At 72.7% G+C, this 57263-nt stretch carries 46 protein-coding genes, 2 tRNA genes, 1 pseudogene and 1 riboswitch (2 of these 50 cut by a window edge); of the genes and pseudogenes, 17 read left to right on the top strand and 32 right to left on the bottom strand.

Translation table 11 applies throughout. From position 1 onward, the window contains the following. Positions 1–8, bottom strand: the 5' end (the start) of a protein-coding gene (locus ACQYWQ_RS21400) for an extracellular solute-binding protein (RefSeq protein ID WP_431036690.1). It extends 1276 nt beyond the left edge of the window; 8 of the gene's 1284 nt are visible here — the first part of the coding sequence; it begins with the start codon at positions 6–8; its stop codon lies beyond the left edge, outside the window. 450 nt (positions 9–458) lie between these two features. On the opposite strand from ACQYWQ_RS21400, the gene ACQYWQ_RS21395 reads away from it, so the two are divergent. From ACQYWQ_RS21395 to ACQYWQ_RS21375, 5 genes are all read left to right on the top strand, one after another. Beyond that, positions 459–1256, top strand: a complete 798-nt coding sequence (locus ACQYWQ_RS21395) for a GntR family transcriptional regulator (protein ID WP_431036689.1) — start codon at positions 459–461, stop codon at positions 1254–1256. Between the two features lie 208 nt (positions 1257–1464). Continuing rightward, positions 1465–1755: a DUF3311 domain-containing protein gene (locus tag ACQYWQ_RS21390; protein ID WP_431036688.1), complete on the top strand. Its 291-nt coding sequence runs from the start codon at positions 1465–1467 to the stop codon at positions 1753–1755. Next, on the top strand, positions 1752–3380 hold the full coding sequence (gene mctP, locus ACQYWQ_RS21385; protein ID WP_431036687.1) for a monocarboxylate uptake permease MctP: 1629 nt from the start codon (positions 1752–1754) through the stop codon (positions 3378–3380). Before ACQYWQ_RS21390 ends, mctP begins: the two co-directional genes overlap by 4 nt. 316 nt (positions 3381–3696) lie before the next feature. Further along, positions 3697–3817, top strand: a riboswitch (cobalamin riboswitch). Positions 3818–3954: 137 nt separating this feature from the next. Continuing rightward, positions 3955–6342: a ribonucleoside-diphosphate reductase subunit alpha gene (locus ACQYWQ_RS21380; protein WP_431036685.1), complete on the top strand. Its 2388-nt coding sequence runs from the start codon at positions 3955–3957 to the stop codon at positions 6340–6342. Next, positions 6342–7376: a ribonucleotide-diphosphate reductase subunit beta gene (locus ACQYWQ_RS21375; protein ID WP_431036684.1), complete on the top strand. Its 1035-nt coding sequence runs from the start codon at positions 6342–6344 to the stop codon at positions 7374–7376. Before ACQYWQ_RS21380 ends, ACQYWQ_RS21375 begins: the two co-directional genes overlap by 1 nt. A 67-nt stretch (positions 7377–7443) precedes the next feature. Here the strand turns inward: ACQYWQ_RS21375 and ACQYWQ_RS21370 are convergent, their stop codons facing one another. From ACQYWQ_RS21370 to ACQYWQ_RS21335, 8 genes are all read right to left on the bottom strand, one after another. Next, complete coding sequence (locus tag ACQYWQ_RS21370) at positions 7444–8826, bottom strand: cytochrome P450 (protein ID WP_431036683.1); 1383 nt, start codon at positions 8824–8826, stop codon at positions 7444–7446. Then, a complete protein-coding gene (locus ACQYWQ_RS21365; RefSeq protein ID WP_431036681.1) occupies positions 8823–9824 on the bottom strand; it encodes a terpene synthase family protein in 1002 nt (333 codons plus the stop codon). The genes ACQYWQ_RS21370 and ACQYWQ_RS21365 overlap by 4 nt, the downstream gene beginning before the upstream one ends. 532 nt (positions 9825–10356) lie before the next feature. Beyond that, positions 10357–10989 (bottom strand): peptide deformylase, encoded by a 633-nt coding sequence (gene def / locus ACQYWQ_RS21360; RefSeq protein WP_431036680.1) that lies wholly within the window; start codon positions 10987–10989, stop codon positions 10357–10359. A 213-nt stretch (positions 10990–11202) separates the two neighbouring features. Beyond that, complete coding sequence (locus ACQYWQ_RS21355) at positions 11203–12183, bottom strand: tetratricopeptide repeat protein (RefSeq protein WP_431036679.1); 981 nt, start codon at positions 12181–12183, stop codon at positions 11203–11205. A gap of 381 nt (positions 12184–12564) precedes the next feature. Further along, on the bottom strand, positions 12565–12888 hold the full coding sequence (gene rsrA, locus ACQYWQ_RS21350) for a mycothiol system anti-sigma-R factor (RefSeq protein WP_431036677.1): 324 nt from the start codon (positions 12886–12888) through the stop codon (positions 12565–12567). Then, on the bottom strand, positions 12885–13547 hold the full coding sequence (locus tag ACQYWQ_RS21345) for a sigma-70 family RNA polymerase sigma factor (protein WP_030995075.1): 663 nt from the start codon (positions 13545–13547) through the stop codon (positions 12885–12887). The genes rsrA and ACQYWQ_RS21345 overlap by 4 nt, the downstream gene beginning before the upstream one ends. Before the next feature lie 270 nt (positions 13548–13817). Next, entirely contained in the window at positions 13818–14462 is a 645-nt protein-coding gene (locus tag ACQYWQ_RS21340) for an alpha/beta hydrolase family protein (RefSeq protein WP_431036675.1), read from the bottom strand. Between the two features lie 80 nt (positions 14463–14542). Continuing rightward, a complete protein-coding gene (locus ACQYWQ_RS21335; RefSeq protein ID WP_431036674.1) occupies positions 14543–15355 on the bottom strand; it encodes an SOS response-associated peptidase in 813 nt (270 codons plus the stop codon). A gap of 48 nt (positions 15356–15403) precedes the next feature. On the opposite strand from ACQYWQ_RS21335, the gene ACQYWQ_RS21330 reads away from it, so the two are divergent. The 5 genes from ACQYWQ_RS21330 to hisN all read left to right on the top strand — a co-directional run bounded on the left by ACQYWQ_RS21330 (position 15404) and on the right by hisN (position 20059). Then, positions 15404–16117 carry a M50 family metallopeptidase gene (locus ACQYWQ_RS21330; protein WP_431036672.1) on the top strand — a complete coding sequence of 238 codons (714 nt, stop codon included), beginning with the start codon at positions 15404–15406 and terminating at the stop codon, positions 16115–16117. A 222-nt stretch (positions 16118–16339) separates the two neighbouring features. Next, positions 16340–17671 (top strand): 3-phosphoshikimate 1-carboxyvinyltransferase, encoded by a 1332-nt coding sequence (gene aroA / locus ACQYWQ_RS21325; protein WP_431036670.1) that lies wholly within the window; start codon positions 16340–16342, stop codon positions 17669–17671. A gap of 16 nt (positions 17672–17687) precedes the next feature. Further along, positions 17688–18698: a ribosome small subunit-dependent GTPase A gene (gene rsgA / locus ACQYWQ_RS21320; protein WP_431036669.1), complete on the top strand. Its 1011-nt coding sequence runs from the start codon at positions 17688–17690 to the stop codon at positions 18696–18698. Positions 18699–18850: 152 nt separating this feature from the next. Further along, positions 18851–19174, top strand: coding sequence for a DMT family transporter (locus ACQYWQ_RS21315; RefSeq protein WP_431036668.1), 324 nt, complete (start codon positions 18851–18853; stop codon positions 19172–19174). A gap of 66 nt (positions 19175–19240) precedes the next feature. After that, complete coding sequence (gene hisN / locus ACQYWQ_RS21310) at positions 19241–20059, top strand: histidinol-phosphatase (RefSeq protein WP_431036666.1); 819 nt, start codon at positions 19241–19243, stop codon at positions 20057–20059. 765 nt (positions 20060–20824) lie between these two features. Here the strand turns inward: hisN and ACQYWQ_RS21305 are convergent. Next, positions 20825–22303 carry a catalase gene (locus ACQYWQ_RS21305; RefSeq protein WP_431036665.1) on the bottom strand — a complete coding sequence of 493 codons (1479 nt, stop codon included), beginning with the start codon at positions 22301–22303 and terminating at the stop codon, positions 20825–20827. Positions 22304–22410: 107 nt separating this feature from the next. On the opposite strand from ACQYWQ_RS21305, the gene ACQYWQ_RS21300 reads away from it, so the two are divergent. Then, complete coding sequence (locus tag ACQYWQ_RS21300) at positions 22411–22827, top strand: Fur family transcriptional regulator (RefSeq protein WP_431036664.1); 417 nt, start codon at positions 22411–22413, stop codon at positions 22825–22827. Between the two features lie 97 nt (positions 22828–22924). Here ACQYWQ_RS21300 and ACQYWQ_RS21295 read toward each other — a convergent pair. The 4 genes from ACQYWQ_RS21295 to ACQYWQ_RS21280 all read right to left on the bottom strand — a co-directional run bounded on the left by ACQYWQ_RS21295 (position 22925) and on the right by ACQYWQ_RS21280 (position 28723). Further along, positions 22925–23001 (bottom strand) — tRNA-Met (locus tag ACQYWQ_RS21295). Between the two features lie 90 nt (positions 23002–23091). Next, a complete protein-coding gene (locus ACQYWQ_RS21290) occupies positions 23092–24888 on the bottom strand; it encodes a sel1 repeat family protein (RefSeq protein WP_431039284.1) in 1797 nt (598 codons plus the stop codon). Between the two features lie 762 nt (positions 24889–25650). Beyond that, positions 25651–25724: transfer RNA gene (locus ACQYWQ_RS21285), tRNA-Met, on the bottom strand. Between the two features lie 71 nt (positions 25725–25795). Then, the gene (locus tag ACQYWQ_RS21280) at positions 25796–28723 is read right to left on the bottom strand and encodes a UPF0182 family protein (protein ID WP_431039283.1); all 2928 of its coding nucleotides are present in this window, start codon (positions 28721–28723) and stop codon (positions 25796–25798) included. 226 nt (positions 28724–28949) lie between these two features. Between ACQYWQ_RS21280 and ACQYWQ_RS21275 the strand changes: the two genes are divergently transcribed. Beyond that, positions 28950–29507, top strand: a complete 558-nt coding sequence (locus ACQYWQ_RS21275; protein WP_431036662.1) for a PPA1309 family protein — start codon at positions 28950–28952, stop codon at positions 29505–29507. A 216-nt stretch (positions 29508–29723) separates the two neighbouring features. Here ACQYWQ_RS21275 and ACQYWQ_RS21270 read toward each other — a convergent pair whose 3' ends face one another. From ACQYWQ_RS21270 to ACQYWQ_RS21255, 4 genes are all read right to left on the bottom strand, one after another. Then, the gene (locus tag ACQYWQ_RS21270; RefSeq protein ID WP_431036661.1) at positions 29724–30821 is read right to left on the bottom strand and encodes a YlbL family protein; all 1098 of its coding nucleotides are present in this window, start codon (positions 30819–30821) and stop codon (positions 29724–29726) included. Positions 30822–30910: 89 nt separating this feature from the next. After that, the gene (locus ACQYWQ_RS21265; protein ID WP_431036659.1) at positions 30911–31102 is read right to left on the bottom strand and encodes a hypothetical protein; all 192 of its coding nucleotides are present in this window, start codon (positions 31100–31102) and stop codon (positions 30911–30913) included. A 181-nt stretch (positions 31103–31283) separates the two neighbouring features. Next, entirely contained in the window at positions 31284–31715 is a 432-nt protein-coding gene (locus ACQYWQ_RS21260; protein WP_431036657.1) for a molybdenum cofactor biosynthesis protein MoaE, read from the bottom strand. A gap of 45 nt (positions 31716–31760) precedes the next feature. Then, positions 31761–32870, bottom strand: a complete 1110-nt coding sequence (locus ACQYWQ_RS21255) for an SDR family oxidoreductase (protein ID WP_431036656.1) — start codon at positions 32868–32870, stop codon at positions 31761–31763. 213 nt (positions 32871–33083) lie between these two features. Here ACQYWQ_RS21255 and ACQYWQ_RS21250 point away from each other — a divergent pair, with 213 nt between their 5' ends. Then, a complete protein-coding gene (locus ACQYWQ_RS21250) occupies positions 33084–34556 on the top strand; it encodes a zinc-dependent metalloprotease (RefSeq protein WP_431036655.1) in 1473 nt (490 codons plus the stop codon). Beyond that, on the top strand, positions 34553–35083 hold the full coding sequence (locus ACQYWQ_RS21245) for an NUDIX hydrolase (protein WP_431036654.1): 531 nt from the start codon (positions 34553–34555) through the stop codon (positions 35081–35083). Before ACQYWQ_RS21250 ends, ACQYWQ_RS21245 begins: the two co-directional genes overlap by 4 nt. A 252-nt stretch (positions 35084–35335) precedes the next feature. Here ACQYWQ_RS21245 and ACQYWQ_RS21240 read toward each other — a convergent pair whose 3' ends face one another. From ACQYWQ_RS21240 to ACQYWQ_RS21215, 6 genes and pseudogenes are all read right to left on the bottom strand, one after another. Beyond that, positions 35336–36070: an AIM24 family protein gene (locus ACQYWQ_RS21240; protein WP_431036653.1), complete on the bottom strand. Its 735-nt coding sequence runs from the start codon at positions 36068–36070 to the stop codon at positions 35336–35338. Positions 36071–36084: 14 nt separating this feature from the next. Continuing rightward, positions 36085–36765: an AIM24 family protein gene (locus ACQYWQ_RS21235; RefSeq protein ID WP_431039282.1), complete on the bottom strand. Its 681-nt coding sequence runs from the start codon at positions 36763–36765 to the stop codon at positions 36085–36087. A 38-nt stretch (positions 36766–36803) separates the two neighbouring features. Continuing rightward, positions 36804–38487: pseudogene (locus ACQYWQ_RS21230) on the bottom strand (TerD family protein). Positions 38488–39347: 860 nt separating this feature from the next. Further along, positions 39348–39653, bottom strand: coding sequence for a hypothetical protein (locus tag ACQYWQ_RS21225; protein ID WP_431036652.1), 306 nt, complete (start codon positions 39651–39653; stop codon positions 39348–39350). Continuing rightward, positions 39650–40207, bottom strand: a complete 558-nt coding sequence (locus ACQYWQ_RS21220; RefSeq protein WP_431039281.1) for a sugar nucleotide-binding protein — start codon at positions 40205–40207, stop codon at positions 39650–39652. The genes ACQYWQ_RS21225 and ACQYWQ_RS21220 overlap by 4 nt, the downstream gene beginning before the upstream one ends. A 128-nt stretch (positions 40208–40335) precedes the next feature. Next, positions 40336–40944, bottom strand: coding sequence for a M48 metallopeptidase family protein (locus ACQYWQ_RS21215; RefSeq protein WP_431036651.1), 609 nt, complete (start codon positions 40942–40944; stop codon positions 40336–40338). A gap of 284 nt (positions 40945–41228) precedes the next feature. Between ACQYWQ_RS21215 and ACQYWQ_RS21210 the strand changes: the two genes are divergently transcribed. Both ACQYWQ_RS21210 and ACQYWQ_RS21205 read left to right on the top strand, forming a co-directional pair. Then, the gene (locus ACQYWQ_RS21210; RefSeq protein WP_431036650.1) at positions 41229–42902 is read left to right on the top strand and encodes a TOMM precursor leader peptide-binding protein; all 1674 of its coding nucleotides are present in this window, start codon (positions 41229–41231) and stop codon (positions 42900–42902) included. Between the two features lie 619 nt (positions 42903–43521). Then, positions 43522–44946 (top strand): ABC1 kinase family protein, encoded by a 1425-nt coding sequence (locus ACQYWQ_RS21205; RefSeq protein WP_431036649.1) that lies wholly within the window; start codon positions 43522–43524, stop codon positions 44944–44946. A gap of 116 nt (positions 44947–45062) precedes the next feature. Here the strand turns inward: ACQYWQ_RS21205 and ACQYWQ_RS21200 are convergent, their stop codons facing one another. The 4 genes from ACQYWQ_RS21200 to ACQYWQ_RS21185 all read right to left on the bottom strand — a co-directional run bounded on the left by ACQYWQ_RS21200 (position 45063) and on the right by ACQYWQ_RS21185 (position 48662). Then, on the bottom strand, positions 45063–45386 hold the full coding sequence (locus tag ACQYWQ_RS21200; protein WP_431036648.1) for a hypothetical protein: 324 nt from the start codon (positions 45384–45386) through the stop codon (positions 45063–45065). Then, the gene (locus ACQYWQ_RS21195; RefSeq protein ID WP_164281913.1) at positions 45383–45754 is read right to left on the bottom strand and encodes a WhiB family transcriptional regulator; all 372 of its coding nucleotides are present in this window, start codon (positions 45752–45754) and stop codon (positions 45383–45385) included. Before ACQYWQ_RS21195 ends, ACQYWQ_RS21200 begins: the two co-directional genes overlap by 4 nt. A 170-nt stretch (positions 45755–45924) precedes the next feature. Further along, entirely contained in the window at positions 45925–46236 is a 312-nt protein-coding gene (locus tag ACQYWQ_RS21190; protein ID WP_431036647.1) for a hypothetical protein, read from the bottom strand. A gap of 203 nt (positions 46237–46439) precedes the next feature. Then, a complete protein-coding gene (locus ACQYWQ_RS21185; RefSeq protein WP_431036646.1) occupies positions 46440–48662 on the bottom strand; it encodes an ATP-dependent DNA helicase UvrD2 in 2223 nt (740 codons plus the stop codon). Positions 48663–48861: 199 nt separating this feature from the next. On the opposite strand from ACQYWQ_RS21185, the gene ACQYWQ_RS21180 reads away from it, so the two are divergent. Continuing rightward, positions 48862–49116, top strand: a complete 255-nt coding sequence (locus ACQYWQ_RS21180) for a mycoredoxin (protein WP_431036644.1) — start codon at positions 48862–48864, stop codon at positions 49114–49116. A gap of 330 nt (positions 49117–49446) precedes the next feature. Here ACQYWQ_RS21180 and nudC read toward each other — a convergent pair whose 3' ends face one another. The 4 genes from nudC to ACQYWQ_RS21160 all read right to left on the bottom strand — a co-directional run. Continuing rightward, entirely contained in the window at positions 49447–50376 is a 930-nt protein-coding gene (gene nudC / locus ACQYWQ_RS21175) for an NAD(+) diphosphatase (RefSeq protein WP_431039280.1), read from the bottom strand. Positions 50377–50521: 145 nt separating this feature from the next. After that, positions 50522–51943: a dipeptidase gene (locus ACQYWQ_RS21170; RefSeq protein WP_431036643.1), complete on the bottom strand. Its 1422-nt coding sequence runs from the start codon at positions 51941–51943 to the stop codon at positions 50522–50524. A gap of 10 nt (positions 51944–51953) precedes the next feature. Continuing rightward, complete coding sequence (locus tag ACQYWQ_RS21165; protein ID WP_431036641.1) at positions 51954–55613, bottom strand: UvrD-helicase domain-containing protein; 3660 nt, start codon at positions 55611–55613, stop codon at positions 51954–51956. A 152-nt stretch (positions 55614–55765) separates the two neighbouring features. Continuing rightward, on the bottom strand, positions 55766–57263 hold the 3' end of the coding sequence (locus ACQYWQ_RS21160) for a UvrD-helicase domain-containing protein (protein WP_431036640.1). 1922 nt of this gene lie beyond the right edge of the window; only the last 1498 of its 3420 coding nucleotides appear in the window; the start codon falls outside the window, past its right edge; the stop codon is at positions 55766–55768.

Genomic DNA, 57263 nt, shown 5'->3' with positions numbered 1-57263 from the left:
CGCTTCACGCCACCCTCCTCAGGGATTCCAGCAACCCCCCACCCACAGCGACGGCGCACACGAAAGGCAGCACTCGCGGGACTGGGACCTGGTCATTAATGGTGTAGACCAGTACCCCGGAGCTTGGCCTAGACCTTTAGGGGTGTCAAGGGTGTATAAGAGGGGCTGTCCTCTCCGTTACCGGACCGACACCTGTTCCGCGCGCGGAGGCGGCCGCGGGGCCGCACCGTAAGGGCACACGGCGAGCCGTGCCACGATGGGCGGCGCCACACGCACCACCGCACCACACCCGCACAGGCACAGGCACCACACACACGGCACACCCGCACAGGCACCACCGCACCACACACGGCACACCCGCACAGGCAGTACCGCACCACACGCGGTACGGCACGACAAGCACCCAGGAGCGGCCGGCCCCAGCGACGGCCGCCGAGCCGGAGAGGCGAGCGCGAAGAATGGGCACCGACGGGGGCAGGACGCGATCCGGCCCGGACACCAAGGCCGCCGCGACCAAGCCGGGCGCGGGCCCCGTGACGGCCGCGCGCACCGCCCGGGTGCCGAAGTACTACCACCTCAAACGCCACCTCCAGGACATGACGCGCACCCTGCCGCCCGGCAGCCCCGTGCCCCCGGAGCGCGCGCTCGCGGCCGAGTTCGACACCTCCCGTACGACCGTGCGCCAGGCGCTCCAGGAACTCGTCGTCGAGGGCAGGCTCGAACGCATCCAGGGCAAGGGCACCTTCGTCGCCAAGCCGAAGGTCTCGCAGGCGCTGCAACTCACCTCGTACACCGAGGACATGCGCGCCCAGGGCCTGGAACCGACGTCTCAGCTCCTGGACATCGGCTACGTCACCGCCGACGAGCGCCTCGCCGGGCTGCTCGACATCGACACGGGCGGCAGGGTGCTGCGCATCGAGCGGCTGCGGCTCGCGAGCGGCGAGCCGATGGCGATCGAGACGACGCATCTGGCCGCCAAGCGCTTCCCCGCGCTGCGCCGTTCACTCGTCAAGTACACGTCCCTGTACACCGCGCTCGCCGAGGTCTACGACGTGCGGCTCGCCGAGGCCGAGGAGACCATCGAGACCTCGCTCGCGACCCCGCGCGAGGCGTCCCTGCTCGGCACCGACGTCGGCCTGCCGATGCTGCTGCTCTCGCGGCACTCGGTGGACGGGCGCGGGGAGCCGGTGGAGTGGGTGCGCTCCGTCTACCGCGGCGACCGTTATAAGTTCGTGGCCAATCTGCGCCGCCCGTAAGTCCGTTACCTCCCGAAGGACAAAGTCCCCCGCCCGCGCACACGCCAGGACAGCCCGGGCGCGGGCGACTTCCCGAACGCGTCCGCTATGCGGTACAGGGGTGTTGCCTGGCCGGTAACTGCCCTACATTTCCGCCGTCGCGTCGCGTGCGGCGACGCGTGCCCGCGCACACCGAGGTGCGCGGGGAAACGGAGGGGAGCCGAGGGACATGGCACAGGAAGCGGGAAGCACGGCGGAGCCGGGAGGAGGTGGCGAGGCGCTGCCGGTCGTGACCCCTTTGCGGATCGTGGTCGGGCTCTGCCTCGTCGCGCCCTTCGTGGCGATGCTGTGGGTGGGTTCGTACGCGAAGATCGACCCGACCTTCATCGGGATTCCGTTCTTCTACTGGTACCAGATGCTGTGGGTCTTCATCTCCAGCGGGCTGACCTTCCTCGCCTACAAGTTGTGGCAGCACGACCAGCGTGTGCGGCGCGCCCCGCGGGGCGGTGAGGCCAAGTGAAGGACGGTGTCAACGGGATCGCGCTCGCGGTCTTCATCTTCTTCTTCCTCGTCGTCACCGTCATGGGCTTCCTCGCGGCGCGCTGGCGGCGCTCCAGCGAGGAGAGCCTCGACGAATGGGGCCTCGGCGGCCGCTCGTTCGGCACGTGGGTGACCTGGTTCCTGCTCGGCGGCGACCTCTACACCGCGTACACCTTCGTGGCGGTCCCCGCGGCGATCTACGCGGGCGGCGCTGCCGGGTTCTACGCGGTGCCGTACACGATCCTGGTCTACCCGCTCATCTTCACCTTCCTGCCGCGCCTGTGGTCGGTCTCGCACCGGCACGGGTACGTGACGACCTCGGACTTCGTACGGGGCCGCTTCGGCTCGAAGGGGCTCTCGCTCGCCGTCGCGCTCACCGGCATCCTCGCCACGATGCCGTACATCGCGCTGCAACTCGTCGGCATCCAGGCGGTCCTGGACGTCATGGGCGTGGGCGGCAGCGACGGCACCAACTGGTTTGTCAAGGACCTGCCACTCCTGATCGCCTTCGCCGTCCTCGCGGCGTACACGTACTCCTCGGGGCTGCGGGCCCCCGCGCTGATCGCCTTCGTCAAGGACGGACTCATCTACCTCGTCATCGCGGTCGCGATCATCTACATCCCGATCAAGCTCGGTGGCTTCGACGACATCTTCGCGAAGGCCGGTGACGCGCTCTCGCAGAAGAACCCCGCGACAGGACAGCCGAAGGGCGCGCTCGCGCCCGGCGAGGCCGGACAGTGGGGGTACGCGACACTCGCGCTCGGCTCGGCGCTCGCGCTCTTCATGTACCCGCACTCGGTGACGGCGACGCTCTCGTCGAGCAAGCGGAACGTCATCCGGCGCAACACCACGATCCTGCCGCTCTACTCGCTCATGCTGGGGCTCCTCGCGCTCCTCGGCTTCATGGCGATCGCGAGCGGCATCAAGGTGAGCAACGGGCAGCTCGCGATCCCGCAGCTCTTCGAGAACATGTTCCCCGACTGGTTCGCCGGGGTCGCCTTCGCCGCGATCGGCATCGGGGCGCTCGTCCCCGCCGCGATCATGTCGATCGCGGCCGCGAACCTCTTCACGCGCAACATCTACAAGGACTTCCTGAAGCCGGACGCGACGCCCGCGCAGGAGGCGCGGATCTCCAAGCTCGTCTCGCTGCTCGTGAAGGTCGGCGCGCTGATCTTCGTGCTCGGCATGGACAAGACGGTCGCGATCAACTTCCAGCTCCTCGGCGGCATCTGGATTCTCCAGACGCTCCCCGCGCTCGTCGGCGGCCTCTTCACGCGCTGGTTCCACCGCTGGGCGCTGCTCGCGGGCTGGGCGGCCGGGATGGCGTACGGGACCTGGGCGGCCTGGTCGACCTCCTCGCCGACCCAGGACCACTTCGGGGGCTCGTCGAAGGCGATCCCCGGCCTGGGCGAGATCGGGTACATCGGGATGACCGCGATCGTCCTGAACGTCGTCGTGACGGTCGTCCTCACGGTCGTACTGCGGGCCTTCAAGGCGCCGGAGGGCGTGGACGAGACCCAGCCGTCGGACTACGTGGCGGACGCGGGCGACCCCGGCGTGAAGCAGGAGCTTCCCCCGGCGGTCCCGGAGACGGCGGGGCACTGACCTCAGGCGGCGAACGCCGGAGCGGCCGAGAACTTTCGGCCGCTCCGGCGTTCGTGTGCCCGCTGACGGCCCCTCACGTTCCGCGACCGAAAACCGAACACGCGCACCCCTCGATCCGGCCGGTAAAAACTCCGTACGACCCCGCTTGTGGGGTCCCCTCAAGCCATACGATCGACGCCGCCGCCCCCACCGCACCCCGTCACCCCACCGGGCACGAGACGCCTTGTCGGCACCCCACAACCGTTGACCCGCACGTAACACTCCCCGCCCCCGACACAACATCTGGGGCCTCCTTTCCCGCCCGCCCCCCAGATGTATGCTCTTCCTCGCTGTCGGCAGGGGAATCCGGTGCGAGTCCGGGACTGTCCCGCAACGGTGTGCGACGCGCCCCGTGGCGTGTTGCGAGTCCGATGACCTGCCGAAAGCGCGCCGCCGTCCCACCCGGGCGCGGTGCCAGACGTCCGGGCCCCGTGGAATGGGCCGGGGACGTGACGCGGTGTGCCCGAAAGCGCTGCCGTCGTCCCGTCGCCGCCCCGCACCACAGGCCCCCAGCCGAGCGAGGGAGAGCCACCCAGTGACCATCGCGCCAGCAGATCCCGCCTCATCGGTCGCGGCCGAGCAGGACCTTCCCGGGACCGCCTTGTTGCGGACCCTCACGGAACTCACCGCCGATCTCCCCGACACCGACCCCGGCCGGGTCGCCGCCGCCGCCCTGCGCGGCCGCAGCGCCCACGCCGACGAGGCGGAGCTGCGCGAGCTGGCCACCGAGGCCGCCGCCGGGCTCATCTCCGAGGACCCCGCCTACTCCCGGCTCGCCGCGCGCCTGCTGGCCCTCGCGATCGCCGAGGAGGCCGCGGGCCAGGGCGCGAGCGGCTTCGCCGCCTCCGTCGCCGTGGGCCACGACGAGGGCCTGATCGGGGACCGTACGGCCGCGTTCGTCGCCGCGCACGCGGCCCGCCTGGACGCGCTCATCGATCCCGAGGGCGACGACCGCTTCGGCTACTTCGGCCTGCGCACCCTCTACAGCCGCTACCTCCTGCGCCACCCGATCACGCGCAAGGTCATCGAGACCCCGCAGCACTTCCTCCTCCGCGTCGCCGCCGGGCTCGCCGCCGACGACAGCCTCCCGGCCGTCGACGAGGTCGCGAGCCTGTACCGGCTCATGAGCCGCCTGGACTACCTGCCCTCCTCGCCGACGCTCTTCAACTCCGGTACGCGGCACCCGCAGATGTCCTCCTGCTACCTCCTGGACTCGCCGAAGGACGAGCTGGACTCGATCTACGAGCGCTACCTCCAGGTCGCCAGGCTCTCCAAGCACGCGGGCGGCATCGGCATCGCGTACTCCCGCATCCGCTCGCGCGGTTCGCTGATCCGCGGCACCAACGGGCACTCGAACGGCATCGTCCCCTTCCTCAAGACGCTCGACTCCTCCGTCGCCGCCGTCAACCAGGGCGGGCGCCGCAAGGGCGCGGCCGCAGTCTACCTGGAGACGTGGCACTCGGACATCGAGGAGTTCCTGGAGCTGCGCGACAACACGGGCGAGGACCAGCGCCGCACGCACCACCTGAACCTCGCGCACTGGATTCCCGACGAGTTCATGCGCCGCGTCGCCACCGACGCCGCGTGGTCGCTCTTCTCGCCGGCCGACGTGCCCGAGCTGACCGACCTGTGGGGCGAGGAGTTCGAGGCCGCCTACCGTGCCGCCGAGGCGAAGGGCCTGGCCCGCAAGACGATCCCGGCGCGCGAGCTGTACGGCCGCATGATGCGTACCCTCGCGCAGACCGGCCAGGGCTGGATGACCTTCAAGGACCACTCCAACCGCACCGCGAACCAGACCGCCGAGCCCGGCAGCGTCGTGCACTCCTCGAACCTGTGCACCGAGATCATCGAGGTCACCGACGACGGCGAGACCGCCGTGTGCAACCTCGGCTCGATCAACCTCGGCGCCTTCGTCGAGAACGGCGGGATCGACTGGGAGCGCCTCGACGAGACCGTCCGCACGGCCGTCACCTTCCTCGACCGCGTCGTGGACATCAACTTCTACCCGACCGAGCAGGCGGCGAACTCCAACGCCCGCTGGCGTCCCGTCGGCCTCGGTGCGATGGGTCTCCAGGACGTCTTCTTCAAGCTGCGGCTGCCCTTCGACTCGGCCGAGGCGAAGGCCGTGTCGACCCGTATCGCCGAGCGCGTCATGCTCGCCGCGTACGAGGCATCCGCCGACCTCGCCGAGAAGCACGGTCCGGTACCCGCCTGGGAGAAGACCCGCACCGCGCGCGGGGTCCTGCACCCCGACCACTACGACGTGGAGCGGACCTGGCCGGAGCGCTGGGAGGCGCTGCGGGCCCGTATCGCCAAGAGCGGTATGCGCAACTCGCTGCTCCTCGCGATCGCGCCGACCGCGACGATCGCCTCGATCGCGGGCGTCTACGAGTGCGTCGAGCCGCAGGTCTCCAACCTCTTCAAGCGCGAGACGCTCAGCGGTGAGTTCCTCCAGGTCAACGGCTACCTCGTGGAGGACCTGAAGAAGCTCGGCGTGTGGGACGCGCGCACCCGCGAGGCGCTGCGCGAGGCGAACGGCTCGGTCCAGGGCTTCCACTGGATTCCCGAGGACGTCCGCGCGCTGTACCGCACGGCGTGGGAGCTTCCGCAGCGCGGCCTCATCGACATGGCCGCCGAGCGCACCGCGTTCCTCGACCAGAGCCAGTCGCTCAACCTCTTCATGGAGACGCCGACGATCGGCAAACTCTCCTCGATGTACGCGCACGCCTGGAACAAGGGCCTGAAGACGACGTACTACCTGCGCTCGCGGCCCGCGACGCGCATCGCCCGCGCGGCCGGTTCCTCGGCCGCGGAGGCCACCCCCATCCCGGTGCAGTCCAAGCCCGTCGCGCAGAGTGTGCCCGACGCCGAGGCGATCGCCTGCTCCCTGGAGAACCCCGAGTCCTGCGAGGCCTGCCAGTAATGACCGACACCGTTCCCGAGCAGAAGAAGCGCCACCAGAACCTCCTGGACCCCGGTTTCGAGCTGACCCTGCGCCCCATGCGCTACCCGGACTTCTACGAGCGCTACCGGGACGCGATCAAGAACACGTGGACCGTCGAGGAGGTCGACCTCCACTCGGACGTCGCCGACCTCGCGAAGCTCACGCCCGGTGAGCAGCACCTCATCGGCCGTCTCGTGGCGTTCTTCGCGACGGGCGACTCGATCGTGGCGAACAACCTCGTGCTGACGCTGTACAAGCACATCAACTCCCCGGAGGCGCGGCTCTACCTGAGCCGGCAGCTCTTCGAGGAGGCCGTGCACGTGCAGTTCTACCTGACGCTGCTCGACACCTACCTGCCCGACCCGGACGACCGCGCGGCCGCCTTCGCCGCCGTGGAGAACATCCCGTCCATCCGCGAGAAGGCCGAGTTCTGCTTCAAGTGGATCGACGAGGTCGAGAAGATCGACCGCCTGGAGTCGCAGGCCGACCGTCGCCGCTTCCTGCTCAACCTGATCTGCTTCGCGGCGTGCATCGAGGGCCTCTTCTTCTACGGCGCCTTCGCGTACGTGTACTGGTTCCGCTCGCGCGGCCTGCTGCACGGCCTCGCGACCGGCACCAACTGGGTCTTCCGCGACGAGACGATGCACATGAGCTTCGCCTTCGACGTCGTCGACACGGTCCGCAAGGAGGAGCCCGAGCTGTTCGACGACAAGCTGGAGGCCGAGGTCAAGGAGATGCTCGCCGGCGCGGTCGACGCGGAACTCCAGTTCGCGCGCGACCTGTGCGGTGACGGCCTTCCCGGCATGAACACCGAGTCGATGCGCGAGTACCTCCAGTGCGTCGCCGACCAGCGCCTCGTGCGCCTCGGCTTCGCGCCGGTCTACGGCTCCAGCAACCCCTTCTCCTTCATGGAGTTGCAGGGCGTCCAGGAGCTGACGAACTTCTTCGAGCGGCGGCCCTCGGCCTACCAGGTCGCCGTCGAGGGGTCGGTCTCCTTCGACGACGACTTCTAGAAGCGGGTGCCGCGAAGGGGGGCCGGGTTCCGTACGGGACCCGGCCCCCCTTCGCGTGGTCGCCGGCTCAGGCGCGCCGCACGCGGAGCACCGTGGCGCGGGGCTGGAGCGTGATGCCGATGCGCGGGCGCGGGTCGGTGCGCCCGGGGACGGCCTCGACGTGCCAGTGCCTGACCGTGTTGGCGAGGACGAGGGCGAGTTCGGTGAGGCTGTAGATGTCGCCGGGGCACTTGCGGTTGCCGATGCCGAAGGGGATGAAGGCGTGCCGGGGGATGTCGGCGGCGCGTTCGGGGAGCCAGCGGTCCGGGTCGAAGCGGTGCGGCTCGGGGAAGGACCTGGCGTCGTGCTGGAGGGCCCAGGGGCTGTAGAGCACGTCGGTACCGGCAGGGACGCGGTAACCGCCGAGTTCGGTGTCGTTCGCGGCCCTGCGCGTGAATATCCATGCCGCGGGCCGTATCCGCATGGATTCGCTCAGCAGATTCCGGGTGAGGGCGAGTTTCGGAAGATCCTCGAAATCGACGGGGCGGTCCGGCGCGACCGATTCCACTTCCGCGCGCAACCTGCGTTCCCACTCGGGGTGCTGGGCGAGGAGGTGAAAGGTCCAGGCGAGTGTCGCGGCGACATTCTCGGCCGCGGCGACGACAAGGGATACGACGTTGTCGTGAATCTCTTCGTCGGGCAGGGGAGCGCCGTTCTCGTCGGTGGCGTGAAGCAGTACCGAGAGGAGATCGTCGTCGGGCGCGGCGTCGCCGGAATCGTTCGCGCGGGCGTCCCGTACCAACTGCCGCACAAGGGTGTGCAGTTCCGCGAGGGCCGCGTTGAAGCGGCGGTTGGCGGGGGTCGGCAGGCGGTGCAGTGGCCCGAAGGAGAGGACCATCCGCTGGTAGAGGCCGCCGAAGACGGTGTGCAGGGCGTGCGCGATGCGGTCGGCGAGTTCGGTGCCGCGCGCGTCCACCTCCAGGAGGGAGCGCGAGACGATCCGTACGCCGGTGCGGAACATCTCCGCGCCGACGTCGGTGATCTCGCCGTCCCGCCAGGACTCCGCCGTCCGCACCGCCTCCTCGGTCATGACGCGTGCGTAGGAAGCGATGCGGTCGGGGCGGAACGCGGGCTGGATGGTGCGGCGCTGACGGCGGTGGCGGGGGCCGTTGCTCGTCGCGACCCCCTTGCCGAGCAGGATCTCCAGGGTGTCCCACAGCGGCCCGCCGACGGTGAACTCGGGGCGGGTCAGGAGGGTTCCGACGAGGTCGGGGGCGCAGACGGCGAGTACCTGCTTGGGGCCGAGCGCGATCCGTACGATCTCGCCGTGCGCGCGCAGCCCTTCGAGGAAGGGCAGCGGGCCGCGCGCGAGGGCGGGCGCGTGGCCGAGGAGCGGGAGGGCTCCGGCGGCGAGCGGCGCGGTGCGGCCGGTCCCGGCGGGGGGCGCGGTGGGGGGCGTACGCGGGCTCATACGGTGCCCTCCTCCTCGTGCGGGCCGCGCTGGCGGACGACCCTGGGCGACTCGGCGGCGCGCGTGCCCGGGGTGGTGCGCGCCGGTGCGCCGTCCTGGAGATACGGGGGGCGCGCGGGGTCCTCCCACTGTTCGACGCGATAGCGCCCGGATTCGTGGTGGAACCAGTAGACGGACGGAAACCAGTTCCGCATATTGTCCACGCAGGACAGGAGAACGGCCCGCGTCCGCTCGCCCTCGATTCCGCCGCCTTTCGCCAGGGAATCGGCGAGCGCGTGCACTTCTTTTTCCGCCGCGAGAAACTCGGTGACGCGTTCTGCGACTTTCTCGTGCACGACAGAAACGGCTTCGGAGAGTTCCATTCCCTCGTGCCGGATGAGGCTTATCCCGAGGTTGTGGATCTCGTCCCCGGCTATTTCCTTCGGCAGCGAGCAGAGGTCGTTGTACCAGGCGGCGAAATCCTGGCAGGCGAGTCCCGCGGTGCGGTAGGCGGTGTGGCGGCGTACGGCGGCGGGGAGTTCGGCGCCCGCGACGGCTTCGAGGAGGTCGAGCCAGATGTCGTGCGCGAAGGTGAGGCGCCGCAGCTCCAGGTAGGCGGCGACGGTCGGCACGGTACGGTCCAGGCGGTTGCGGAACTCCTGGTCGTAGGCGTCGATGACGGGGCCCATGTGGCGGGCGAAGCGGGCGCGCCAGGTGGGGGGCATGGGCGCGCCCATCCGCAGCAGGCAGTCGGCGAAGGCCGCCACCAGCGGCTCCTCGTGGTGCAGATGGGCGCCGGGCTCGCGCAGGGCCGCGTGCAGGTCCGCGGAGAGGGCGTACCAGGAGGCCGTACGGGCGTGGGCGACGTCCCGGTCGTGCCGGTCGTCCCAGGCGAAGAACCAGCTGCTGAAGTCGGCGATGGCGCCGAGCATCGCGTCGGAGGCGCCGAGGTAGTAGCCCGCGACGAGGTCGGTGTAGCGCAGCTCGTCGGCGAGGGCCTCGGCGGCGGCGGGGGCCATGAGTCGTTTTTCCTGGAGCCACAGCTTCGACTTCACCTGAAGCTTTGGCCAATAATTGTGCAGTCGGCGGGCGAAATCCCTTTCCACTACCGGGAGTTGCAGCGTGGGCGGCACAGGCACCGGCCTGGCGGCGGTGGCCCGGGATGAGATAGCGGGCACGAGCGAACCCCTTTCGGGAGCCGGACGCACGTGCGCCGGGTCCCCGTCTCCCGGCACACGTCACGTCGTAAATCGACAGCGCATTCCATTCAGCCCTACGGAGCGGCGGGAAGGGAATGGATACCGGCGAGGAATCGCTCAGGTGTGCCGACAACCAGCTCGTTTTTGTCCGGAATCCGATCATCTGGAGTTGTCATAGAGCGCCCGCATATGCCCCACCGCCCGTCCTGGGACGGACGGGCGGTGGGGATACGGCTGTGGTCGCCTCGCGCACCTCCCGTAACCGCGGGGCGCACACGCGGGCGCACGAGCGCAGGGGGAGCGCAGCCGTGGGGAGAGGTACGGCGCTCCGTCGTGGGGAGAGGTACGGCGCTCAGTCGTTGGGGACGGTCGCGTAGCGCGGGGTGCCCTCGGCCATCTGCCGGAGCGCGTCCTTGCGGTCGCGCTTGGAGAGGCGGTCCAGGTAGAGGTAGCCGTAGAGGTGGTCGGTCTCGTGCTGGAGGCAGCGCGCGAAGTACCCGGTGCCGCGCACCTTGATCGCGTTGCCGTGCTCGTCCTGCCCGGTGACCTCGGCGTACTCGGTCCTGGGGGTCGCCGCGTAGGCGCCGGGGACGGAGAGGCAGCCCTCGTTGGAGTCGTCGAGGGTACGCAGCTCGGCGGGCAGGTCACGCAGCTTCGGGTTGCAGACGACGCCGACGTGCCGTACGCCCTGGTCGTCCTGGCAGTCGTACACGAAGACCTTGAGGCTCACGCCGACCTGGTTCGCGGCGAGGCCCACGCCCTCGGCGGCGCGCTGGCTCGCGAACATGTCGTCCACGAGCTTCGCCAGCTCGGGCCCGAACTCGGTGACGTCCGCGCACTCCTTGTGCAGCACGGGGTTCCCGACCACGGTGATCGGCAGTACCGCGCCGCGCTCACGGTAGGCGCTCTCCCGCTCCTCGGTCTCGGCCGTGTCGATCACGTAACCCTCGTCGTCGACGGGAAGGCCGGTCGTCTGCTGCGCCATCTTCTCCGGAGTGTCCTTTCAGGGAGCCGGCCAACCGACCAGCAGGATGTGCCGATCCACCCTACAGGGGCCGCGAATCCAGCCCGCGCCGGAGGGAAGGGGCCCCTGCGGCGGGGGCCGGGGCGGAGCCCCGGGTCCCCCGGCGAGGACCGCGCGGAGCCGGCGCGGCCGCGGACCCGTACGGGCGCGGACCACCGCGCCCGCGCGCGGAGGTCAGCAGACCTCCTCCAGGTCCCGCCACCCCCTGGCCTCCGGCCGGTCGGCGACCCACGTCTCCAAGATCCCCCGCACCAGCTCGGCGGGCGCGGCGACCCCGCACTCCCGCTCCGTCACCCACCGGCCCCCCGCGGTCGCGTGCCCGAGGGGTCCGGGCGCCCCCGGCTCGCTGTGGTCGTGCGGGTCCCCGCGCTCCCCGTCCCCCGCGTCGCTCTCCATCCGGCTCTCGGAGCAGCTGCGGCACAGCAGCCGCACCGAGGAGGTCCAGTCCTCCGCCGCGTACCCGGCGTCGGACGCGAGCTGTTCGAGTGCGTCGCGGTCGTCCTCGGTGGCCGCGTCGAGCAGGACGACCCACGTGGGCACGGGCGAGGGCGCCCACAGCTCGATCTCGTCGAAGACGGGGAAGGACTGCCCGTCGGGCGTGATCCGCTCCCCGTGCGGCACCCCGTCGTGGAGCACGACCTCGCCCCAGCGCCGTCCGGAGGACGGCAGCGGCACCGAGAGGACCTCGATCCGCGCGGGGTCGATCCGCCTGCCCCACACGACCTCCGCCTCGCCCTCGGGCGAGAGCCGCACGGCGGCGCTGCCGAGCCCCATCCCGGCGGGCGGCTCGGAGGGGGCCGCGCCGTCGGGCAGCCGCAGCCCGTACGCCTGCCAGGCCTTGCGCGCGAGCGGCCAGTCCTGGAGCGCGGTCGCCGCGATCCCCACGTTCCACCAGTCGGGAGCCCCGGCCGAGCGGTCGAGCAGGGCCACGGCGCGCAGCCCGGTGGTCCGCGCGGCCTCCCAGTCGTGCCGGAACTTGTGGAGGAGGGCGAGGTTGAACCAGGACTCGGAGAGCCACGGCTCCAGGTCGGCCGCCCGCGTGAGCAGCGCCCCCGCGTCCTCGTACCTGCCGTCGCCGATGAGGGTGAACGCGCGATCGGTGGCCTGCCGCCAGGAGGCGGAGGGCCGGTGCCGTCCCTTGCCGAAGATCCTCACGATTCCCGCCTGCATCCCCGCTGCCGTCGATGGAGGGGCCGCGGCCCGCTGTCCCGCCGTACGGGCCTTGAGCCCCGCCGGCGCCGGGCGAGCCGGGTGCGTCCTGGCCACCGGCTCCCGCTCTCGCATCCAACCACGGACGCCTGGGCGCCCGCTCATTACCCGTGGGTTACCCCGTCCGGACGCATCCAGACCTCGCCCTGCGGCCGGGCCCGGGGGCCCGCGTCCCTCGTACGGGTGAAAGCGGGTACGTACGGTGATGAGCCGGGCACACCAGAGGCCGCCCCCCTCACAGACCGGGCACGCCGAAGGCCGCGCCCCCAGCGGGACACGGCCTCCGTACACCTGTGCGCGGGGCCGCTCAGCCCCTGCCGGGAGCGCTCAGCTCGTCTCCCGTACGGCGCTCTCGACCGCGCCCGGCAGCGAGATGTCGTCGTCGGGCACCGCCTGGCCCGAGCGGATCAGCTCGATCCGCCCGAGTACCTTGGCGCGCAGATCGGCCGGGACGTCGTCCTGACCGCAGCAGCGCTTGACGAGCTTCTTGACCGCCTGCTCCAGGCCGTACTTCTCCAGGCAGGGGTCGCACTCCTGGAAATGGTCCTCGTACTTCACGCACTCGGCGTCCGGCAGCTCATGGTCCAGGACCTCGTACAGGTGGTCGAGGACCTCACTGCAATCCGTCTCGTGCGGCTCTCCGCAGCTCATGAGCCCGAGCCTTTCGCCTCGTCCGGCCCACCCGCGCCCGCCGGGACGAGCCCGCGCTCGCGGGCGTAGTCCTCCAGCATGCCGCGCAGCTGGCGGCGGCCGCGGTGCAGCCGGGACATCACCGTACCGATGGGTGTCCCCATGATGTCCGCGATCTCCTTGTACGCAAAGCCCTCGACGTCCGCGAGATAGACCGCGATGCGGAACTCCTCGGGGATCGCCTGGAGCGCGGACTTGACGTCCGAGTCCGGCAGGTGGTCCAGGGCCTGCGACTCCGCGGAGCGCAGCCCGGTGGACATGTGCGACTCGGCGCGCGCGAGCTGCCAGTCCTCGATCTCCTCGGCCGCGCTGCGCTGGGGTTCGCGCTGCTTCTTGCGGTACGAGTTGATGAACGTGTTCGTGAGAATCCGGTACAGCCACGCCTTGAGATTGGTGCCTTCGCGGAACTGGTGGAAGGAGCCGTACGCCTTCGCGTAGGTCTCCTGCACCAGGTCCTCGGCGTCGGCCGGGTTGCGCGTCATGCGCAGCGCGGCCGAGTACATCTGGTCGAGGTACGTGAGGGCGTCCCGCTCGAAGCGGGCGCTGCGTTCGGCCGCGCTCTCCTCGGAACGCGTCCCCGCCTCGTCCTCTCCCGCGTCGGTCCCAGTGACCCGACCCACCTCCTCCGACACCGTGCCGGCGTCCGCGAAGGTGCGGGCGCCCGCCTCGGAGAATAGACGACCGGGGCCCTCCGGGGCCTTTCGGTCGACTCCGGCCACGCCGCCGTTCCGGGTGGTGCGCGCCGCGGGCAGAACGGACCAGTCCAGTTCTGTGCCGCTGCGGCTGGGGCAGATCGTCGCTCCCATGCGGGGCCTCTTCCTTTCGTACGCCGGAGGTTCCGGTACGGCTGACTCAACACCAGGCCCGTCCGGGGCATTCCCGCGCCGCGTTCAGCGCCGCGCGCGCAGCCAGTCCGCCACCGCGGTTGTGAGGAGACTCACCGCCTCGTCCTGTCCGAGCGGCGCCTTCCTCGGCACGTGGAAGGAGTGGTCGCCGTACGGGACCTCGGCGAGGTCGTAGGGGCCGGGGGGAAATTCCGCGGGCCTGCCGAAGGGGTCGCTGCCGCCCTGCACGACGAGTGCGGGCAGCCCGGTGCCGAGCAGTTCGGCCGCGCGGCTCTTCTCCGGCTTCCCCGGCGGGTGCAGCGGGAAGGAAAGGGCGAGCACGGCGGCGGCGCCGAGGCCGGCGGCGGTACGGCACGCGACGCGCGCCCCCGCCGAGCGGCCGCCCGCGACCACGGGGAGCCCGGCCGCCGCCCCGGCGAGCGCGGGCCACAGGGCGCTCCAGGAGGCGTCGAGGGTGCGGGGCGCGGGGGCGAGCTTCCTGCCGGCCACACGCCAGGGCTGTTCGACCAGGGCGACGGTCACTCCGCGGGGCGGGAGCGAGGCCGCCAGGGCGGCGAGGTCACGGGCCTCGATGCCGCCGCCCGCGCCGTGGCCGAGGGCGAGCACGGTGTGCGGCTCCGCCGCGCGGTGCCAGGTGATGCGGGCCGTTCCCTGCGGGGTGGCCACCAGGTCAGTTGTCACGTCCCGCATTGTGTCGCGGGGCCGTGCCCCACGCCCCGCTCCTCGGCCGCGGGGGCCGGACGTTCCGCCCTTCGGGAATCGCCCGGCCCTCAGAACAGCGTCTCCTCCTCCGGGGCCGGGAGTTCCTTCTCCAGTTCGGGACCGTTGTTGCGGACGTTGCTCACGGCCGTGCCGACCGGGTAGGCGCGCATCAGGCCCTCGGGCGGCGGGGCGAGGAGGGCCCGCGGGTCCGGGTGGTCCTGGTCGAGCCAGGCGTCCCAGCGGTCCGGCGTGAGCATCAGCGGCATCCGGGGGTGGATGTCGGCCAGCGAGCGGGGCCCCGCCTCGGGGGCCACCGCGAGCGGGGCGGTCTCGGCCTCCGTGGTGAGGACCGTGCAGGTGGCCCACCACGCCTGCGGATGGTCGTCGGGGAGCGTGCGGTCGCGCCAGAACTCGTAGAGCCCGGCCATCGCGAAGACGGAGCCGTCGGCCGGGGTGACGAAGTAGGGCTGCTTGCGGGGGCGCTTGCGGCGGCCCTCCTCCTCCAGGCGCCGCTCGTCCTTGCCCGTGACCCACTCGTAGTAGCCGTCGGCGGGGAGCAGGCAGCGGCGGGCGGCGAAGGCACGGCGGTAGGAGGGCTTCTCGTGGACCGTCTCGGCGCGCGCGTTGATCATCCGCGCGGCGCCCTCGGGCGACGTGGACCAGGAGGGCACGAGGCCCCACTTGAGGGGACGGAGCTGGCGAACCGGCCGCCCGTCCCCCGCGTCCTGTCCCTTGAGCGGCCGGTCGAGCACCACGGGGACGAGCTTCGTCGGGGCCACGTTCCAGTCGGGGGCCAGGGTCTCGCTCGGCTCCCACTTCTCCACGCCGAAGAGCGAGACGAGATCCTCGGGGGCACGAGAGGCCGCATACCGTCCACACATGACCTTCAGCCTGCCACGTCCACCCCCCACGCGAGGAGCCTTCGCCCCATGCACCCCACCGATCTCCCCGGACTCTGGCACCGCGTCTTCGGCGACCAGCCGTCCCCCGAGCGCTGGGTCGTCCTCGTCGCGCTGCTGCTCGCGCTCGTGTGCGTCGGGCCGCGCCCGCTGTGGCACCTGACCCGGAACGCCGTGACGATCGCGCACGAGGGCGGGCACGGGCTCGTCGCGCTCCTGACCGGGCGGCGCCTGGAGGGTGTCCGGCTGCATTCGGACACCTCGGGGCTCACCGTGAGCCGCGGGAAGCCGACCGGGCCCGGCATGATCCTCACCGCGGCCGCCGGGTACGTCGCGCCCTCGCTCCTCGGTCTCGGCGGCGCCTGGCTCCTCGCCGCGCACCACATCACGCTCCTGCTGTGGGCGGCGACCGCGCTCCTCCTGCTCCTCCTGATCATGGTCCGCAACGCGTACGGGATATTCACCGTGCTCGTCACGAGCGGCGCCTTCGTCCTCGTCTCCTGGCTCACCGGGCCGCAGGCGCAGTCCTTCTTCGCGTACACCGCGGTGTGGTTCCTGCTGCTCGGCGGGGTGCGCCCGGTCTTCGAGCTCCAGGGCAAGCGGCGCCGCGAGGGCGCGTACGACTCCGACCCCGACCAGCTCGCGCGGCTCACCCACGTGCCCGCCGCGCTGTGGCTGCTGCTCTTCTTCGCCGTCTCGCTCGGCTCGCTCGTCGCGGGCGGACGGTGGCTGCTCGGGCTGTGACCGGCCCGCCCCCGGCGTCCGCCGCGGCGGCTCGGGCGCCGCTCGGGCGACGCCCGGGGTCGTACGCGCCGGTGCGTGTCCACCGGCGTGCGCGGGCCGCTCGTGCGGGTGAAACGGTCCCCTCGGGCCTCGTCCTTCCCGCGTACCACACCCCTGTTTCGGACTGGTTTCGGCGCATTTGGACAGGATCGTGGATCACCCTGAGCGACTAGAGTGAGGGTCATGACCGAGACGCCTGCACTGACCGACCTCTGGCCCGCGCCGCTCGCCGAGGGGCCCGTTCGCGCGACCGTGCGGGTGCCCGGCTCCAAATCGATCACGAACCGCGCGCTCGTGCTCGCCGCGCTCGCCGCCGAGCCGGGCTGGCTGCGGCGCCCGCTGCGCTCGCGCGACACGCTCCTGATGGCGAGCGCGCTGCGCACGATGGGCGTCGGCATCGAGGAGACGGTCTCCTCGGAGTCCTGCGGCGTCACGGGCACGGGCGAGGCCTGGCGCGTCATCCCCGCCGGGCTGCGCGGTCCCGCGACCGTCGACGTCGGCAACGCGGGCACGGTCATGCGCTTCCTGCCGCCCGTCGCGACGCTCGCCGAGGGCGCGATCCGCTTCGACGGCGACCCGCGTTCGTACGAACGCCCGCTGCACGGCGTGATCGACGCGCTGCGCGCGCTCGGCGCCCGTATCGACGACGGCGACCGGGGCGCGCTGCCGCTCACGGTCTTCGGCGGCGGCGCGCTCGACGGCGGCAAGGTCGAGGTGGACGCGTCCAGTTCCTCGCAGTTCATCAGCGCGCTGCTGCTCTCGGCGCCGTCCTTCAACCAGGGCGTCGAGCTGCGGCACACGGGAGCGACGCTGCCCTCGCTCCCCCATATCCGGATGACCGTGAACATGCTGCGCACGGTCGGCGCGCAGGTCGACGAGCCGGAGACGGGCGGCGAGCCGAACGTGTGGCGGGTGGCCCCCGGCGCGCTCCTCGGGCGCGACCTCACGATCGAGCCCGACCTCTCCAACGCGCAGCCCTTCCTCGCCGCCGCGCTCGTCACGGGCGGCACCGTGACGATCCCCGACTGGCCGGCCCGCACGACGCAGCCGGGCGACCGGCTCCGCGAGATCTTCACCGCGATGGGCGGCGCCTGCGAGCTGACCGAGGCGGGCCTCACGCTCACCGGTACGGGCCGTGTCCACGGCATCGACGTGGACCTCGGTGAGGTCGGCGAGCTGACTCCGGGCATCGCGGCGGTCGCCGCGCTCGCCGACTCCCCCTCGACGCTGCGCGGTGTCGCGCACCTGCGCCTGCACGAGACGGACCGGCTCGCGGCGCTCACCAAGGAGATCAACGAACTCGGCGGCGACGTCACCGAGACGGCGGACGGCCTCCACATCCGGCCGCGCCCGCTGCACGGCGGCGTCTTCCACACGTACGAGGACCACCGCATGGCCACGGCGGGGGCGATCCTCGGGCTCGCGGTGGCGGGGGTGGAGATCGAGAACGTCGCGACGACGGCGAAGACACTGCCCGACTTCCCGGAGCTGTGGACCGGAATGCTCGGGAACTGACGGCCGGGGACTCGCGATGCGCCGCTACGGAAAGAACCCCGACGAGGACGACGTCCGCGTCCGGCCCGGACGCCGGGGCAGCCGCCCCCGCACCCACACCAGGCCCAAGCACGAGGACGCCTCGTCCGGCATGGTCCTCACCGTCGACAGGGGCCGGCTCACGTGCCTCGTCGACGGGCGCAGGGTCGTCGCGATGAAGGCACGCGAGCTGGGGCGCAAGGCCGCCGTCGTCGGCGACCGCGTCGCGCTCGTCGGCGACCTGTCCGGCGAGAAGGACACCCTCGCCCGTATCGTCCGCATCGAGGAGCGCCGCTCGGTGCTGCGCCGCACGGCCGACGACGACGACCCGTACGAACGCGTCGTCGTCGCCAACGCCGACCAGCTCGCCGTCGTCACCGCGCTCGCCGACCCCGAGCCGCGCCCGCGCATGATCGACCGCTGTCTCGTCGCGGCGTACGACGGCGGCCTGAGCCCGCTGCTCGTCCTCACCAAGTCCGATCTCGCCTCGCCCGACCGGCTGTTGGAGATGTACACGCCGCTCGGCGTCCCCTACGTCGTCACGAGCCGCGAGGAGCTGTACGACGGCGAGGCGGCCGGGCGGGTGCGGGAGCTGCTCGACGGGAAGGTCACGGCGTTCGTGGGGCACTCGGGCGTCGGCAAGACGACGCTGGTCAACGCGCTGGTCCCGGAGGACCAGCGGCGTACCACCGGGCACGTCAACGCGGTCACGGGGCGCGGCAGGCACACGACGACGTCGGCGCTCGCGCTGCCGCTCGACGGGGCGGGGGGCTGGGTCGTCGACACGCCGGGCGTGCGTTCCTTCGGGCTCGCGCACGTCGATCCCTCGCGCGTCGTGCTCGCCTTCCCCGACCTCGTGCCGGGGACGGAGGAGTGCCCGCGCGGCTGCTCGCACGACGAGCCCGAGTGCGCGCTCGACGCCTGGGTCGCCGCGGGCCACGCGGGCCCCGAGCGTCTCGCCTCGCTGCGGCGGCTGCTCTCCACGCGGGAGCGGCACGAAGGGGACTGACCGGGCGCCAGGTGTGGAGCGGCGGCGCCGCGGGAAGGGGTTCGCGTGTCCCAAGGGAAGGCAAAGGCATAAGCTCGGGCGGGTCCGCACGGGGCGGACCTGGACCGGTCCGGGTGCGTCGGCGGTCCGTACGAGCATGAAGGAGACACCACATGGCGTGGCTGCTGGTCGTCGTGGCCGGGCTGCTGGAGACGGGCTTCGCGATCTGCCTGAAGCTCTCCCACGGCTTCACCCGGCTGTGGCCGACCATCGCCTTCGCCAGCTTCGCGCTCGGCAGCTTCGGCCTGTTGACGCTCTCGCTGAAGAAGCTCGACGTGGGCCCGGCGTACGCCGTGTGGACGGGCATCGGCGCCGCGGGCACCGCGATCTACGGCATGGTCTTCATGGACGACCTGGTCTCGGCGCTCAAGATCGTCTCGATCGCCCTCGTCATCGCGGGCGTCATCGGCCTCCAGCTCTCGGGCTCGGCGCACTGAGCGCGGGCCCGCCGCACGCTTGACGGCGACTGGATCACGCGGCGGCCCCGTGGATACTGTTCGGCCATGCCCGACTACCACGATGATCTGCGCCTCGCTCACGTCCTGGCCGACGCGGCCGACGCCACCACGATGGAGCGCTTCAAGGCGCTGGATCTCAAGGTCGAGACGAAACCCGACCTGACGCCCGTGACCGAGGCGGACAAGGCGGCCGAGGAGCTGATCCGCTCCCAGCTCCAGCGGGCCAGGCCGCGCGACGCGATCCTCGGCGAGGAGTACGGGCTGCGCGGCACGGGCCCGCGCCGCTGGGTCGTCGACCCGATCGACGGCACGAAGAACTACGTGCGCGGGGTGCCGGTCTGGGCGACGCTCATCTCGCTCATGGAGCTGGTCCCCGGCCGCGAGGGCGAACAGGGCACGTGGCAGCCGGTGGTCGGCGTCGTCTCCGCACCGGCCCTGAACCGCCGCTGGTGGGCGGCGTACGGCCACGGCGCCTTCACCGGACGCAGCCTCACCTCGGCGAGCCGGCTGCGGGTCTCGGGCGTACGGCGCATGGCGGACGCCTCGTTCGCGTACTCCTCGCTCAGCGGCTGGGAGGAGCAAGGCCGCCTGAACGGGCTGCTGGACCTGAGCCGGGCGGTGTGGCGCACGCGCGGCTACGGGGACTTCTGGCCGTACATGATGGTCGCCGAGGGCTCGGTGGACATCTGCGCGGAACCGGAGCTGTCGCTGTGGGACATGGCGGCGAACGCGATCGTGGTCACCGAGGCGGGCGGCACCTTCACCGGACTCGACGGCCGCCCGGGGCCGCACAGCGGGAACGCGGCGGCGTCGAACGGGGCGCTGCATGATGAGCTGCTGAGTTATCTGAACCAGCGGTATTGAGGTGGGGAGAGGGGTGGGGGCCGCGGAGAGAGGTTTCCTGGGGGTCGGGGGGTGACGGGGGTCGGGGGTGACGGGGTGACGGGGTGACGGGGTGACGGGGTGACGGGGGGTTGGGGGTGACGGTAACGGGGGGGTCGGGGGTGAGCAGGGCCGCGTGAGCCGGGCCGCTGTGGGGCGGGGAGCTGAGCAGCCCGGCGTGAGGAGCACCCTCCTGCCGGGGGGCAGCTTCTCCTCCTGCCGCGTGGGCGGCCACCTCCTGCCGGAGGGTGGGTGGGCAGCCCCCTCCTCCGGCTCGGGGGTGCGTGGCCCCCTCCGGCTCGGGGGTGCGTGGCCCCCTCCGGCTCGGGTGTGCGTGGGCAGCCCCCTCCGGGCGTGCGTGCGTGAGCAGCCCCCTCCGGCTCGGGCGTGCGTGGGCAGCCCCCTCGCCCCAGGGGTGCGTGAGCAGTTCCTCCCCCTCCGGGGCGTGCGTGAGCAGCCCTCTCTTCCCGCCCGGGGCGTGCGTGAGCAGCCCTCTCTTCCCGCCCGGGGCGTGCGTGAGCAGCCCCCTCCCGCCCGGGGGGCGTCCCCTATACAAGTCTCCCAAATCCGCACCCCCGCCCCCCGCCCTCCCGCCGATCTGTGGATAACTCGGCGAAACCCGCACAACGCCTCACTCGAACCGGTGAGTCGTTGTGCGGGTTCGCCCACGTTGTCCACAGGCACGCAGCGCGCACACCACGCGGGCCCTCTCCGGGCCCCCGCGGCCGCGCCCGCACCGGCGAGCAGTTACTCGCCCCGTCGCCTTTCCGCCACCGCCTCCTCCAGCCGCTTGCCGAACTCCCCGTCCGCCTTGCGGAAGTTGTCGATCGCGCGCTCCGCGATGTCGTCCCGCGAGACGCCGGCGATCGAGTCGGCGAGGTTGGTGATCAGGCGCTCCTTGGCGTCCTCCGGCATGAGCCGGTAGAGGTTGCCCGCCTGCACGAAGTCGTTGTCCTCGGCGTGCGCGGGCGCCTCGTACTGACCGGTCGCGCCGGAGACCACGGTCGGCTGCCACAGCGCCTGCCCGGTCTGGGCGGGGCCGCCGAAGCTGTTCGGCTCGTAGTTCTTCGCGCCGCCGTGCCGGCCGTCGTAGAGGGAGCCGTCGCGGCTGTACGTACGCGCCTCGGCCGCGTGCGGGCGGTTGACCGGGAGGTGGTCGGCGTTGATGCCGACGCGGTAGCGGTGCGCGTCCCCGTAGGCGAAGAGGCGGCCCTGGAGCATCTTGTCGGGCGAGGGGCCGATGCCGGGCACGAAGTGCGCCGGGCTGAAGATCGACTGCTCGACCTCGGCGAAGATGTTCTCCGGGTTGCGGTTGAGTTCCAGCTTCCCGATCTCGATCGGCGGGTAGTCCTCGTGCGGCCACACCTTGGTGAGGTCGAAGGGGTTGAAGCGGTAGTTCGCCGCGTCGGCGGCGGGCATGATCTGCACCTGCACGGTCCAGCTCGGGTACTCGCCGCGTTCGATCGCCTCGCGCAGGTCGCGCTGGTGCGAGTCGGGGTCCTCGCCCGCGAGCTTCGCCGCGTCGGCCGCGGTGAGCGTCTTGATGCCCTGGTCCGTCTTGAAGTGGTACTTGACCCAGAAGACCTCTCCGGCCGCGTTGTTCCACTGGTACGTGTGCGAGCCGTAGCCGTTCATGTGGCGGTACGAGGCCGGGATGCCGCGGTCGCCGAAGAGCCACGTCACCTGGTGCGTGGACTCGGGCGACAACCCCCAGAAGTCCCACACGTTGTCCGGCTCCTGGGAGCCGGTGTACGGGTCGCGCTTCTGGGTGTGGATGAAGTCGGGGAACTTGATGGCGTCCTTGATGAAGAAGACCGGGGTGTTGTTCCCGACGAGGTCGTAATTGCCGTCCTCGGTGTAGAACTTCAGCGCGAAGCCGCGCGGGTCGCGCACGGCGTCCGGGGCGCCGAGGTTGCCCGCGACGGTCGAGAAGCGCAGGAAGGTCTCCGTCCGCTTGCCGACCTCGGAGAGGAAACGGGCCCGCGTCCAGCGGGTCACGTCGGCCGTGACGGTGAAGGTCCCGTAGGCGCCCGCGCCCCGGGCGTGCACGACGCGCTCGGGGATGCGCTCGCGGTTGAAGTGGGCGAGCTTCTCCAGCAGCGACTGGTCCTGGACGAGGACGGGGCCGCCGATGCCCGCGCTCTCGCTGTTCTGGTTGTCGGCGACCGGAGCCCCGGCCTCGGTCGTGAGTGGTCCGTGTCCCTGTGTCACTGCTGCCTCCCGCATCGTTCGACCTGCTGAGGCGATCCTACGATGGACTCTGTCTAAGTCAAGCTGGCATCCAAAGCGACACACGTTCGGAATCAGGCCGGTCGCCTGTTACCCTTTGCCCTATGAGTGACCTTCTGGAACGGCTTCGTGGGCGCGGCTGGCGCATGACGGCGCAGCGCCGCGTGGTCGCCGAGGTACTCGACGGCGAGCACGTCCATCTGACCGCCGACGAGGTGCACGCGCGGGCCGCTCAGCGGCTCCCCGAGATCTCGCGCGCCACCGTGTACAACACGCTCGGTGAGATGGTCTCGCTCGGTGAGGTCATCGAGGTCGCGACCGACCACCGCGCCAAGCGCTACGACCCCAACGCGCACCACCCGCACCAGCACCTGGTCTGCGCGAACTGCGGCGCCATCCGCGACGTCCGCCCGGCGGGCGACCCGCTGAAGGACCTCCCCGCCGACGAGCGCTTCGGCTACACGGTCTCCGACGTCGAGATCACCTACCGGGGCCTGTGCCCGGACTGCGCGAGCGCCTGAACTCCCCCGGACCACCGGGAAGGTCCCCGGCACGCCGAAGGCCCGGAGGGACATGCCGAAGGGGCCGGAGATCAATGATCTCCGGCCCCTTCGTACGTGGTAGCGGGGACAGGATTTGAACCTGCGACCTCTGGGTTATGAGCCCAGCGAGCTACCGAGCTGCTCCACCCCGCGTCGGTGAACCCGACTCTACGGCTCGCCCCTGCTGAGAAGCAAATCCGTTGTCCCGCTCACGCGCTCAGCCCACTCACGCGCTCAGCCCACTCACGCGCTCAGCTCCTCACGAAGCGCCTCGCGCAGCCGTCCCGCCCGCTCCGTCACCTCGGCGGGCCCCGCAGCCACGGCGGCGTCGCACCAGTGCTGGCTCTCCTCCAGCTCGCCCCGCCGCGCGAAGAACAGCCCGAGCCGCAGCGCCGCGCGCCCGTGTCCCGCCTCGGCGGCCCTGCGCCACCACAGTGCCGCCTCCGGCTCGCCGCCCTCGCGGGCGAGCAGCAGCCCGAGGTTGAAGGCCCCGTTACGGCTGCCCGCCTCGGCGGCCGCGCGGTACCAGCGCGCCGCCTCCTCGACCTCGCCGCGCTCGGCGGCGAGCATCCCGGCCCGTACCTGGGCGCGCCGGTGGCCCTGCTCGGCGGCGCGCTCGTACCAGGCCGCGGACTCGTCGCGCGCGGCCACGCTGCTCTCGCCGAGCCGGGGCGGGCCCTGCGGCGGGCGGCGGGCGTCGAGGAGGGCGGCGAGGCGGTACGCGCCCTCCGCGCTGCCGCCACCGGCCGCGCAGCGCAGGTGCCGCTCGGCGGAGCGCTCGTCGCCTTCGCGCAGGAGGGCCATGCCGACCTGGAGCGCCGCCTCGGTGTGCCCTGCCGACGCCGCCCGCTCGTACCAGCGCAGCGCGCCGTCCTCGTCGCCGCGTCCCGCGTGCAGGATGCCGAGGTTGAAGGCGGCGTCGACACTGCCGGTCTCGGCGGCCTTGGAGAACCAGGGCTCGGCGCCGGCGGCGTCCCCGGCCTGGAGGAGCATGACGGCGAGCGCGTTGGAGGCCTCGCGGTGGCCGGCGTAGGCGGCGCGGCGGTACCACTGCTCGGCCTGTGCGGTGCGGCCCTGCGCGACGCACAGGAGGGCGAGGTTGTAGGCGCCGTTGTGGTCGCCCGCGTCCATCGCCGCGCGGTACCAGCGTTCGGCGGTCTGGTGTTCGCCGCGCTCGGCGTGCAGGGCGCCGAGCGCGTTGGCCGCGTTGCCGTCGCCGTCCTGGGCGGCCTTGAGCCACCACACGGCGGCGTTCTCCTCGTCGCCCGCGTCGCGCAGCAGGAAGCCGAGGGCGCAGGCGGCGCGCGTCTCCCCCTCGCGTGCGGAGCTGAGGTACCAGCGGCCCGCCTCCTTGAGCTTGCCGCGCCGCTCCAGGAGGGCGCCGAGCTGGAGCGCGGCGCCGCGGTGGCCGCGTGCGGCGGCCTGGCGGTACCACTGCTCGGCCTCGCGGGTCAGCTCCTCTGCGCGCGCCTTGCCCTGCTCCTTGCCCCGGTCCTTGCCCTGGTTCTCGCCGTCCGCCGGGGTCCTGGGCCCGGGGACGGGGGCCGCGCCCTTGGGGCGGGCGGGCTGGGGCCGGCGAGGTCCTGGCAGGACGGGGCCTCTGGCACGGCGCGCGGTGTCGCGGGCGCGACGCTCCAGGGTCCTGGCGAGGCGGTACGAGGCCTCGCGGTGCCCGTGCTCGGCGGCGCGGCGCAGCCAGCGTTCGGCCCCGGCTTCGCCGCGGTGCTCCAGGAGGTCGGCGAGGGCGAAGGCGCCGTGGACGTGGCCTTGTTCGGCGGACTGGCGCAGCCAGTACTCGGCGGCGGGTTCGTCGCCGCGCTCGCGGTGGTGGCGGCCGAGCGAGTGCGCGGCGGCCGCCGAGCCCGCGACGGCGGCGACGCGCCACCAGCCGGCCGCCTCTTCCTTGTAGCCGCGTTGGTGGAGCAGGACGCCGAGGTTGTTGGCCGCGGCGCGGTCGCCCGCCGATGTGGCCGAGCGCAGGTAGGGCTCGGCCTCGTCGAGGGCTCCCGCGCGCAGGAGCTGGGCGCCCAGCTCGCTCATCGCGGCGGTGTCCCCGGCCGCGGCCGCTGCCCTGCGGCGCGCCTCTGCCTCGGCGTCCGTGAGGTCGGGCGCGAGGGTGTCGGGCGCGGGGCCGCCGGGCGGCGGAACGGGGGCGGCGAGGGGCTCGGGCGCGGGGTCGCCCGCGAGGTCGGCGGCGCCGGTGAAGTCGCCGGCGGGCTCAGCGGGGGCGGGCGCGGCGAACAGCGTGTCGGTGCCCCTCGGCACCGGCCGGGCCACGGCCGGGGCGGTGCCCGGTCCCGGCTGGGCGATGCCGGGGGGCGGGATCAGCGCCGTACCGCTCTCGGCCTCTTCGGCCCACGGCGCACCGGCGGGCGTGAACCGTCCCGATTCCCACCACGTCGCCCTGTCCCCCACAACGTCCATCGTCGCACCACCCGCGAGCCCGTACACCTGGTATATCCGGGTCCCCTTGAGGTCTCTACAGCTAATTGAGGTCTCTACAACGTTTTATCGACATGCCCACATGCGGGCACGTCAAACTCGGAACACCCAACTACCCCCGTACTGTTCACTCTTCACATGCGGAGGCTCTCCGATCTCGGTCCGTCCGTACAGCCGACACACGGGGCGGGACCCAGGAGGTCCCAGCCTCGCGCGGCGGGCCGCCGTGCGGATGAGTAGTCGTACTCAAGCAGAGGGGACTGACAGGCTCCGGTACGTGCCCCTGAGGGCGGTCGTCGCGGTGTGCCCGCACAGCAAAGAAGACCCGGGCCCCTTTCGGGACCCGGGCCTCCTCCTTCGTAGCGGGGACAGGATTTGAACCTGCGACCTCTGGGTTATGAGCCCAGCGAGCTACCGAGCTGCTCCACCCCGCGTCGTTGTGATCACCACGCTATCACGCGGAACGGGGCGGGCCCGCCCCCGAAGGCCGGGGGCGGGCACTGCCTCAGGCGCTGGAGCCCGAACCTTCCTTCTTCGGGGGCGACTTGGAGTCGGAGGACGACTTCGAAGCCGCGTCCTGCGCCTTCGCCGCGCGCTCCAGGGCGTCCTGGAGGCGGTCCTGCGCGTCCCCGTACGCCTTCCAGTCGCCGTCCTTGAGGGCCTTCTGCCCGTCGTCGAACGCCTTCTCGGCGTCGTCGAGTGCGCCTTGCAGGGTCTTGTCGCCCTTGGCGGGCGGTTCCTGCTTCTGCTCCTCGTCCTGGTCCTGGTCGCCCGGCGGGGTCTCGGACTCGGCGCCGAAGACGACGTTGAGCGCCTTGTCGAGGGTCTCCTCGAAGGCCGTCTTGCCGGCGTAGGTGACGAGGACGCGCTTGAGCAGCGGGTACTTCAGGCCGCTGCCGCGCACGTAGACCGGTTCGACGTAGAGGAACTCGCCGTCGAGCGGCACGGTGAGCAGGTTGCCGTACTCGACTTCCGAGTCACCACCACGCAGAAGTCTGATCTTCTCGGCGATGGCCTCGTTCGAGTTGAACTTGCTCTGCACCTGTTTGGGCCCGTCGGTCGTATCGGCCGTGGGCATTTTCAGGAGCGTGAGTCTGCCGTAGTCCTTCGTGCCCGCCTCGGCGTTCACGGCCATGAAGGCGCTGAGGTTGTCGCGCCCGTTGGGGGTGAAGGTCGTGGTGAGCGAGAAGGCCTGGTTGCTCTCGCCGGGCATCTTCATGCTCAGGTAGTACGCCGGGATGGAGTTGCCCGTCTTGTTCGTCGGGTCGTCCGGGACCTGCCAGACCTCGGAGCCGCTCAGGAAGGTCTGCGCGCTGTCCACGTGGTAGCGGGTGAGCAGTTCGCGCTGGACCTTGAAGAGGTCCTGCGGGTAGCGCAGGTGCTCCATGAGCTGCGGCGAGATCGCCGAGCGGGGCTCGACGGTGTGCGGGAACGCCTTCATCCAGGTCTTGAGGACGGGGTCCTCGGTGTCCCACTCGTAGAGCTTGACCTCGCCGGTGTACGCGTCGACGGTCGCCTTCACGGAGTTGCGGATGTAGTTGACCTGGTTCTGCTGGGCGACGACGGCGCGCTGGTTGTTCGCCGCGGTGAGCGAGTCGGCCGTGGTGTCGCCGAGCGTGGTGCGCGAGGCGTACGGGTAGCCGTTCGTCGTGGTGTAGGCGTCCACGATCCACTGGATCTTGCCCTTGACGACGGCCGGGTAGGCGTCGCCGTCGATCGTGAGCCAGGGCGCGACGGCCTCGACGCGGTCCTTCGGGGTGCGGTTGTAGAGGATGCGCGAGCCGTCCCCGATGGCGCCCGAGTAGAGGATCTGCGGCTCGCCGAATGCCACCGCGTACGCGGCCCGGTTGAGCGGGTTGGAGAGGCTCACGCCGCTCTTGCCCGTGTACCTGGTGGTCTTCTCGCCGTTGTCGTCGGAGTAGTCGATCTCCTTCTGGGGACCGCCGACGATCGAGTACTGCGTCGTCTTCTCGCCGTAGTAGACGCGCTGCTCGTACGTGCCGAGGTCGCCCTTGGAGGGCAGGTCGGACTCGGTGAAGACGGGGCCGCCGCCGGAGTCCGCGTTGTCGCCCTCGGCGGCGACGACGCCGAAGCCGTGGGTGTAGCGGAAGTGGTCGTTGATCCAGTTCCGCTTCGGGACGCCGTTGAGGTTCAGCTCACGGAGCCCGATGACGGTGTCCTGGTCGTTGCCGTCCTTGTCCTTGTACCTGTCCACGTCCAGGTTCGAGGGGAACGCGTAGTAGTTCCTCATCTGCTGGCGCTGCTGGAAGGTGGGCGAGACGATGTTGGGGTCCATGAGCCGGTAGCTCGCCGCCTGGTCGGCGTCGGCGCGCAGCTTGGACTTGTCGTCGGTCTCGCTCTTGCCCGGGTACTCGCTGACCTTGGCGTCGTCGATGCCGTACGCCTTCTTGGTCGCTGTCAGGTTCTTCTGGACGTACGGGGCTTCCTTGGCCTGCTCGTTGGGCTGGACCGTGAACTTCTGTACGACCGCCGGGTAGAGGCCGCCGATGAGGATCGCGGAGAGCACCATGAGGCCGAAGCCGATCACGGGGAGCTGCCAGGTGCGGCGCCACAGCGTCGCGAAGAAGAGCAGCGCGCAGATGATCGCGATGCAGAAGAGGATCGTCTTCGCCGGGAGGTAGGCGTTGGCGTCGACGTACCGCAGGCCCGTCCAGTTGTCGGTGGCCTTGAAGTCGCTCGACTTGACGGCGAGTCCGTAGCGGTCGAGCCAGTACGCGATCGCCTTGAGCGAGACGAAGATGCCGAGCAGCACGGAGAGGTGCCCGGTGAACGCCTTGGTGACGCGCTGGCCGGGGCTCGTGACGCGTACCCCGCCGTAGAGGTAGTGGGTCAGGAGCGCCGCGATGACCGACAGGACGACGGCGGCGAAGCCGAAGCCGAGCAGGAAGCGGTACCAGGGCAGGTCGAAGGCGTAGAAGGAGACGTCCAGGTGGAACTGGGGGTCCTTCTGGTGGAACGACTGCCCGTTGACCCACATGAGCCAGGTGCGCCACTGGCCCGCCGCCGAGGCCCCCGAGACGAGGCCGACGAGGGCGGTGATGCCCAGGAGGAGCCACTTCTTGTACGGGGCGATGCCCATGCGGTAGCGGTCGAGGTTCTGCTGTTCCATCGACATCGCGCTGAGCGGGGGCCGCAGCCGGTGCGCCAGCCAGATGTTGACGCCGACGGCGGCCGCCATGAGCAGCCCGAAGACGACGAAGAGGCCGATCTTCGTCTTGAGGGTCGTGGTGAAGACCGAGGAGAAGTGGAGCGACCGGTACCAGAGCCAGTCCGTCCAGAAGCCCGCGAACATGACGAAGATCATGGCCAGGACGGCCAGGACGCCGAGCGTCAGTAGCAGGGTGCGGACCCGCCGGGAGGGGCGGCCCACTCTGATCCGTGGCCCCGTCGGGCCTCCGCCGCGGTCCGGCATCTGGAAAGCCAAGGTGCGCACCTCGAAGTTCGCTGTGGTGGTGGTCGGTCGGTAGGCGTGATGCTGCCGCGTGGGTTCGGCGGGGTGTCACGGACCCGGTCGGCTAACCGATTGAGCCTGATTCGCCCCATTTATGGGGCTCACGCGGCGAGTCCCACACCCATGCAACTTAACGAAGCTTTACTCAGTTCCCGTCCTGGCCCCTGAAGAGGGCAGGATATTGCCCATGTCCAAAGATTCCCCCGCCAGCCCCCCACCCGCAGCGACCCCCCTCACCCGTGCCGTACTGGAGATCGATACCTATGCGGCCGGTCTCGGCTGGGACCAGCCGGCCCGGCTCTTCGCCCTCGTCGACACGGGCCGGCTGCGCGCCGAGGAACCCGAACTCGCCGAGCGGCTCGGGCTCGCGGAGGAGGCGGCGGCAGGGACGCTGACCCCGGTCGAGCAGGAGGAGGTCCCCGCCGACGTCCCGCTCGATGAGTTCCTCGCCACGATCGGCTGGCCGGACGCGGTCGCCGGCTGCGCGCTCACGATCGAGCGCCTCATGCTGCCGCCGTCCGCCGAGGCGAGCGTCCCTGAGAACCTCGACGAGGCCGGGCTCGCCGCGTGGGTCGCCCAGCACCCGGAGCGGCAGGAGGTCAGGATGACCGTCGCCGTACTGCGCGACGGGGGCCGCGAGTCGGCGCTGCGGCTGCGCGAGAAGGACTCCGAGCTGGATGTCCTGACGGGCGCTGACCTGGTGCCGGGTCTCGCGCAGGCACTGGAGGCGACGTTCGCGGCGTAGCCGGGGGCGCGTACGCGGCGTAGGAGCGTTCGCGGCGTAGGAGCGTTCGCGGCGTAGGAGCGTTCGCGGCGTACGCGGCGTACGGGGGCGGGGCGTGGCCCCCGGCCCGTACGGACGCCGCCTGAGCCGCGTACGACGCAGGGGCGGGCCCGCGACGGGCCCGCCCCTTTTCCGTGCCCGCGAGGGGCCTCAACGGCGCGCCCGGACGCGGACCGGTCAGCTCTTGGCGCAGGAGGGCAGGTCGCCCGTCCTGCCCGCGCGGATCTTGTCGAGGGCCTTCACGGCGTCGCCGATCGTGCGCACCTTGACGAGGGTGAGCCCGTCGGGGGTGTCCTCGCTCGCCGCGGCGCAGTTGTCGGCGGGGGTGAGGAAGTACTGGGCTCCGGCGCGGCGTGCGCCGACCGTCTTCATGCCGATGCCGCCGATCGCGCCGACCTTCCCGTTGTCCTCGATCGTGCCCGTGCCCGCGACGAACTTGCCGCCCGTGAGATCGCCGGGGGTGAGTTTGTCGACGAGGCCGAGGGCGAACATGAGCCCGGCGCTGGGGCCGCCGACGTCGGCGAGCTTGATGTCGATGGAGAACGGGAACGTGTGGTCGACCGCCGCCTGGATACCGACGATGGGGCGGCTGGGGCCCTGGTCCTTGCCCGAGCGGACGGTCGTGACGGTGACCTCGCGCGCGCCGCCGGGCTCCTCGTGCCGCTTCTCGGCCGCCGCGGCCTTCGCCGCGGGGATCACGGAGAAGCGGACCCGCTCGCCGACCTTGTGCTTGGTGACGGCCTTGGCGACGTCGTCGGCCTCCTTGACCTTCGTCCCGTCGACGCTCTCGATGACATCGCCCGCGTGCAGCTTGCCCTCGGCGGGGCTGTCCTTGGTGACGGCGGCGACGACGATGCGTGAGGAGACGGGGATCTTCAGTTGCCGCAGCGCCGCGACCTTGGCGCTCTCCTGCGACTGCGAGAACTCCTCGGCGTTCTCCTTCGTCGACTGCTCCTCGGTCGTCCCCTTGGGGTAGAGGTTGTCGTGCGGGACGATGAGCGAGTCGCCCGAGAGCCAGCCCCAGACCGCCTCGGGGAGGTTCATCCGGTAGTCGGGGCTCGTGACGCGCACCGTGGTCATGTTGAGGTGGCCGCTCGCCTCGTAGGTCTTGCGCCCCGAGATCTGGAGCACCGGCTCGCCGTCGTGGTCGGAGAGCGTGTTGACGGTGGGGCCCGGCGACATCTCCGCGTACGGGACCGGGATCAGCACGCCCGCGCACAGGAGTGCGACGAGGACGAGTGTCGAGGTGAGGAGGGTCACGGTACGGCGCGGCATGGCACGACAGTACGGGACGGCCCTGTGTGCGCACGCCCGGGCCCTCGTGGCTCGGCGAACGGGTGAGAACGGCCCGGCTCGGGCCCGGCTCAGGCGCTCTCGGCGGGCTCTTCCCTGGCGGCGCGGGCCGCACCCTGCTTCTCCATCGCGGCGCGGAACTTCTCGTACCCGGCCAGCTCGGGGCCGTCGCCCGTCCTGCGGGTGCGCGCGGCCCACGTGGCCCACAGCCCCGCGCCCACGGCTGCCACAAGCGGAATCAGCAACCACAGGAGTGCGTCCACGCCGGCCTCCGTCTCCCCGACTGCGTCACCTACTGGCTGATCAGCAGATTAACCAGCTGCCAGTGCAACGCTCGCTGGCGGGGTGCGGTTACGCAACCGGAGGAGATTCCCGGCGCGCGGAGCCCACGGACGCGCGGAGCCCACGGACGCGCGGAGCCCACGGACGCGTGGAGCGGGGCGGTCAGCAGGCGCCGACCCACTCCTCGCGGCCGTCGGTGAAGCGCTGGTGCTTCCAGATGGGCACCTCGTGCTTGAGGTCGTCGATGAGGCGGCGGCAGGCGGCGAAGGCCTCGGCGCGGTGCGGGCAGGAGACGGCGACGACGACGGCGAGGTCCCCGATCACGAGATCCCCGACGCGGTGCACGGCGGCGAGGGCCCGTACCGGGAAGTCGGCGGCGACCTTCTCAGCGACGTGTCGCAGCTCGGCCTGCGCGCTCGGGTGGCTGGAGTAGCTGAGCGAGGCCACGTCCTCGCCCCCGTCGTGGTCACGCACCGTACCGACGAAGAGCGCGGTACCGCCCGCCGCGTCGTCCCCGACGGCGGCGAAGACCTCGTCGACGGAGAGCGGCGTGTCACGGATGGCGAGGAGTTTGATCGGATCGGTGTCGGTCATGTCCTCATGGTGTCGTATCGCGGCGCGGATTCCTTCGGGCCGCGGTCAGATGCGGCGCCGCGCCTTCCTGGCCCTGCGGACGAGCGCGGCGGTGCCGAGCAGCGCGACCGTCGCCCCGGCGGCGCCCGCGGCCGTCGCGTCCTTGCGGCCCAGGCGCCGCCCGGCGACCGTACGGCGCCCGGCGACCTCTTCGAGCAGCTCCGCCAGGACCTCCTCGTTGGTCCAGGCGGGGCGCCAGCCCGCGTCGTGGAGGCGGCTGCCGCTGACGACCCACGGATTCATCGTGTAGGCGAGGTCGCCCGCCGGGGAGGGGGTGAGGCCGATGCGGTGCAGGCGGGCAGCGGCGCCGAGAGCGACGGCGGAGGGGAGTTCCATGCGGCGGATGCCGCTCAGCTCCTCGACCTCCTCCTGTTCGAGCCAGCCGTCGCAGCCGACCGCGAGATCCCCTTCGACCTTCTCCAGGACCGCGTACTCCAGGGCGCTGACGAGGTCGTCGACGTGGCAGAACTGCCAGGCGGGCCGGGACCCCGCGACGACGAGGAGGCGAGGGGACTCGAAGTAACGGGTCAGGGCCGTGTCGGTGCCGCCGACGAGTACGGCGGGGCGGAGCACGGTGACGTTGAGCCCGGGGTGGGCGCGCGGGGCGCGGCGGGCGAGGCGTTCGATCTCCAGGAGGTCGCCGACGCCTGTGGCCTCCGCTGTCGCCTTCAGCTCGGCGTCCTCGGCGAGCGGCAGCGGGTTGTCGGGGAGCGCCCCGTAGACCATCGCGGAGGTGCACAGCACGACGCGGTGCACCCCTGCGGCCGCCGCGCAGGTCAGCACGGTCTGGGTGCCGCGCACGTTGTAGGCGGTGCGCGCGGCGGGCTCGGTCTCCAGGTCCAGGTCGACGGCGAGGTGCACGACGACGTCGGCGCCGCGCAGTTTCTCGGCGAGTGCGGGGTCGCGCACGTCGAGCGTGTGCCAGGTGGCCTCGGCGTTCTCACCGCGCTTCTCGTCGATCGCGAGGACCCGGCCGATGGCCTCGGAGGCCACGAGGCGCTCGACGAGAAGGGCTCCGATGCCCGTGGCGGCGCCGGTGACGGCGACGACGGGACCGCGCGCTGCGGACCCTGACGGGTTTCGCGCTGCGCGAACCTGCGGATCTGGGGAACTCACCAGGCGTCTCCAGCGGTTGTCTGTCGTACGTACGGGCATGACGCGTACGTACCAGGTGGCGTCCATCCTGCCGCAGGCAGCGCGTCGGCGGAGCACCGAGCCCCGAGCCGGTCCCGGTGTCTACGCTGGGTGGTACGTACGCGACATGCCCGCACCCCCAGGGGGCAGCCGCCGCCGGACTCGTGCCGGTGGCCCTAACAGCCGAGGAAACCCGTGAGTGACAACCCATTCGGATTCGGCCTTCCGCCGGAGGAGCCGGACGACGGCGACGAAGGCAAGAAGAAGGACAGCACCGGCGGGTCCCAGGGCTCCGGGGCCGGCAACCCGTTCGGCTTCGGCCTGCCCGGGGGCGCGGGCGGGGACAACCCGTTCGCCGCGCTCTTCGGCTCGATGGGGCCGAACGACCTGGGCGCCGCCTTCCAGCAGCTCGGGCAGATGCTGAGCTTCGACGGCGGCCCGGTGAACTGGGACATGGCCAAGCAGATCGCCCGCCAGACGGTCTCGCAGGGCACGTCCGACGGCACGAAGGACCAGAGCGTGGGCCCGGCCGAGCGCGCGGCCGTCGAGGAGGCGGTGCGCCTGGCCGATCTGTGGCTCGACGACGCGACCTCGCTGCCGAGCGGGGCGGGCTCGGCGGTGGCGTGGAGCCGCGCCGAGTGGGTCGAGGCGACCCTGCCGGTGTGGAAGGACCTCGTGGACCCGGTCGCCGAGCGGGTCGGGACGGCGATGGGCCAGGTCCTGCCCGAGGAGATGCAGGCGATGGCGGGCCCGCTGCTCGGCGTGATGCGCTCGATGGGCGGGGCCATGTTCGGCACGCAGATCGGGCAGGCCGTGGGGCAGCTCGCGGGCGAGGTCGTCGGCTCGACGGACATCGGCCTTCCGCTCGGCCCGGCGGGCAAGGCGGCGCTGCTGCCGCTCAACATCGAGGTCTTCGGCAAGGACCTCGGCGTGCCCAAGGACGAGGTGCGGCTGTATCTCGCGCTGCGTGAGGCCGCCCACCAGCGGCTCTTCGCGCACGTGCCGTGGCTGCGCTCGCACCTGTTCGGCGCGGTCGAGGGCTATGCGCGCGGCATCACGGTGGACACGTCGAAGCTGGAGGACGCGGTCGGCAATCTCGACCCGTCGAACCCGGAGCAGCTCCAGGAAGCGCTCCAGTCGGGCATGTTCCAGCCGCAGGACACGCCGGAGCAGAAGGCGGCGCTCGCGCGTCTGGAGACGGCGCTCGCGCTTGTCGAGGGCTGGGTCGACGCGGTCGTGCACGCGGCGGCGAAGCCCCGCCTGGGCTCGGCGGACGCGCTGCGCGAGACGCTGCGCAGGCGGCGGGCATCGGGCGGCCCGGCCGAGCAGACCTTCGCGACGCTGATCGGTCTGGAGCTGCGTCCGCGCAGGCTGCGGGACGCCTCGCGGCTGTGGGCCTCGCTCGCCGACGCGCGCGGCGTGGACGGCAGGGACGGCCTGTGGGCGCACCCGGACATGCTGCCGACGGCGGAGGACCTGGACGACCCGGACGGTTTCGTCCACCGCGAGCAGCTGGACTTCTCCGAGCTGGACAAGATGCTCGGCGAGGCGGCGTCGGGCAAGGGCCAGGACCACCCGGACCTGAGGAAGAAGGACGGCCCGGACGCCGAGGACGAGGCGGGGGACGACTCGCGGGACGACGACGAGGGACGGGGTTCCGGCGCGTGAGTCTGCACGGGGACGCGTACGGCGTCCTGAAGCGGTACGCGGGGCAGCCGGAGCTGCGGGACGCCTACCTCGCGCACCTCGACGCGCACCCGGACGACGGCATGTGGAAGTCGTGCGGCGCCGGGCATGTGACGGCGAGCGCGCTCGTGGTGTGCCCGGAGCGCGGTGAGGTGCTGCTCACGCTCCACCGCAAGCTGCGGATGTGGCTCCAGATGGGCGGCCACTGCGAGCCGGGCGATGTCTCGCTCGCGGAGGCCGCGCTGCGCGAGGCGCGTGAGGAATCCGGTATCGGGGCCCTCGAACTGCACCCGGGCGGCCCGGTCCGCCTCGACCGGCACGCCATCCCGGGCCCGTGCACGCAGCACTTCGACGTGCAGTACGTGGCCCTCGCGCAGGGCGCCGCGGCGGCCCGGATCAGCGACGAGTCACTCGACCTGCGCTGGTTCGGCTACGCGGAGGCGGCGGAGGTCGGCGACTCGTCGGTGGCGCTGCTCGTGGAGGCGGCGCGGGAGACGCTGGGGGTCTGAGCCGGGACGGTACGGGCCCCGGCACGTACGGGCCAGCGGCGGTACACGTACGGGCCTGCGGCGGTACGGGGCGCGGAGGCCGGCCTCACGTGGGGCGGCGCCCCGTGCCCGTACCGCCGTCGGGGCGGCGCCCCGTACCCGTACCGCCGTCGGGGCGGCGCGCCCGTACCCGTGGTGCTGTGCGCCTGTGTCCTGGGGACCCCTGCGCCCGTGTCCGTACCGCCGGTGGAGGCCGTTGCCCGGCCGTCGCTGTCACTCCCAGGCGTTGCCCTGGTTCTGGCGGACGCCGTACTGGCCGCCGATGCCCGCGAGGCCGGCGTTCTGCGGGGGGAGCATCTCGCTGGGCTGGACGAGCACGTGGCCCTGGCCGAGGAAGCTCAGCTCCCAGCCCTCGCCCGTGTTGCCCCGGCGGCGGAAGACGCCGCTGGACTGGGTCTGGGACTGCATCTGCACGCGCAGGGACGTACTCCAGGCGACGACGGCGTCGGAGTCGACGTTGACGTAGTTCTGCCCGGTGACCTGGAGGAGCAGCGGGGTGCCGGAGGTCATGAGGGCGACCTTGCCCGTGCCGGTGAGGTTGAGCTGGTACTTGCCCGAGCCGGAGATGCCGTACTGGCTGTCGACGGCGATGACCTCGGTGTGCAGCGCGGAGTCGAGGGCGAGGACGTAGGCGCTGTCGACGGTCAGGCCCTCGTGGTCGACGTCGAGGATGTGCAGGTACTGGCCGAGGTTCGCGAGGAAGACCGTCCCCTGGCCCGTGCAGCGCATGAGGTCGAGTCCTTCGCCCGTCATGCGGCGGGAGTGACGCTGTCCCGCGCTCTGGTACTCGCCGTCGAACTCCATGAGTCCCTGGTAGGCGACCATCGCGCCCTTGCGGGCGAGGACGTCCTCGTGCCCGGCGAGCGCGATGCGCAGGAGCTGCGGGTTCTGGAGCGTCCATCGCTCCTGGGTCTGCTGTTCGGTGTGTGCGAAGAGCGGGCTCTGCATGTCGGTGTTCCCCCTCAGCCCCGGATACGGAGCCGGTCGGTGCTGTCCTCGCTGGGCTGGACGACGACGATCCCCTGCCCCGAGAAGGCCATCTGGTAGGCCTCGCCGCTGCCGCGGCCGATCATCGATCCGGCCTTGAAACTGCGCTTGCCCTTGACCTTGAGGTTCGGGGACCAGGCGACGAGCGCGTCCGGGTCGACGTACGTCTCGTCGTCGCCGCGCCCGCAGTCGACGACGATCGGCGTGCCGCGCGAGGTGAGCGCGATCCAGCCGTCCCCGCCGACGGTGACATTGAACATGCCCTGTCCAGCGAACTTGGCGAGGCCCTTGACGCGTTCGACGCCCCACTGGAGGTGCGCGTCGAAGGCGAGGATGTTGGTGCCGTTGACGGAGATGCTCTCGCCGCCGAGGTTGAGGACGACGACGTCGGCGCCGTAGTCGGCGAGGTAGAGCAGTCCGTCGCCGCTGCACTTCATGAGCGGGGCGCCCTCGCCGGTGAGCCAGCCCCCGGCGAGCTGGCGCACCGTGGTCGGGTTGGACTCGTACTGGATGAAGCCCTCGTAGGCGATCATCGAGCCGGAGCGGGCGAAGAGGTCGCGGCCGCTGCTCATGGCGATCTTGGCGATGTGGTGGCCGTGCGTGTCCATCCGGGCCTGCACGGGGGTCGCGGCGAAGCCCGCGAGGTGCTGCTGCATCATGCGCTTGCCTTGTCTCTCGTGGTCTCTGGCGGGCTTCAGATCTCGTACGGCTGGACAACGATGAAGTTGCCCGGCGCGCCCCGGAACTGGAGGTTGACCGACTCGCCGCTGTGGCCCGGGTAGGCGTTGCGGCGCAGGCGGACCTGGCTGGAGAGGACGACCTGCGAGGCCGCCGACCAGGCGACGACGGCGTTGGCGTCGGCGAAGGTGGTCGGGGTGACCGGGAGGACGACGGGGGTGCCGTGCGTCTTGACGATCACGGTGCCGGTGCCCTGGAACTGCATCGTGAAGAGCGAGCCGCCGGGGAGACCGTTGCCGTCGATGCGGCGGACCTCGCGCTGGAGGGATTCGTCGAAGGCGAGGACGGACTCGGCGGAGACGCAGATCGCGTCGCCCTGGAGCTCGATGGGGTGCAGGTGGGCCTCGTCCTCGGCGAAGAAGACCTGGCCCTTGCCCGTGCAGCGCATGAGCTGGAGCTCCTGGCCCGTCACATTGCCGACGATGCGGCCCTTGAAACCGGCGCCCTTGTAGCTGAAGTCCACCTTGCCCTGGTAGAGCACCATGCTGCCCTGGCGGGCGAGCACGGGGCTGCCGTCCTCGCCGAGGTCGACGCGGACGAGCTTGTGGTTCTGCTGCGTCCAGCGGCGGCCCGTGGGGACCTCGCGGTACTTCTCCAGGTTGACGGCGACGCCCTTGGGCGAGGTGTCGTCGGGGATGGGCTGGGCGGGCTGCGGGGCGCCGGGGAAGCCGGGCGCTCCGGGGCCGCCCGGGGCGGGCGGGGCCGCGCCGAAGGGGGGCGCGTGGTAGCCGTCGGCGGTGGGGGGCACGGGTGGCGCCGGCGGGGCCGGGGCGGGGGGCTGCGGGTAGCCGGGCGGGGGGCCCGGCTGGGCGAAGGGGAGGCTGCGGGGGGGCGGGGGCCGCCGGGGGCGGGGACAGGGGGGCGACGACGGTGGGGGCGGCGTGGACGTCGGGGGGTTGGGGGGCGGGGGGTGGGGGAGCGGGAGGGGCGAAAGGGGCCGGGGCGGGTGCCGGGGGCGGGGCGGGTGTGGCGAGGGGGGCCGCGTAGGACTGGGGGGCCGCCGTCGGCTGCGGCTGCGGCTCCGGCTCGGGGGTGGCGGGGGGTGCGAAGGGGGGCGGGGCGAAGGCGGGGGGCTGCTGCTGGGCGGGGACCTCGGCCGGGGCCTCTTCCTCCTCCAGGACCTCGCCGCCGAAGTTGCGCAGCAGCGCCGCCAGTCCGCCGTCGAAGCCCTGGCCCACGGCGGCGAAACGCCAGCCGTCCTTGTAGTACAGGTCGCCGACCATCACGGCACGTTCGGTGCTGAACTCGGAGCCGGTGAAGGAGTACCTGGCGACCTCCTCTCCCCCGGCGACGATCCGCAGATAGCCGGGCCCGGCCTGCGACATCTGGCCGTCGCCGTCGATGGTCGCGGTGAAGGAGAGCTTCCTGATCTGCTCGGGCACCCGGTCGAGCGTCACCCGGAACGACTCGGTGTCACCGGCCTGCGGGCCGAGGAGCTGTAGGGACTCCTCGGGGGATTTCGGCTGGTTGAAGAAGATGAAGTACCGGTCGTCGGAGAGCGTCTCCTCGGCATCGAGCCCGAAGCAACTGATGTCGAAGGTGAGCCCGGGGCCGCCGATCCGCACCCCGATGTACAGATCCGTCCCCGCTGTGAGGTCACTGATACGCGCTTTGTGGCCACGCTGGAATTCCCTGGACATACCCGCTGACCGCCCCCCATCCCGTAGATCTCGCCGTGTCGTTCACCGTGCCGCGCCGACACGACCCCGTCCGCACCTACGGACTTGGCTGGTTCCGTACGGTACGAGGCCGCGCCGCCCTCCCACCGCCGCGTCACGAAAAACCGTGCACGCGGCCCCCGGCCGAAAGGGCACGCACGCCCGGCCGGAAAGAGAGGGTGCGGCGGCCAGGCTAACCGCTCGGCGGGTCGGTGCCGAGGTTTGGGGGCGGGGTGGGTGTGCGGGGGGAGGGTGAGTGAGTGCGGGGGCGGGGGGTGCGGCGGGTGCGGGGGGGGGGGGGAGGGTGCGGGAGCGGGGGGTGCGGGGGCGGAGGATGCGGGCGGCGCGCGCGGCGGGGGCGGCGGGGTGTGGGGAGGGAGGACGGGTGAGGGGTGACGGGTGAGGGGTGACGGGTGGGGTGGTGTTGCGGCGGCTGGTGCTGTGTCTGCCCGTGTGCACGGCGGGGGGGCAGCGCCCTCTCGCCGGGGACGGGGGGAGATGGTGCCGCGTTCGTGAGCGTGCTTGGGCGGGGACTGCGGGCTCCTCCAGGGGGAGGGACGCGGGAGGGAAGCGGTGGCGCATACGCCCGTGCGCCTGGCTGAGGACAGCGCCCGCCACCAGGGGGAGGAAGAAGAGGAAGCCGGTGCCGCGTCCGCCTGTGAACTGTGGGCCTGTACGCCTGTCCGTGCGTCCGCCCGCCCGCCCGCCCGTCCGCCCGCCCGGCCCAGGACAGCCCCCTCCCTCCCGGGGGGCGACCCCAATACCATCCTCCCCCACCCCACCCCCAACCCCCACCAATCCCCCCGAATCTGTGGACAACTCGGGGAAACCCGCACACCGCCTCACCCGTCAGGGTGGCGCGAATTCCCGGTTCGCTCCGTGTCGGGGCGCCCGCTTGACAGGAACTCACGCGCCCCGCGCAGCCGGGTCCGTACCGCGCGTCGCGTCTCCGCACCGGCGATGAGACGGATCACCGAGGGCCCCGAGGGGCGCTTGCCCGCCCGCAGCGCCCCGGCGTCGAGCCCGTCCCGTTCCGCGAGGAGCGTCCCGAGTTCGTACCGGCTCAGCGCCTCCGCGCCGCCCAGGTGCACGACGCCCCCACAGTCCCCTTCGGCGAGTTCGCACAGCGCCGCCGCCAGGTCCGTCACGTGCACAGGACACCGCACGTCGTCCGTCCACAGCGTGCCCCGCCGTCCCCGGCCAGCGCGTGAACGAGGCGCTCGTGCTCCGACGGCCGCCCCGCGTCGCCGATGACGAGTGACGTACGGGCCACGACCGCGTCAGGCGCGACGAGCCGCACCACCGTTTCCGCGGCCGCCTTCGCCGCGCCGTACGGCGTCACGGGATCGGGCGCGTGATGCTCCGCGTACGCCGGGAGCCCGCCGGAGAAGACGGCGTCGCTGGAGACATGGACGAGGCGGGCGCCACGGCGCGCCACCGCCAGGGCGAGCCGCCCGGCGCCCTCGGCCGTGACGGTCCGGTCGGCGCCGCCGCTGCTCACGTTGACCACGACCCGCGGCGCCACCGCGTCGACGAGCCGGTCGATCGCCGCGCCGTCGCGCAGGTCGAGCGCGTGCCCGACGACACCGGGTACGGCGGGCGGCAGTCCGCCGCGGTACGTCGCGTGCGTCGCGTGCCCCTCGGCAGCCGCGCGCCGCACGAGTACGGAACCGACGAAACCGCTGCCACCCACGACGAGCATGCGCACGACGACACGTGAGGCGGAGGCGGGTAGCGCGCGAAACGGCGCGCGTGGCAGTACGGGAGCGCGGGCACCGGCATCCGCGCGCTGGCAACCCGCCGTGCACCTCGGGGCGTCCGCCGGGCGGATCAGTCGGTCGTGTCCGGCGCCGCCGGGGTTTCCGGGACGGCGTGAGGGAGGGTGCGGCCCGCGACGACGCCCTCCAGGAAGCCGCGCGCGCGTTCCGTGCGCGGATAGGCCTCCAGCAGCGCCCAGAAGCGTGCGCCGTGGCCGGGGACGAGGAGGTGCGCGAGTTCGTGGAGAAGGACGTAGTCGATGACGTACTCGGGCATGCCCTGGAGACGGTGCGACAAGCGGATGCTGCCCTCGGCCGGCGTGCAGGAGCCCCAGCGGGTGTTCTGGTTGGTGACCCAGCGGACCGTGTCAGGGCGTGCGCGGCCGTCGAGGTACTGACGCGACAGCTGCGCGGCGCGCTCCGTCAGCTCGGTGTCGCCGAGCCGCCGCTTGCTCTCCTGCGCGGCGAGCCGGTCGAGCATCTTCGTCACCCAGCGTTGCTCCTCGGCGGCCGACATCCGTGCCGGGATGAGCACGATGGTGCGGTCGCCTTCGCGGTACGCGGAGACCGTGCGGCGCCTGCGGGCGCTGCGGCGCACCTCCACGTCGGTGCGCGCGGGCTGCGACTGTCCGGGAGCGTGCCGGACGCCGTCGCTCGCCCGGTTCAGGGGATCGGCGGACATTCCTCGACGTTACCCGCTCAGCGCCCCGGACGTCCCGCCTCCGGACGCTCCCGGCACCGCGCCCTCACACGCTCCGCTTCCTCGACACCCCTGCCTCTCCCCGCATTCATACGACGAACGCCGCCATCTGTGGATAACTCTCGGCCCTGGATTTGCGCTCTCCCGCAGGATGGTCTCAACGGTCACGGAGCGCCAACGCATCGTGACTGCCGTCCGCTACGGGACAGCTCTGTCCCCGGCCGGAGGGCGACAACCGGGACGAAAGACGAAAGGTGTGAGGCGCGATGGTGCGTGCGGTGGCGGGAGCGGTGTCCGGTACGGGAGCGGTGTCCGGTACGGGAGCGCTCTCCAGTGCGGGTACGGCGGCAGGTGCGGGTACGGGGCGGGTGCGGCCCGTGGCAGGGGCGGGTGGCGGCGGCCGGGAGGCGGGACGCCGACGGGGCCTCGGCCTGGGATTGCAGGGTTCGGGACGGCATCGTGCGGACAGGACCCCCGCCGCCGCGGCGCAGGCCGCCGGAGCGGTACGCGCGGGGACGGAGGTACCTGCCGGGGTGGTACGGAGCGGGACGGGCGCCGTACGGAGGCAGGCGGCGCCCGCGCGGGGCTGGCCCGAGGCCGGCTCGGCGCGTTCCGGTCCGACGGTGCCGCCGCCCGCGGTGGGGCGGCCGCCCCTGCCCTCGTACGGGCGTCCGCAGGCGCCACCCGCTCCCCCGTTCGCGCATCCTGCGGTCAAGCCCGCGTTGCGGCGGGCATGGCGGGACCTGGGGACGGTGCAGTTCGGGATCACGCGGGCCCACGCCTCGGTGCTCGGGCCCCTCGACCCCGGCTCGGCGAGCCTGCTGAGGCTGCTCGACGGTACGCGCGGGATGCCCCTGCTGTACGCGGAGGGCGCACGGAACGGGCTCACGCCCGCAGACGTGAACCGGCTCCTGGACACGCTCGCGTGCAGCGGGCTCCTGGAGGATGCCACCGGCGGGGGTGAGGCGGCGCGCGCGGTCCGCCAGGACGCGGAGCTGATGGACCGCCTGCGGCCCGATCTCGCCTCGCTCGCGCTGCTCGACCGGCGACCGGCGGGTGCGGTGGAGGCACTGGCGGCGCGGACGGGTGCGCGGGTCCTGGTCCGGGGCGCGGGGCGGGTCGGGGCCGCGGTCGCCGCTCTGCTCGCGGCGGCGGGTGTCGGGAGCGTGGAGGTGATGGACGGAGGCCGGGTGGAACCGGCGGACGTGTCCCCGGCCGGGTTGCCGCCGAGCGCGGTCGGCACGCGCAGGGCGGAGGCCGCGCGGCGGCTCGTGAGCGAATCGGCCCCGAGCGGACGGCGCCGCTCGCGGCCCGATCCGGTGGCCGGGCGGCTCGGCGAGGCACCGCCGCCCGACCTCGTCGTCCTCGCCCCGCGCGAGGCAGTGTCCGTGCACGCCCCGGACCCGGAGCTTGCCGAACCCCTGATCGCGGGCGGCACCCCGCACCTGTACGCGGGGGTCGTCGAGACCACAGGTCTCGTGGGTCCCCTCGTTCTCCCCGGCCGCACGGCCTGCGCGGGCTGCCTGGAACGCCATCGTGTCGAGCGGGAGGCGGGACACGCGCGTCTCCTCGCCCAGTGGCGCTCCGGTCGTGCCCACCGCGTCGAACCGGTCGACCTGGCCCTCGCGACCACCGTCGCCGCCCTCACCGCGAGCCACGCGCTGAGCCTCATCGACGGCCACCTCCCGACCACGGTCGGCGAACGCTGGGAGACCACCCTGCCGACGCTGGCCTGGACCCGCCACCACCTGCCCACCCACCCCGACTGCCCCTGCGGAGCCGGATCGGCGGACGCCTGGGACCCAGTACCTTCCGCCGTTCCCCGGACGCCCACCACCCCCGGGGCGCCCCACCCCGCTCCGCGGACCGGGCAGGAATCGGCCACCCTGGCGAGGACCCCGGGGAAGCCCACACGGAGGTCGGCCACCCACCGGACATGACCACACACCCCGAGCCGACCGGGCCTCGACACGGCACGGCGACCGAGCGACGGGGCCAAGCGCCCGGGGCGGCGCCGGAGCCCCCGGGCGGCGCAGGAGCCAGGCGGACCGGTCACATCGATACCCCGATGCCCCGACACCGCGATCACGCCGCCGGTCCGGCCCCCGCACCATCGCGGGAGCCCGGTCTGTTCCCCGGAACCACCGACCTGCGATCGGCCCCCGAACCACCGACCTGCGGTCCGGGCCCCCGTACCGCGCCCCCTTGGCGTGGTCGCAGCGGGCGGAGGCGCGGCCCACCAGGGCGGGGGACGCGCGAGGCATCGTCGAGCGGCCAGCCGTACCAGCCGTAGCAGCCGTTCGAGAGGGTCAGCTCGCCTGCGCTCGGCCGCGCCCGTCGCACAGGGCGGGCGGCCCACCTGTCCTCGGCCGAGCCGCCCCGGCCTCGGCCGAGCCGGCCGTACGAGGCGGTCGGCTCGGCCGAGGGGGCGCGTCGGCGGGTGGGCTCCGGGGAAGGGGCGGTGGGGGCAACGAGGTTGGGGGCCGGGGCGGTTCGGGGGGTGCGGGGGACAATGGCGGTGGGCGTCGTGCGGTGCGGCGTGGGCGGAGTGGAGGGCGTATGTCGGAGGTTCCTCGGAAGGCGGTGACGCGGACGGCGAAGCTTGCGACGCTGCCGCTCGGGTTCGCGGGGCGGGCCACGTGGGGGCTCGGGCGGCGGATCGGGGGCGCTTCGGCCGAGTTGGTGGGGCGGGAGGTGCAGCAGCGGACGGCTGAGCAGTTGTTCAAGGTGCTGGGGGAACTCAAGGGCGGCGCCATGAAGTTCGGGCAGGCGCTCTCGGTGTTCGAGTCGGCGCTTCCCGAGGAGCTGGCGGGCCCTTACCGGGCGGCACTGACGCGGCTTCAGGAGGCGGCGCCGCCGATGCCGGTGGCGACGGTGCGGGGATTGCTCGCGGAGCGGCTCGGTGAGGACTGGCGGGACCTCTTCCGGTCGTTCGACGAGGAGCCGGCGGCCGCCGCGTCGATCGGGCAGGTGCACCGGGCCGTGTGGCACGACGGGCGGGCCGTCGCGGTGAAGGTGCAGTACCCGGGCGCCGGGCGGGCCCTGCTCGGGGATCTCGCGCAGCTCGGGATGGTGGCGCGGGTGCTCGGGCCCGTCGTGCCGGGCATCGACATCAAGCCGCTCGTCGCGGAGTTGCGCGCGCGGGTGGCCGAGGAGCTGGACTACGGGCTGGAGGCGGCGGCGCAGCAGGCGCACGCGGAGGAGTTCGCGGGCGATCCCGACGTGTTCGTGCCACGGGTCGTGCACCAGGGGCCGGAGGTGCTGGTGACGGAGTGGGTGGAGGGAGTGCCGCTGGCCGAGGTGATCGCCTCGGGTACGCCGGAACAGCGGGACAGGGCGGGGCAGTTGCTCGCGCACTTCCTGTTCTGCGGCCCGGCCCGTACGGGGTTGTTGCACGCGGACCCGCACCCGGGGAACTTCCGGCTGCTGCCGAGTGCCGGGGAGGACGGCGAGGAGGGCTGGCGGCTCGCCGTGCTCGACTTCGGGACGGTGGACCGGCTGCCCGGTGGGCTTCCTTCGATCATCGGGCGGTCGTTGCGGCTCGGTCTCGCCGAGGAGGCGGAGGAGGTGCACGCCTCGCTGCGTGCGGAGGGCTTCATCCGGGAGAAGGTGGAGCTGGACGAGCGGGCGGTCCTGGAGTTCCTGCGGCCGATGATCGAGCCCGCCGCCGTGGACGAGTTCGGCTTCACGCGGGAGTGGTTGCGGGGGCAGGCCGCCCGGATCGCCGATCCTCGCTCCCCCGCGCACCACTTGGGCCGCAAGCTCAATCTGCCGCCCGCCTATCTGCTGATCCACCGCGTGACGCTCAGCACGATCGGTGTGCTGTGTCAGCTCGGGGCGCGGGTGCGGCTCCGCGAGGAGCTGGAGAACTGGCTCCCGGGCTTCGCCGCCGACTGCCCGGAGGGCGAACTGCCGGGATTCTGGGCGGAGGAGGAGGCCGGGGCGGAGGAGGGGCCCGGGGCGGGGGACGAGGGCGCCGAGTAGCTCGCGCGCGGGACGCGGCCGGCCCGGCACCCTCCGTGGAGGCGTACCGGGCCGGGATGTCGTCGCGAGGCGCTCACCGGAGCCGGGGCGGCGGCATACCGCCCGGGCTCAGCGGCCTACTGCATGACGGCCAGCGCCAGGGCGCGGCGGGCGCGCAGGGTCGCGCGTTCGGCGTGGCGCTGGAGGCGGCGGGCGTTGCGCAGGCGGGTGGCGGGGCGTTGGTGCTCCGCCTCTCGCATGCGCTCGTCCATATGCGCGCGTGCCAGCGCTTCTGGGATGAGTTGCATCTCTCGGGTCCTGTTCTCGGTGCCGGTCAGGTGGCCGGTACGGGCTGCTTCGCTGAGGGCGAGCCCTGCGGGCTGCGCGGGGGTCGGGTTCATCGGGTCCTGCTTCTGCGGGTTGTGCGTGGTGGGGCGATCGATGGTTCCGGTGATGTTCATGCGACGACCGGGTTCTTGCGCGGGCGGCCGCGGGGCCGCTTGCGGGCCACGACGACGCCCTGGACGAACAGCTCGCCACCCCAGACGCCCCACGGCTCGCGGCGCTCCTTGGCGCCGGCGAGGCAGGCCTCGACGAGCGGGCAGGTGCGGCAGAGCGACTTGGCGTACTCCACGTCGGCCGGGGATTCGGCGAAGAAGACCTCGGGGTCGTAGGCGCGGCAGGGAACGGGGGTGTCGAGACCCTCGATGGCGGCGTCGAGAGCGGTGAGCGGGGTGAGCGGGGTCACGGTGTGGTCCTCCGGAGGGCCGGGCGGCTGGCTGGTGGGTGACGGCGGTACTGACGGGACGTGCGTCTTGGTCGTCTGCACGGTTTCTGCTTCCTCGTCTGTCGGTCCGGCCTGGTGGGCCGGTGGTGTCGGGTACCGATTCCTGCTGCCCGGGCGCCCTCCGTCCCGTCCTCTCTTGAGAAAGAGGGCAAAACAAAAGGGCCGCGGTCCCGAGTGGGGTCCGCGGCCCTGAAGGCACCTGTCTGACGTGGTCAGACGGGATCACTCCAGGGTTCGAGCCCACGGAAGGCCCACATCGTGTGGTGCTGCGTCATCGGGTTTCCGGCACCGGCTGCCGCGATCGGATAGGCGTGCGCCTGTTCCGTCACTACTGCTGCCGGTGCCTGGGTCGGTCGCTCATCGCGCTTCTTCTCCTCGGGCCGCCCGAAGGACAGGCCAGGGAAGGAGAACGCCGAGAGACCGGAAACACCGGACAGTCCGGTGCCCAGGACCGAGATGCTGAGGGAACGGGAGGCGACGACCGTCGGTGCGGTCAGTTTCGTGATCGTGTTGAAGCTGCTCACTGGAATCGCCTCCTCTCGGCGTCTCGGGGGACCGGTGGTGCTCGGTGGTCCGGTGGAAATATTCACGTTCTTCGAAGGACACAGCCCCCGAAGGGTTTGGCACAGCACAGGGCGGGGGCTTCGGAGAGCCTGTCCGTTCCCGTGCCTAAGAACCTATGGGGATTGTCGGGCCGGGCGCAAACTATTTTTTCGACGACTTCGGCTCAGTCCGCCTGTGCGCCGGGGGCGCACTCCTGACCTGCGCAGATGGCGAGGACCTCGGAGCCGAAGCGGCGGAACTTGCGCGCGCCGACCCCGGGGATGCGGGACAGCTCGGCCTCCGTCTCGGGGACGGCCTCGGCGATGGCGACGAGGGTCTTGTCGGTGAAGAGGCAGTAATCGGGCTGGCCGAGGTCCTGCGCGCGCGCGCCGCGCCAGTCGCGGAGCCGCTGGTAGACGCCCTCGTCCATGTCGGACGGGCAGGTCTCGCAGCGCATGAGTTTCATTTCGCCGGCCTCGGTGAGGGTCCGGCCGCAGACGCGGCAGCGGGCCGGGGCCCGTCTGCGCGGCAGCGGCCGCTCCCCCGCCTCGCGGGCCGCTCTCCTGTCGCGGGCGGGCCGGTCCCCACCCCGTCCGGTGCGCAGGCGCGGGGCGTCGGAGGTGGCCGGGCGGGCGCTGCCGGGGGTGCGCAGGGCGTCGAGGAAGCGGCTCGGTTTGCGGCCGCCCCAGCCCCCCGGGGTGCGGGACAGGGCCCAGGAGAGGTGGAGGCGGCTGCGGGCGCGCGTGATGCCCACGTAGAAGAGCCTGCGCTCCTCCTCGATCTGCTCGTCGGTCTGCGCGTAGGTGATGGGGAGCATGCCCTCGGCGAGGCCGACGAGGAAGACGGCGTCCCATTCGAGGCCCTTGGCGGCGTGCAGCGAGGCGAGGGTGACGCCGTCGACGGTCGGGGCGTGCTGGTTCGCCTGGCGGTCCGCGAGTTCGGCCGCGAGGTCGGTGAGGGTGGCGCCGGGGCGGGCGCGGGCGAGTTCCTCGGCGAGGCGGACGAGGGCGGCGAGGGATTCCCAGCGTTCGCGTACGGCACCCGAGCCCGTCGGCGGCTGCGCGGTCCACAGGCGGTGCGAGACGAGGACGCGCCGCAGTTGTTCGGCCAGCGGGGCGCTGAGGTCGAGCGCGGTGTCATTGGCGCCGCTGTGCGCGGCGGCGCGCACCGCGCTGACCGCCGAGCGGATCTCGGGCCGGTCGAAGAACGCCTCGGCGCCGCGCAGCCGGTAGGGGACGCCCGCGTCGCCGAGCGCCTGCTCGTAGAGGTTGCTCTGGCCGTTCGTACGGAACAGGACGGCGATGTCCGCGGCGGGGACGCCCTCGGCGACGAGGGCGCGGACGCGGTGGGCGACGTCCTCGGCCTCGGCGACCTCGTCGGCGTACTCGGTGGACTCGGGGACGGGTCCCGGGGGGCGCTGGGCGACGAGTTCGAGGCGCTGGCGGGCCGCGGGTCCGGTGGCGTGCGAGAGGAGGTTGTTGGCGAGGTGGACGATCTGGGGTGTGGAGCGGTAGTCGCGGACGAGGCGCACGACGGTGGCGTCGGGGTGGCGGGCGGGGAAGCCGAGGAGGTGCTCGGGGGTCGCGCCGGTGAAGGAGTAGATCGTCTGGCTCGCGTCGCCGACGACGCACACGTCGTCGCGCTCGCCGAGCCACAGGTCCAGCAGCCGCTGCTGGAGCGGGCTGACGTCCTGGTACTCGTCGACGGTGAAGTGCCGGTACTGGGAGCGGACCTGCTGGGCGACGTCCTCGCGGTCCTGGAGGATCGCGATGGTGAGGAGCAGCACGTCCTCGAAGTCGATGCGGCCGCTCGCGCGCTTCAGGGTCTCGTAGTGCGCGTAGACGCGGGCGGTCTCCAGGGCCTCGCGGTGCGTCGTGCGCCCGGCAGCGGCGACGGCCTCGGCGAAGTCGTCGGGGAGGGTCTGGGTGGCCTTCGCCCACTCGATGTCGCCGGTGAGGTCGCGCAGCTCGGTGCGTTCCAGGCGCAGGCCGCACGCCTCGGCGGCCTGGGCGACGAGAGGGATCTTGCGGTCGATGAGGCGGGGCGGGTCGGCCTGGACGACTTTCGGCCAGAAGAACTGGAGCTGACGCAGGGCCGCTGAGTGGAAGGTGCGGGCCTGGACGCCGTGCGCGCCGAGTTCGCGCAGGCGGCCGCGCATCTCGCCCGCGGCGCGCTGGGTGAAGGTGACGGCGAGCACGGTGCCCGGCTTGTAGCGCCCGGTGCGGACGCCGTAGGCGATGCGGTGGGTCAGGGCGCGCGTCTTGCCCGTACCGGCGCCCGCGAGGACGCAGACGGGCCCGGTGAGGGCGAGGGCCACCTCGCGCTGCTCCGGGTCGAGTCCGTGGAGCACGGCGTCGGCGGATTCCGGTACCGGGGGGAAGAGGGAGTCCTGCGGTGCTGCTGTCACTCCGCCATGCTCTCAGGTCGGCCGCGGTGGGCGACGGCGGTTGTCCACAGGGGGCGCTCGTGGTCGTACGAGCACATGATCGGCGGCTCGGGTGCGGGAATGACCGGCCCGTGGCTTACGTTTCCCCAGTGCGCGACGTACGGAGAACGCGTCGCGGCGGGCCCCGGGGTCCGCAGAGGGGCGAAGGAGTACGAGGAACATGTCGGGCACTGTGACGATGTACAGCACGACCTGGTGCGGTTACTGCCGGCGGCTGAAGAGCCAGCTGGACCGCGAGGGCATCGCTTACGAGGAGATCAACATCGAGCAGGACCCGGCCTCGGCCGAGTTCGTCGAGAAGGTCAACAACGGCAACCAGGTGGTCCCGACCGTCCTGGTGAAGGCCGGGACGGGCACCGAGGCGGTCATGACGAACCCCTCGCTCGCCCAGGTCAAGCTCGCCCTCCAGGGCTGAGCGGGACGCGCGGCCCACGGAAGGGGGGCCCGACCGGAGCGATCCGGTCGGGCCCCCCTTCCGTGGGCCCGGTCCGTGCGCGCGGCACTTCCTGCCCGGGCCGCCCTTGCGGCGGGCTCCCCGCTTCCGTCGGCCGAAAACCGCCGCCCGCGAGACCCGCCGCACGCTGAACGGCGCCCGCGAGACCCGCCGCACACCGAACCGCCACCCGCGAGACCCGCCGCACACCGAACCGCCACCCGCGAGACCCGCCGCGCCGAACCCCCGCCCGCGAGGCCCCGGCCCGGGAAACCCCGGCCCGCGAACCCGCTGCCTGCGGGCCCCGGCCCGTCACACCGGCTTCGGCAGCGGCTTCCCGTACCACAGCTCGATGAGCCTGGCCGCGATCGAGACGCCGAAGGGCGGCAGGACCTTGCCCGCCTCCATCGCCTCGCGCAGTTCCTCGCGCGAGAACCAGCGGGCCTCCTCGATCTCCTCGCCGTCGACGGTGATGTCCGCCGAGGTGGCGTGCGCGATGAAACCGAGCATGAGGCTGGAGGGGAAGGGCCAGGGCTGGCTGGCCACGTACTCGACGTGCCCGATCGGGATGCCCGCCTCCTCGTGCACCTCGCGGCGCACCGCCGCCTCGATCGTCTCGCCCGGTTCGACGAAGCCCGCGAGGGTCGAGAAGCGGCCCTCGGGCCAGTGCACCTGACGGCCGAGGAGCGCGCGGTCCTTGTCGTCGGTGACGAGCATGATGACCGCCGGGTCGGTGCGCGGGTAGTGCTCGGCCCCGCACGCGGGGCAGCGGCGGATGTGCCCGGCGGCCGCGATCGAGGTGCGTTCGCCGCAGCGCGAGCAGAAGCGGTGCATGCGCTGCCAGTTCTCCAGGGCCACGGCGTGCACCATGAGCCCCGCCTCGCGCGGCGAGAGGAGCAGCCCCGCCTCGCGGAGCCCGGCCGGGCGCGCGGACTGGTCGATGGGTCCCGGGAGGCTGTCCTTCTGGAGCGCGAAGTAGCTCACGCCGTCCTCGTCGGTACCGAGGAAGTAGCGGTGCGACTCGGTGAGCGGGGCCTCGAAGCTCGGGGTCGTCACCAGTTCGGTGATCCCCGCCTCGTTCTCGTCGATGAGGACCTGTCCGCCGGAGACGACGAAGACCCGGGTACGGGGATGGCTCCACGCGGCGGCGAGCCACGCCTCGTCGAGGCGGTGGTGTGCGGCGCGGTCGATGCCACTGGGTGCGGTGAGCGGGATGGGACGCTCGGCGAGGTCGTGCGCGATGCCGTGCTCCGTGCCGTACGCGGTGCCGTACGCGGTGCCGTGCTCCGTGCCGTGCTCAGTGGTCTGGTCGTTCCGGGTGGTCACGGGTGCTTCCCACTCCCCCTAGGGTGCGTCGTCGGTGGTGGTGCCGCTGCTGCTGTTCTTCTCAGTGTGCCTCGCGCAGTCGGGGGGCGAGTCCTGCCCACAGGTGCGCGGCCGCCTCGGCGCCCTTGAGGAGGAGGTCGAGTTCGACCTTCTCGTCGGGGGCGTGCCAGCCGTCCGAGGGGACGGAGATGCCGAGGAAGAGGACGGGGGCGCCGGTGACCTCGGCGAGGTCGGCCGCGGGTCCCGAGCCGCCTTCGCGGGTGAGGCGCACGGGCTGCTCGAAGGCGGTCTCCATCGCCTCGACGACGGCCGCGAGCGCGGGGTGGCCGAGCGGGGTGAGGCAGGGCCTGGTGGCGCCGCCGAAGGTGAGTTCGGCGCGGATGCCCGCCGGGACGCGGGCCTCGACGAAGGCGCGCACCGCCTGCTCGACGGCGGCGGGGTCCTGCCGGTCCACGAGGCGGAAGGTGAGCTTCGCGAAGGCCGACGACGGGATGATCGTCTTGCTGCCCGCGCCCTGGTAGCCGCCGCCGATGCCGTTGACCTCGGCGGTCGGGCGGGCCCAGATCCGCTCCAGCGTCGTGTGACCGGATTCACCGGCGGTGGCGTGCGAGAAGGCGGTCCGCAGCCAGGCTTCCTCGTCGAAGGGCAGCTCGGCGAAGAGCGCGCGCTCGCGGTCGCTGAGCGGCGTCACGCCCTCGTAGAAGCCGGGGATCGCGACGTGCCCGTTCTCGTCGTGGAGCGCGGCGACGATCCGGGCGAGGACGGTGGCCGGGTTGGGGACGGCGCCGCCGAAGGAGCCCGAGTGGATGTCCTGGTCCGGGCCGCGCAGGACGAGTTCGCCGTCGACGAGGCCGCGCATCCCGGTGCAGACGGTGGGAGTCTCCTCGTTCCACATGCCGGTGTCCGAGACGAGGACGGCGTCGGCGGTGAGGCGGGCCGCGCGGTCGTCGACGAGGGCGCGGAAGTGCGGGGAGCCCGATTCCTCCTCGCCCTCGATCAGGAACTTGAGGTGCACGGCGGGGCTCGTGCGCCCGGTCGCGGCGAGGTGGGCGCGCAGGCCGAGGGTGTGGAAGAAGACCTGGCCCTTGTCGTCGGCGGCGCCGCGCGCGTAGAGGCGGCCTTCGCGGGTCTCGGGTGCGAAGGGCTCGGAGTGCCAGCCGTCGGCGCGTTCGGCGGGCTGGACGTCGTGGTGCCCGTAGACGAGGACGGTGGGCGCTTCGGGTTCCTCGGCGGGCCAGTCGGCGAAGACGGCGGGGGCGCCGGGGGTTTCCCAGATCTCGACGGTCGGGAAGCCGGTGGCGCGCAGCTGGGCGGCGAGCCACTCGGCGCTGCGGCGGACGTCGGCGGCGTGTTCGGGCTGCGCGGACACGGAGGGGATGCGCAGCCAGGCGGCGAGGTCGTCGAGGAAGGCGGCGCGGTGCGCGGTGACGTGGGCGCGGACGGCGCCGACCGCGTCGTCGGCCCCGGTGGGGGTGGTGCTCATGATCCCGACCTTATCCGCCTGATGGGTGAGGGGCACGGGGCCCCGGGGGCACGGGGGTCCCGCCGGTGGGGGCGGGGGCGTCCTCGCCGTCGGGGGCGGGGGCGTCCTCGTCAGTGGGTGCGGGGGCGTCCTCGTCGGCGAAGAGGCGTTCCAGCTCGGCGCGGCCGGGCAGCCCGCGCGGCCGTACCGCCTCGCCCGAGCGCACGAAGACGAAAGTGGCCGCGATCTCCTCGGGGTCGATGCCGTGCCGTTCGGCCCAGGCGAGGCGGTAGACGGCGAGCTGGAGGGGGTCGGCGCGGGTCCGGTCGCGGCCTGTCTTCCAGTCGACGATCTCGTAGCGTCGCCGCCCGTCCTCCTCGTGCGCGTACACGGCGTCGATGCGGCCGCGCACGACGCGGCCGGCGAGGCTGAGCTGGAAGGGGACCTCGACGCGGTGCGCGGGGCGGTGCGCGTAGGCGGTGCGTTCGAAGGCCTCCTTGAGTTCTTCGAGGTCGGTGTCATCGGTGATCTCCGCGTCGTCGCGGGCCTCCGGCTCGCCCTCGTCGGCGAGCGGGAGGTGTGGCTGCTCGTGCCCGGCGGTGAGGCGGCGCTCCAGCCAGGCGTGGAACCTGGCACCCCTGCGCGCGGCCGGTTTCGGGGCCTGGGGCAGCGGGCGCGCGAGGTCGCGGGCGAGCCCGTCGGGGTCCTCGGCGAGGCGCAGCACCTGCGTCGCGGTGAGCGAGGGCGGCAGCGGCACCTCGCGCACGGAGGCGGCGGCGCGCCGCAACTCGCCTTCGAGCGCGTCGAGGTCCCGGTCCCAGGAGCCGAGGAGCCGGGACTCCTCGGGGGTGAGGTCGTCGAGGGAGGCCGGGGCGGCGGGGGCGGGGACACGGGGCACGGCGTCGCTCCCGTACGGACGCGCGGGGGCGTCCTCGTACGGGTCCCGGCCGCTCCGGTACGTCCCCGGGCCGCTCGCGTACGTCCCCGGGCCGTCCTCGTTCAGGCCCTGGCCGTCCTCGTTCAGGCCCTGGCCGTCCTCGTACGGACCCGGGCCCCCCTCGTCCTCGTACGGATCGGGCACTCCCTCGCCAGGCTCCGGCTCGGCCCTCGCCTCGTCCTCCGGGTCCGGCTCGGGGGGCCACTCCGGGTCGTACGGGTCCTCCGGCGGCCGCCGCGTACCAGCCGGGGCGGAGCGGGACTGGAGGACCCCGAGGTGGTGTTCGACGCGTGCGGCGGCCTCGCGGCGGCGGGCGTGGGCCTCGGGGTCGAGCGGGAGGGGCCACGGGACGGGTTCGGTCCGGCGCAGCGCCGGGTTCTCGTCCTCGGGGCCTGGCGGCTCGGCCCAGTGCTCGATCTCGCCGTGGCCGCGTACACAGTGGTCGTGGAGCGCGGTGAGGAAGGCGGAGGGGCCCCGGGGCTTCTTCTGCTCGGGTCCCCACCAGTGGCCCGAGCCGAGCAGGAGCGAGCGGGGGCGCGTGAAGGTCACGTACCCGAGGCGGAGTTCCTCCGTCGACTGGTGCGTACGCATACCGTCCTGGAACGCTTTCAGGCCCTTCGCCGTCCAGGCGGGGACCTCGGGGAGGGTCGCGGCGTCGCCGCGCAGCGGGTGCGGCAGGACGCTCGCGCGCGCGGTGAACCTCTCACGGCCCCGGTCGCTCGGGAACTGGCCCTTGACGAGCCCGGGGACGGCGACGATGTCCCACTCCAGGCCCTTGGCCTTGTGCGCGGTGAGGACCTTGACGGTGTTCTCGCCGCCGGGGAGCGCGTTGTCGAGGCCCTTCTCGTAGTGCTCGGCGGTGCGCAGATAGCCGAGGAAGGCGAGGAGGGAGGCGGCGGGCTCGGTGGAGGCGAAGGAGGCGGCGATGTCGAGGAACTGGCCGAGGGTCTCGCGGCGGCGCGCGGCGAGGGCGCTCGGCGAAGCCGAGAGTTCGACGTCGAGCCCGGTGACGGCGAGGACGCGGTGCAGGACGTCCATGAGCGGGTCGGCGAGGGCGCGGCGCAGTTCGCGCAGCTCGCGCCCGAGGCGGGCGAAGCGGGCGCGGGACTCGGCCGAGAAGGGGAGTCCGTCCTCGGCGTCGGGGCCGCCTTCGACGAAGGTGTCGACGGCGTCGGCGAGCGAGACGATCTCGGCGGGGTCGACGCCCTCGACGGCGGCGGCGAGCCTGCGTTCGGGATCGTCCTCGCCCGTACGGCCTCCGGCGAGCAGGCGGGCGCGGCGGCCGAGGAGGGCGAGGTCGCGGGCGCCGACGCGCCAGCGGGGCCCGGTCAGGAGGCGTACGAGCGAGGCGTTCGCGCCCGGGTCCTGGAGGACTTCGCACACGGCGCGCAGGTCGGCGATCTCGGGGAGGTGGAGGAGCCCGGAGAGGCCGACGACCTCGACGGGTATCTCGCGGGCGACCAGCGCGGCCTGGATGCGGGCGAAATCGCCCGCCGTGCGGCACAGGACGGCGATCTCGCCGGGGCTCGTGCCGGTACGGACGTGGTGGGCGATGCTGTCGGCGAGCCAGGCGATCTCCTCGGCGTGCGTGGGCAGGAGAGCGCAGCGCACGAAGCCGTCGGCGGCCTTCTCCGCGGGCGCGTGCAGGGCCTCGACCCCGTCGTGGAGGGCGCGGAGCGGCGCCGCGAGGTCGTTGGCGAGAGCGAGGAGGCGGCCCCCTGAGCGGCGGTTCTCGCTGAGGGACTGACGGCGGGCGGGGGTGCCGTCGGGGTGCGGGAAGTGGCGCGGGAAGTCGTCGAGGTTGGCGACGGAGGCGCCGCGCCAGCCGTAGATGGCCTGGCAGGGGTCGCCCACGGCGGTCACGGGGTGGCCGGTGCCGCCGCCGAAGAGCGCGGAGAGCAGGACGCGCTGGGCGACGGAGGTGTCCTGGTACTCGTCGAGCAGCACGACGCGGTACTGGTCGCGCAGCGCGGCGCCGACCTCGGGGTGCTCGCGGGCGAGGCGGGCCGAGAGGGCGAGCTGGTCGCCGAAGTCGATGAGGTCGCGGGAGCGTTTCGCGGCGCGGTAGCGGCCGGTCAGCTCGGTGAGGGCGAGGCGGGCCGCGGCGGCCTCGGGGACCTTGCGCAGCTGGTCGTTGCTGAGCTTCGCGTCGGCGAGGGTGCGGAGCAGGTCCTCGTCGTAACGGCTCAGGTCGGCAGGGGCGACGAGGTGCTCGGACAGCTCGCCGTCGAGTGCGAGGAGGTCGCTCACGAGGTCGGAGAAGCCGCGCGTGAGCGCCGGGTACGGGCCGGGGGCCTCGCGCAGGACACGGGCGGCGAGCTGGAAGCGGCTCGCGTCGGCGAGGAGCCGCGAGCCGGGCTCCAGGCCGAGGCGGAGCCCGTGGTCGTCCAGGAGGCGCCCGGCGAAGGAGTGGTACGTGGAGATCAGCGGCTCGCCTGGGGGCTCGTCGCCCGGCGCCGGCGGGGCGTCCGGGTCGCTGATCCCGGCCCGTACGAGGGAACGGCGGACCCGCTCGGCCAGCTCGGCGGCGGCCTTGTTGGTGAAGGTGAGGCCGAGCACCTGCTCGGGCGCGACCGTGCCCGTGCCGACCAGCCAGACGACCCGCGCGGCCATCACGGTCGTCTTGCCCGAACCGGCACCGGCGACGATGACGTGGGGGGCGGGGGGCGCGGTGACGCACGCGAGCTGCTCGGGGGTGAAGGGGATGCCGAGCAGGTCGTTGAGCTGGGCGGGGTCGGTGAGGCGGACGGGCACGCTTCGAGGTTACGGGGCGGGTCCGACAAAGGGGCCGCCCCGTACGGGGAGGGGCCCCGCGCCTGCGCCGCTCCACGGCTCGCCCAGCTCCACACCCCGCCCAGCTCCGGGCCTGCCCAGCCCCGCTCCCCATCGCGGCCCCACGCCCCGCCCTACTCCACCACCTGTCCCCCTTCCGCCTTCGCGCTGCACGACGCCCTGAAGGCGCAGTGGTCGCAGTGCGAACCCGGGGTCGGGCGGAAGCGTTCGTTCAGGACCCGGGCGGCGGCCTCCGTCAGGAGTTCGGGGAGCCAGTCGCCCTCGGGCGGGGACTGAGGCTGGACCTTGGGCGAGAGGGGGTCCTTCTTGGAGGCTTCGATGCGCAGGTGGACGAGTTCCGCCCCGCCCGGGGTCAGGGGACCCACCGCGCCCTCGGCCACCGCGCGCTGGTAGACCGCCAGCTGGGGGTGGTGGTCGACCTCGGCCGCCGTGGGGGCGTGCTTGCCCGTCTTGAAGTCGACGACGTACGCGCGGCCCGCCGCGTCGGCGTCGACGCGGTCCATCGTGCCCCTGATGCGGATCTCGTGCTCCCCGGCGGGGAGCGTCACGTCGAAGGGGTGCTCGCTCGCGACCGGGGTGCGGCCGGTGCGGTCCAGGACGTGCCAGCGCAGGAAGCGTTCCAGGGCCGCGCGCGCGTTCTCCTTCTCCTGCGCCGACTTCCAGGGCGCGTCGAAGGCGAGCCCGTCCCACACCGTGTCGAGACGTTCCATGAGGACGTCCAGGTCGGCGGGGCTGCGCCCGGTCGCGACCTCGTCGGCGAGGACGTGGACGACGTTCCCGAAGCCCTGTGCCGTGCTCGCGGGCGCCTCCGCCCGTACCTCCCTGCCCAGGAACCACTGGAGGGCGCACACGTCCACGAGCTGCCCGAGCGCGCTCGCCGAGAGCGCGAGCGGCTGCGCGGGGTCGCGGACGGGGACCTCGTTCGCGGTCTCGTCCGCGAGGCCCCACCACGTGCCGGGGTGCGCGGTCGGCACGAGCGGCCTGCCGTCCGCGTCGGTGAGCGCGGCGAGGCGCGCGAGGCGGCGCGCGGCGGCCTCGCGCAGCGCGGGCGAGGCGTGCGGGTCGACGGTCGTCGCGCGCAGTTCGGCGACGAGCGCGGGCACGGCGAGCGGGCGGCGCGGGCGGACCGTGAGGTGGCGCGGCTCGACGCCCAGTTCGGTGAGGAAGCGCGAGGGCTGGTCGCCGTCCTCGGCGGGGGCCTTCACCGCCGTGACGACGAGGCGGTCGGCGGCGCGCGTCGCCGCCACGTAGAAGAGCCTGCGTTCCTCGGCGAGCAGCGCGCCGGGCGTGAGGGGTTCGGCGAGGCCGTCGCTTCCGATGCGGTCGGCCTCCAGGAGCGAGCCGCGCTGCCGCAGGTCGGGCCACACGCCCTCCTGCACGCCGGAGACGACGACGAGCCGCCATTGCAGGCCCTTCGCGCGGTGCGCGGTCATGAGCCGTACGGCGTCGGGGCGGACCGTGCGGCCCGAGAGGGTGTCGGCCGCTATCTCCTGCGCCTCGGTCTCGGCGAGGAAGTTGAGCGCGCCGCGTCCGCCGGTGCGTTCCTCGGCGCGCGCGGCCGTCGCGAAGAGCGCGCACACGGCGTCCAGGTCACGGTCCGCGTTGCGCCCC

Origin of the sequence: Streptomyces sp. P6-2-1, assembly GCF_050613165.1 — a bacterium.
In the GTDB taxonomy this organism is placed as follows: Bacteria; Actinomycetota; Actinomycetes; order Streptomycetales; family Streptomycetaceae; genus Streptomyces.
The sequence above is the reverse complement of the archived record's forward strand: the minus strand, read 5'-3'. Positions and strand labels throughout refer to the sequence as shown.

Excerpts from the sequence above, each read along its gene's own strand:
- ACQYWQ_RS21215 (WP_431036651.1), bottom strand. The coding sequence starts at position 40,944 with ATGTCCGCCGATCCCCTGAACCGGGCGAGCGACGGCGTCCGGCACGCT.
- rsrA (WP_431036677.1), bottom strand. The coding sequence starts at position 12,888 with ATGAGCTGCGGAGAGCCGCACGAGACGGATTGCAGTGAGGTCCTCGAC.
- hisN (WP_431036666.1), top strand. The coding sequence starts at position 19,241 with ATGCCCGACTACCACGATGATCTGCGCCTCGCTCACGTCCTGGCCGAC.
- ACQYWQ_RS21330 (WP_431036672.1), top strand. The coding sequence starts at position 15,404 with ATGCACCCCACCGATCTCCCCGGACTCTGGCACCGCGTCTTCGGCGAC.
- ACQYWQ_RS21335 (WP_431036674.1), bottom strand. The coding sequence starts at position 15,355 with ATGTGTGGACGGTATGCGGCCTCTCGTGCCCCCGAGGATCTCGTCTCG.
- ACQYWQ_RS21280 (WP_431039283.1), bottom strand. The coding sequence starts at position 28,723 with ATGCCGGACCGCGGCGGAGGCCCGACGGGGCCACGGATCAGAGTGGGC.
- aroA (WP_431036670.1), top strand. The coding sequence starts at position 16,340 with ATGACCGAGACGCCTGCACTGACCGACCTCTGGCCCGCGCCGCTCGCC.
- ACQYWQ_RS21270 (WP_431036661.1), bottom strand. The coding sequence starts at position 30,821 with ATGCCGCGCCGTACCGTGACCCTCCTCACCTCGACACTCGTCCTCGTC.
- ACQYWQ_RS21220 (WP_431039281.1), bottom strand. The coding sequence starts at position 40,207 with ATGCTCGTCGTGGGTGGCAGCGGTTTCGTCGGTTCCGTACTCGTGCGG.
- def (WP_431036680.1), bottom strand. The coding sequence starts at position 10,989 with ATGGCGCAGCAGACGACCGGCCTTCCCGTCGACGACGAGGGTTACGTG.
- ACQYWQ_RS21305 (WP_431036665.1), bottom strand. The coding sequence starts at position 22,303 with ATGCGGGAGGCAGCAGTGACACAGGGACACGGACCACTCACGACCGAG.
- rsgA (WP_431036669.1), top strand. The coding sequence starts at position 17,688 with ATGCGCCGCTACGGAAAGAACCCCGACGAGGACGACGTCCGCGTCCGG.
- ACQYWQ_RS21275 (WP_431036662.1), top strand. The coding sequence starts at position 28,950 with ATGTCCAAAGATTCCCCCGCCAGCCCCCCACCCGCAGCGACCCCCCTC.
- ACQYWQ_RS21395 (WP_431036689.1), top strand. The coding sequence starts at position 459 with ATGGGCACCGACGGGGGCAGGACGCGATCCGGCCCGGACACCAAGGCC.
- ACQYWQ_RS21235 (WP_431039282.1), bottom strand. The coding sequence starts at position 36,765 with ATGCAGCAGCACCTCGCGGGCTTCGCCGCGACCCCCGTGCAGGCCCGG.
- ACQYWQ_RS21300 (WP_431036664.1), top strand. The coding sequence starts at position 22,411 with ATGAGTGACCTTCTGGAACGGCTTCGTGGGCGCGGCTGGCGCATGACG.
- ACQYWQ_RS21290 (WP_431039284.1), bottom strand. The coding sequence starts at position 24,888 with ATGAGCGAGCTGGGCGCCCAGCTCCTGCGCGCGGGAGCCCTCGACGAG.
- ACQYWQ_RS21240 (WP_431036653.1), bottom strand. The coding sequence starts at position 36,070 with ATGCAGAGCCCGCTCTTCGCACACACCGAACAGCAGACCCAGGAGCGA.
- ACQYWQ_RS21260 (WP_431036657.1), bottom strand. The coding sequence starts at position 31,715 with ATGACCGACACCGATCCGATCAAACTCCTCGCCATCCGTGACACGCCG.
- ACQYWQ_RS21200 (WP_431036648.1), bottom strand. The coding sequence starts at position 45,386 with ATGAACATCACCGGAACCATCGATCGCCCCACCACGCACAACCCGCAG.
- ACQYWQ_RS21180 (WP_431036644.1), top strand. The coding sequence starts at position 48,862 with ATGTCGGGCACTGTGACGATGTACAGCACGACCTGGTGCGGTTACTGC.
- ACQYWQ_RS21390 (WP_431036688.1), top strand. The coding sequence starts at position 1,465 with ATGGCACAGGAAGCGGGAAGCACGGCGGAGCCGGGAGGAGGTGGCGAG.
- ACQYWQ_RS21370 (WP_431036683.1), bottom strand. The coding sequence starts at position 8,826 with ATGAGCCCGCGTACGCCCCCCACCGCGCCCCCCGCCGGGACCGGCCGC.
- ACQYWQ_RS21365 (WP_431036681.1), bottom strand. The coding sequence starts at position 9,824 with ATGGCCCCCGCCGCCGCCGAGGCCCTCGCCGACGAGCTGCGCTACACC.
- ACQYWQ_RS21210 (WP_431036650.1), top strand. The coding sequence starts at position 41,229 with ATGGTGCGTGCGGTGGCGGGAGCGGTGTCCGGTACGGGAGCGGTGTCC.
- ACQYWQ_RS21205 (WP_431036649.1), top strand. The coding sequence starts at position 43,522 with ATGTCGGAGGTTCCTCGGAAGGCGGTGACGCGGACGGCGAAGCTTGCG.
- ACQYWQ_RS21340 (WP_431036675.1), bottom strand. The coding sequence starts at position 14,462 with ATGCGGGACGTGACAACTGACCTGGTGGCCACCCCGCAGGGAACGGCC.
- ACQYWQ_RS21170 (WP_431036643.1), bottom strand. The coding sequence starts at position 51,943 with ATGAGCACCACCCCCACCGGGGCCGACGACGCGGTCGGCGCCGTCCGC.
- ACQYWQ_RS21375 (WP_431036684.1), top strand. The coding sequence starts at position 6,342 with ATGACCGACACCGTTCCCGAGCAGAAGAAGCGCCACCAGAACCTCCTG.
- ACQYWQ_RS21315 (WP_431036668.1), top strand. The coding sequence starts at position 18,851 with ATGGCGTGGCTGCTGGTCGTCGTGGCCGGGCTGCTGGAGACGGGCTTC.